The sequence below is a fragment of the Rhizobium sp. Leaf321 genome (assembly GCF_001423215.1).
In the GTDB taxonomy this organism is placed as follows: domain Bacteria; phylum Pseudomonadota; class Alphaproteobacteria; order Rhizobiales; family Rhizobiaceae; genus Neorhizobium; species Neorhizobium soli.
In genome coordinates this window covers 1-56,547 of record NZ_LMOF01000008.1, presented here as the reverse complement: position 1 = coordinate 56,547, position 56,547 = coordinate 1, and the positions used below count along the sequence as shown (strand labels likewise).

Below are 56,547 nucleotides of genomic sequence, written 5' to 3'. Positions count from 1 at the left end.
TATCGCGGCTGGATCGATACGGTGATCATGCGCCTGATGGACATCATCCTGGCGTTTCCGTCGTTGCTTCTGGCGCTGGTTCTGGTCGCAATCCTGGGGCCCAGCCTCACCAACGGCATGATCGCGATCGCGCTCACCCTGCAGCCGCATTTCGTGCGACTGACCCGTGCCGCCGTCATGGAAGAGAAGACGAAGGATTACGTCACCGCTGCCCGCATTGCCGGCGCCGGTCCGATCCGTCTGATGTTTCGCACCATCCTGCCGAACTGCACCGGACCGCTCATCGTCCAGGCGACGCTCTCCTTCTCGAACGCGATCCTCGATGCGGCGGCCCTTGGCTTTCTCGGCATGGGCGCACAGCCGCCGGCGCCTGAATGGGGCACGATGCTGGCCGAAGCACGCGAGTTCATCCTGCGCGCCTGGTGGGTTGTCACCTTCCCCGGCCTTGCAATTCTCATCACCGTTCTTGCCATCAACCTGATGGGCGACGGCCTGCGCGATGCGCTTGACCCGAAACTGAAGAGGTCCTGATCATGGCGCTTCTGCAAATCGACAATCTCACCGTTGAGTTCGAAACCGCGACCGGCTGGTTCCGGGCCGTCGACGGCGTCTCGATCACGGTCGAAAAGGGCGAAGTGCTCGCCATCGTCGGCGAAAGCGGCTCCGGCAAGTCCGTTTCGATGCTGGCCGTCATGGGGCTTCTGCCGTGGACGGCGAAGATCACCGCCGACCGCATGCTGTTTGAAGGCAAGGACTTCCAGAAACTGAGCCCTGCCGATCGTCGCAAGCTGATCGGCAAGGATATCGCGATGATCTTCCAGGAGCCGGTGGCAAGCCTCAACCCTTGCTTCACGGTCGGCTTCCAGATCGAGGAAGTGCTGCGCATCCACCTCGGCCTCGACAGACAAGCCCGCCGCGCCCGCGCCATCGAACTGTTCAAGCTGGTCGGCTTGCCGGACCCAGCGGAACGGCTGAACAGCTTTCCGCACCAGATGTCGGGCGGCCAGTGTCAGCGCGTGATGATCGCCATCGCGATTGCCTGCGACCCGAAGCTGTTGATCGCCGACGAACCGACGACGGCACTCGACGTCACCATCCAGAAGCAGATCCTCGACCTGATCATGGACCTGCAGACCCGCACCGGCATGGGCCTGATCATGATCACCCACGACATGGGCGTGGTTGCCGAAACGGCCGACCGGGTCGTGGTGCAGTACAAGGGCCGCAAGATGGAGGAAGCCGACGTGCTTTCGCTGTTTGAGAACCCGCAGAGCAACTATACCAAGGCGCTTCTCGCAGCCCTGCCGGAAAACGCGACGGGTGACCGACTGACCACCGTCTCCGCCTTTTTCGACGGCAATCCGGACCAGCCTTCGGGAGTGAATGCATGACCGATATGACCAACACCGACATCATGCTGGAAGTGCGCGACATCAAGCGCGACTACGAACTGCCGGCTGGCTTCATGAAGCCGAAAAAGACCGTGCATGCGGTCAAGGGCGTTTCCTTCAAGCTTGAACGCGGCAAGACGCTGGCAATCGTCGGCGAAAGCGGCTGCGGCAAGTCCACGCTTGCCCGCATGATCACCTTCATCGACGAACCGACGGCCGGCGAACTGATCATCGACGGCCAGAAGATGGATACGCGTCCCGGCCACCTGACATCAGAAATGCGCCAGAAGGTGCAGATCGTGTTCCAGAACCCCTATGGTTCGCTCAACCCGCGCCAGAAGATCGGCGACGTTCTCGGCGAACCGCTGGCGATCAACACCTCGATGCCGGCATCCGAGCGGCGCGATCGCGCAACCGAGATGCTGATCAAGGTCGGCTTGGGTCCGGAACACTACAACCGCTATCCGCACATGTTCTCCGGCGGCCAGCGCCAGCGCATCGCGATCGCCCGTGCGCTGATGATGAACCCGAAGCTTCTCGTGCTCGACGAACCCGTCTCGGCGCTCGATCTTTCGGTTCAGGCACAGGTTCTGAACCTGCTTGCCGACCTGCAGGACGAGTTCAACCTCACCTACGTCTTCATCAGCCACGACCTTTCCGTCGTGCGCTACATCGCCGACGAGGTGATGGTGATGTATTTCGGCGAGGCGGTCGAATACGGAACGCGCGAAGAGGTGTTCTCCGCGCCGAAGCACGAATACACCCAGACCCTGTTCAAGGCGACGCCGCGCGCCGATGTCGAATCGATCCGCGCTCGTATTGCTAAGAAGAAGGCTGCCTCGGCCGCTTGAACGCCTAAGATGCACTGATAATGCCGGCAGCTGTCGGCATTATCACGGAATTGAGCTTGAAGTTGACGCAGAGAGAAATCTCTCGCATCAGAAGTCATGCAAGAAGAAACCTCTGTCAGCTCGCCGGAAAGCGGCGAGCGCCATTGTGGCAGGGTGGGAGTAGCGGCATGGCATTGTTGAACTTGTTCAGAGGCAGGCAGCAGGACAAAGCGCCGGAGCCCGCCTCGCTCAAGTCCCTGGTCGAGGGATACTCGATCGAGGTGATGCCGCGCACCGCGGCCAAGATCGACGACTTCACGACGCTGCTGCCCGCAAACACTCGGGTCTATATCGCCCATATCGACGGCACACCAATCGACGATATGGTGAAGACGGCGAGACGACTGCGTGAAGATGGCTTCGAGGTCATGCCGCACATTCCGGCCCGCAGCATCGAGAGCCGCGCCATGCTCGACGACTGGGTAAGCCGATATCACACCGAGGCAGGTGTGGACCAGGCGCTCGTCCTCGGCGGCGGTCTGTCGCGTCCTGCTGGCGCTCTCAACAGTTCGCTGCAGCTGATCGAAACCGGCATCTTCGACCGTCACGGCTTCAAGCGCCTGCATGTCGCCGGCCATCCCGAAGGCAACAGGGATATCGACCTCGACGGCACGACCAAGCTTGTCGACGAATCCTTGAAGTTCAAGCAGATCTATTCCGAAAGCACCGATGCGAAGCTCGCGATCGTCACCCAGTTCGCCTTCGATTCGCGGCCGGTGATCCTGTGGGCGGAGCGGATCGCTGCAGCCGGCGTCCGCATGCCGATCCATCTCGGCGTCGCGGGACCGACCAAGCTTCAGACGCTGATCAAATTCGCCCTCACCTGCGGTGTCGGCCCGTCGATCAGCGTCATCCAGAAGCGGGCCATGGACATCTCCAAACTCCTGGTACCCTACGAGCCGACCGAATTCCTGACTGAAATCGCCGACTACAAGGCCCGCAACCCGCAAAGCTTGATCGAGCAGATCCACGTCTTCCCGCTGGGTGGTATCAGAGCCAGCGCGGAATGGATGAACGAGCGTCAACCTGCGCTGGCTGAAATCCGCGCGATATAGTCTTTTGCCGAGCGCGCGACGATCGCCTGGCCGTTGCCGCGGATATCCTGTTTGGCGAAGGCTCCGTAGATCCGCTCGAACGGCCAGGCCGCCAGCCGTTCCGCGACATCCGCCACCTCAGCTGCGCTGAGCGGCATCATGTTGGGATAGCTCCACATAAAGGAAACCCGGTCGGCCCCCGGCGTCACCTGCACAATGTCACCGGCCAAGAGCACGCCTGTTCCATCCGGCGCTGTCCAGTGCATCACAGTTCCGCCAGCGAAATGACCGCCGGCATGTACAAGCGTCGCGGAAGAAGACAGGACGAGCGCATCCTCGTCCCACAGGCGGACGTGATCGGACGGACGCTGGATCCACTGGCTGTCCAGAGCGTGGATATAGATCGGGCAATCGAAGGCCTCGGCCCAATCTTGCATGGTTGAGTAATAGTGCGGATGGGAGATCGCGATGGCGCTCAACCCGCCCAGCGATTTGACCAGCGTCTTCGTCGCGTCGTCGAGGAGCGCGATACAATCCCAGAGAATGTTTCCGGACGGTGTCTGCACCAGAAGCGCCCGCTGGCCGATAGCAAACGCGGGAACGGTACGGATGGAAAGGAGGCCAGGCTCGAGTTCGAGCCAGCTATTGGCATGCCCCTGCGCAAGCTTTTCAGCGGAAACCCACGCCTGGCCGGAAGCCGGGACATATTGCCGGTCGTCGAGGCAGATCGGGCAAGATGCGGGTGGTTCGGCACGATCGGGATAGGATGTGCTACAGGCATTGCAAAGAAAAACCGTCATGAGCCCCCCGCTCCGGATAACCGCGATCAATCGGTTATAGACGAGAACGGACTTCCCGATAGAGGCTGGGAGCCACATTCCGGTAAAGCGGCAAGAGCAGCCGGCCTCATTCACGCTTTCCCAACGCGGCCGCGATACGCTGTAGCGATGTTGCGGTTGCCGGGAGGCTGTGATGACGGAAGCAAAGCCTGTGCGGCTCTTGAACCTCGATCTGCTCCGGCTGGTCTCGGCCCTGCTCGTCCTGTTCTTCCACTACGGTTTTCGCATGCGGATCACCGGAGAAGGCGCCGGGATCGGCTTTCCGGAGCTCGCGCCGATAGCCAAGTGGTTCGATATCGGCCTGCTGATCTTCTTTGCCATCTCCGGCTACGTCATCATGATGTCGGCAGAAGGTCGATCGGCCTTTGATTTTGCCGCTGGACGGTTTGCAAGGCTCTGGCCGACATTCGTCGTCTGCGCCACCATCACCGCCGTCGTCCTGTCGATCTGGCCGGTCCCGGCGCTCAGTGCCCCGACGGTGCGGCAATGGCTGGCCCATCTCGTGATCCTGTCGCGCGTATTCGGCCAACCCTTCCTCGACGGAGCATACTGGACGATCGCCTACGAGATCATCTTCTACGGCTGGATCTTCGTCGCTCTCGCAACAGGCCTGTTGAAGTCGCACTGGCGTCTCATCGTCACGGTCTGGCTTGCCATTTCGGTGCTGAACGAGACAGCGCTGCAAAGCGTCGTGCTGCAGAAACTGCTGATCACCCAGTATTCAGGCTATTTTGCCTTCGGATTGGCGCTGTTTCGGACGCGACTGGAAAACTCCCGGGCAAGCTTTGCAGTGCTCAGCCTCGCAGCCGGCTGGGCCATTGCTGCACCGTTCCTGACGGAGCCGGAATTTGTATCCATGTATGGTCTTGAAAGAAATGCCGCGGGCCTCGCCGCGATGGGGCCGCTGGCGCTTGCGGCCGTGACGATCGCGATCTACGCGCCGACACTGCCGATCAAGAGAGGGCTCGCGATCTCGCTCGGCGGGCTGACCTATCCGCTTTACCTTCTGCATCAGAATATCGGCTATGCCGCCTTTGCCAATTTCGGCACGTCGGACAATCGCTTCGCCATTCTGGCTTTGTTGATTGGGGGATTGTTGGCTGTCGCGATGATCATCGCAAGAACAGTTGAGCCTGCCGCGAGACGGGCGATCATTGGGCTTTCAAAGCCCGTTCAGGCCAGCCTGACGCGACTGCGCGCCCGCTTTGCCTGAGGGACCCCGCGGCGGAAAAACCGCCGCAGGGTCTTGTGCACTCAGCCGTTGATGTAAGGCATGACTTCCAGAACGCCGCGGTAGATCATCTCCAGCGAAACGTAGAGGATGACGACCAGACCGACATAGGCAATCCAGCGATGCTTGTTGAGCAGGCGGGCGATGAAGCTTGCCGCGATACCCATCAAGGCGATCGAAAGAATGAGGCCGAAGATCAGCACTTCGGGATGTTCGTGTGCGGCACCGGCAACGGCCAGAACGTTGTCGAGCGACATGGAAACGTCGGCGATGACGATCTGCCAGGCAGCCTGGGCGAAGGTCTTGCGTGGCGCACCGCTGACGGACGCGTTCTCGCCTTCCTCGACGGCCTTCGAGACGACATTTTCGGCATCGTCCTCATGGCTGTGCGGGGTGCGCAGCTCGCGCCACATCTTCCAGCAGACCCACAGAAGCAGGACACCACCGGCAAGAAGCAGGCCGACGATCTGCAGAAGCTGGGTCGTGGCAAGCGCAAAACCGATACGCAGCACGGTGGCGGCAATGATACCGATCAGGATCGCCTTGGCGCGCTGATCCTTGGGCAGTCCGGCGGCGGCGAGGCCGATGACGATTGCGTTGTCACCCGCCAGAACAAGGTCGATCATGATTACTTGCGCGAGGGCGGACAGTGCCTCCGGCGTAAAGAATTCCATCATTTGGTACCCGATCTTTCAATACGGAGCACCCATGTCGTGGAGAGGGGCGACGAATTACGGGCGGAAATTCACCGCTATCCATTCGATTGCCGTCAAGGTCGAGTGACGACCCCCACAAACACCAGGCACCTGAAGTTGAACAATCCAGTCCGACATCACAGTTCCTGCGAACTGCCAGAGGGGCCCGGTCCTGGTGCGCTGAGATTTATCTTGGGAGCCGCAGAAATCAAGCCCCAACTCACGAACCAGCTCACGGGAGTGTGATTTCTTCGCGGGAAAACGGCTTCTACTTGGTCAGCCGCTTGTGGAGGCTCTCAAGAATGAGCTTTCCAAGCCCCTCGTAATCTTCATCGAAATGGTGTCCGCCTTCGGTGCCGACCGTCTCGATACCCTGCGGTTTGAGCGTCGGGCAAGGATCGTCGTCTTCGTCGGTACCATAAAGGCACTGCACGACATGCGGATCGATCTTGGCGATATCGGAAATGCTGTCGCCGTTCTTGCCCTCACCGGCAACACCAAGCCAACCGGTAACGGAAATCTCGAAATCGACCTCTTTCGACAGCGCCAGCAGCGAAATCTGTTTCACCCTCGCTTTGGTCGCAGCCGGCAGGACGTTGAAGGTCGCCGGCAGGATGTCGGCTCCGAATGAATAGCCGATCAGCACCACGTTTTTCACGTTCCACTGGCGCCGGTACGTGTCGATGATCTTGACGAGATCATCCGCCGTTTCCTGCGGCGTGCGTTCCTTCCAGAAATACCGCAGCGAATCCACCCCGACCACAGGCACACCCTGGGCCTGCAGATAACCGCCGAGCTCGCTGTCGATATCACGCCATCCGCCATCGCCGGAATAGACAACCGCCATCGTGTCGAGTGTCGGTTTCGTGTCCAGGACCGTTACTGGCAGATCGAGTTGATCGCTATTGCCGTCACCTTCAATCGCCGTGTCGAGGAGATCTGCGAGCGCTTCAGTTGCAGGCCCGGATACGTCCTTGAGCTCAAGATCCGGCCAACCGGCCTTGAGGCTGGTGGCGTGGTCCTTGCCGGCGGCATCGGCCGCATCGGTCAAGCCGATCGTCACGTCGGCCGGCAGCTTTCCATCGGTAAAGCCGTAGATCGTCCGGTCTCCGGCCTTTTCCTTGGTCGCGGGGGTGCAGAGAACCTTTTCGAGCGGAATGCCGGCCGTCGGATCGACTGCGATGGCTTTCGAGACTGTCGCAAACGGGCTCTGCGCGATCATGCCGAGCGCAAGTGCTGCGCCATCCCCGATTCCGGCAATGATCGGATGCCGGTAACTGGCATTGCCGATCCGGCGCTGCACCTGCTGCGACAGGTCTTCGATATCGGAGACCATGTAGATACAATCGCCGTCATCCTTGGCGAGCGACGCAATGTAGGAGGGATAATCGATACCGACCACCGCCGCCCCCTGATCGACAAGCGCCTTGGCTTGGCTTTCTTCCTCGGCACCCCAGCCTGCGCCCTTCGAGATCAGGAAGACCATCGCCTTCAGATCCTTGTCGGCGGGCAGAGTGATATGCGGCGAGACGATCATGCCGGTCTTGTAGTCATCCGTCTGCGAACCGGTTTGCTCGGAAGCAGGCTGCTGAGCGGAGGCGAAACCGGCACCGGCCAGCAGAATGCCGACGGCGAGAATTCGGGACAGCATCATCATTTTCCGACCACTCCTCTCAAGCCCCCACCAATCAGCAGCGTCGCATCGACCATCGCAATGGCAGGACTGACGCTTGCCACCGCCAGATAGCGGGGTTCCCAGTGCGGGTGAAACTTGGTTTTGAATGCCTTCAGGCCTTTGAAATTGTAGAAGCGCTCGCCGTGTTCGAAGATCACGCTGCCGATCCGGTCCCAGACAGGGGCGGCTTCCCTCTGTGCCATGCCGGAAAGCGGCGCCATGCCGAGGTTGAAGGTCCGGTAGCCGGCGGCCTGCAGATATTCCATGCAGCGGACGAACAGGAAATCCATCGAGCCTCTCGGCGCATCCGGCGCAAACCGCATAAGGTCGACGGTTGCCTCCTGCTTCGTCTCCGTCAGCGACAGCGTTGCAAAGGCGACGATCTTTCCCTGCGTGCGCAGCACCGCCACCGGCTGGGATGCCACATAGGCATCCTGGAAGGCCCCGAGCGAAAACGTCTTTTCGCGTGTCTCATGGGCTGCGAGCCAGGTATCGGACACGCGGCGCAGATCCTCGATCGAGCCCATCACATCCGCCTGCTCGATCACGTCGAATTCGAGCCCTTCGCGAAGACCCTTGTTGACGGCCTGGCGCAGACCGGCGAGACGACTTCCCTTGAGATCGAAGCGCTCCAGATCGACGATCGCCAGTTCTCCGAGCTTGACGGCTCGCATGCCGGCATCGGCGCAGTAAGGCAGAAGCGCCGGCGAAATCTGGTAGAAGACGGCCCGTCCGCCCTGGGCCCTCGCCTCTTCCACGAAGCTCCAGACCAGTTCGGGGATTTCCTCTGCCGGGCCGACCGGATCGAACAAGGCGATCCAGGAACGACCCTGAATGCCGTACATGATGAAAGCCTTGCCGTTTGTGGAAAACATCAGCCGCTTATCGGCCATGCGCACAACATTCGCGTCGGCGACGTCCTGCTGCCGAACGATCGAGACCGCCCGCTCCAGCTCCTCCGGCGTGGAGTGTGCCGTGCGGGTCGCAGCCGGGCGCAACAGGCTGGCAATCGCGATCGTGCCCGCAACGATCGCCACACCCAGGATCGCGCGAAGCCCACGCGGCGCTTCTGCCGAAAACTCGAACTGCCACCAGAGCTCGCGGCTGTAATCCACCTCGCGATAGACGAACAGAAGAACTGTTATCGCTGCCGCCACCAGCACCAGCATCGCCACGACCCAGGCAGGCGTCAGCACCTGCCGGAGGAGTGACGCCGGACGGGTGAACTGCCGGGCGCTGAGCAACAGGCCGGCGAGCAGAATGACGAGAAAGATCGCTTCAAACACCGCGACCGCACGCACGAAGGCGAGCAGCAAAGCCAGCGCGGAACAAGCCGTTGCCGTCCACCACGCACCGTCCAGCCTCTGGCTGACACCGCGGGCGGACGCGAAAAGCACGATGCCGAGAATGCTGGACAGAAAATGCGCGCCTTCAACGACCGGCAGCGGCAGATAGTTGTAGAGGAAATCCAGATCCGAATCCGGCGTCGGTGTAACGCCCGAAAACACCAGCATTGCACCAGCGATCATCGCGAATGCGGCAAGCAGCAGGGGCGCCAGACGGAATTCCAGTTTGCGCAGCGTCGAGGCGACCGGATGGTTGGAAAGCTGCTGCACCTCCATGCCGATCACGAAGAGCGTCGCGACCAGAAGCGGCAGCACGTGATAGATAACCCGGTAGAGAACAAGGCTGCCGAGAACCTGATCGATATCGACAGTGCTTCCGAGCGCCGCAACGATGATCGTCTCGAACACGCCCAGCCCCGCCGGAACGTGGCTGAGAACGCCGGCACCGACAGCCGTGGCATAGATCGCCAGGAACGACGGCCAGCCGATATCCGTCTGCGGCAGAAGCACGTAAAGAACCGACGCCGAGGCAGCGATATCGAGCGCCGTGATCAGGAACTGCTGCGACGAGGTTTTCGTATCGGGAAGCCGCAGCTTCAGCCTGCCCAATGCCACTTCGCGGCCATTCCAGCCGGCAACGACAAGCACTGAGAGCACCACGATGATCGCAACCGCAATGCCGCGCACCCAGCCCTCGCCGATGCCGAGCAGGCTGCCGATCCGAGGCGCCGTGACAAGCGATGCGATCGCAGTCACCCCAAGCAGGCCGATCCCGAAGGCGAGCGTGACGAAGGCGATCACGCGGCCGATGTCGTCGGGGCTGAGGCCCAGCCGCGAGTAACCGCGGAATCGGATCGCGCCGCCGCTCAAGGCACCGAAACCGGCTGTGTTGCCAACCGCATAGGCGCTGAACGCGGTCATCGCGACCGGCACCGGTGGCAGCTTCTTGCCGATATAGGAGAGTGCGTTGAGGTCGTATCCGGTCAGGGCAACGAAACTCAGCGCGGTGAAGAAGATCGCGAGAACGATGGACGATGCCTTCGTGGCCGCAAGCGCTGCAAGCACGTCGTCATAACTGACTTCGGTCGTCAGATCGTAGATCGCAAACGTCGTGAAGCCGAAGACCACGAGGATGATGAAGGGAACGAGATAGCCGCGATAGTTTTCAAACGTCTCGCGGAGGCCGGTCTTCTGCTGATCTGTGGACATCAATGGTCATGCCGGTTGTTGAAGCATTGCCGGGGATTTCTCCCCGAACGAGCCGGGCAGCTAAGGCGACCCGATCGCGGCAATAATATGTCTGTGTTGCCGCCCTCATTACGTAGGCGCTCGCCTACTTTCAATAAGGGTTTAGCGCATCGGCGTCGCAATAAAAAAGGCGGAAGCTGAAGCTCCCGCCTTTCGCTGTCTCTCTGTGATGAGGGCTCAACGGCGCTGGTTGTAGACGTCGACGCAGACGGCGCCGAGCAGAACCAGACCCTTGATGACCTGCTGATAGTCGATGCCGATGCCGAGGATCGACATGCCGTTGTTCATCACACCCATCAGGAAGGCGCCGATGACGGCACCCGTGACCTTGCCAACGCCGCCGTAAGCCGAGGCGCCGCCGATGAAGCAGGCCGCGATGACGTCGAGCTCGAAGCCCGTGCCGGCCTTCGGGGTCGCGCTGTTGAGGCGAGCGGCAACGACGAGGCCGCCAAGCGCTGCCAGCACACCCATGTTGACGAAGGTCCAGAACACCAGACGCACGGTCTTGATGCCGGACAGCTCGGCTGCGCGGGCATTGCCACCGACCGCATAGATCTGCCGTCCGATGATCGTGCGGTTGGTGAAGAAGCCGTAGGCGACGATCAGCACGGCCATGATGATCAGCACGTTGGGCAGGCCGCGGTGCGACGAGATCAGGTAGGCGACATAGCCGATGGCAGCCATGACAAGGATGTTCTTGCCGATGAAGAAAGCCATCGGTTCGGATTCGACGCCATGCTCGACACGCCGTGCGCGGCTTCTGAAGTTCTGCCAGACCATCAGGGCGGCCAGTACCAGGCCGATGATGAAGGACGTCAGATAAAGGCCGCCCGTCGAGGAGATCAGTTCCGGGATGAAGCCGGAAGACAACTTCTGGAAGGTCGGATCGAAGGGACCGATCGACCGGCCGCTAAGGACCGCGATCATGAACCCGCGGAAGACCAGCATGCCGGCAAGCGTCACGATGAAGGACGGAATCCTGAAATAGGCGACGAAATAGCCCTGCATTGCGCCGATCACGCCACCGAGCACGAGGCAGATGATGCTCGCCGTGACAAAGTCGAAGCTGTACTGCACCATCAGCATCGCCGCGACCGCGCCGACGAAACCGGCGACCGAACCGACCGAAAGGTCGATGTGGCCGGTTACGATCACCATCAGCATGCCGAGCGCCATGATGACGATATAGCTGTTCTGGAGAACGATGTTGGTGATGTTGAGCGGCTTCAGCAGCACGCCCCCCGTTGCGACCTGGAAGAAAATGACGATCACGACCAGCGAGATCAGCATCCCGTAGTCACGAAGATTTTCCTTCCAAAAACCTGTCGCCGCCTTGGGAGCGGTAATTGCTTCCTGCGGAGTGCTCATAATTATCTCCCCTTGCGGCGCATGATAGCGCGCATGATATTTTCCTGCGTTGCCTCTTCGCCGGCGACTTCGCCGACAAATTCGCCCTCGTGCATGACCATGATCCTGTCGCAGATGCCGATGAGCTCGGGCATTTCGGACGAGATCACGATGACTGCCTTACCGGCATCCGCAAGTTCGTTGATGATGGAATAGATTTCGTACTTGGCGCCGACATCGATGCCGCGTGTGGGTTCGTCCAGGATCAGGATGTCCGGGTTGGTGAACAGCCATTTCGACAGCACGACCTTCTGCTGGTTGCCGCCGGAAAGCTTGCCGGTTTCCTGGTAGACGTTATGGCTGCGGATCCGCATACGGTCGCGGAATTCCTGGGCAACCTTCATTTCGCGGATGTCGTCGATCACGCCGCGTGACGAAACGCCGCCCAGGTGCGCGAGCGAGACATTCTTGCGGATGTCCTCAGACAGGATCAGCCCGAGATGTTTGCGGTCTTCGGTGACATAGGCAAGGCCCGCCTTGATCGCCCGGTGCACGTCCGAGGTATCCGCTGGCTTGCCATGGATCTTCACGGTGCCGGAAATATCGCGGCCATAGGCGCGACCGAACACGCTCATCGCGAACTCGGTGCGGCCGGATCCCATCAGGCCGGAAATGCCGACGACTTCGCCGGCCCGGACCTTCATGGATACGTTCTTGACCACCTTGCGGTGCGAATGCTGCGGATGATGGACGGACCAGTCGTCGACCTCGAAGATCACCTCGCCGATCTTCGGCTCGCGCTTCGGGTAACGGCTTTCGAGATCGCGGTCCACCATGCGGCGGACGATCTCGTCCTCGTCGACCGGACCTTCGTGACAGTCAAGCGTGCCGACCGTACGACCGTCGCGCAGCACGGTGATGCGGTCCGCAACTTCCGAGATCTCGTTCAGCTTGTGGCTGATCATGATCGAGGTAATGCCGTTGCGGCGAAATTCCTTGAGGAGTTCGAGCAGGGCTGCGCTGTCGGTTTCGTTGAGCGAAGCGGTCGGCTCGTCGAGGATCAGCAGGCGCACGTCCTTGGACAGTGCCTTGGCGATCTCGACCAGCTGCTGCTTGCCGACACCGAGGTTGGTGATGAGGGTTTCGGGCACCTCGGCAACGAGACCGACCTTGGCGAGCAGGGCCTTGGTGCGGATGTAGCGAGCATCGCGGTCGATCACTCCGTACTTGGATGGCGCGTTCGCGAGAAAGATGTTCTCGGCAATCGACATCAGCGGGATGAGCGCGAGCTCCTGGTGAATGATGATGATACCGAGCTTTTCGGAATCGTTGATGTCGCGGAAGTGGCGTTCCTCGCCGTCGAACAGGATCGAGCCTTCGTAGGAACCATGCGGGTACACGCCCGAAAGCACCTTCATCAGCGTCGACTTGCCGGCTCCGTTTTCGCCGACAAGGGCGTGAATCTCGCCTTCCTTGACGGTAAAGCTCACGTCCGAAAGCGCCTTAACGGCGCCAAAACTTTTTGAAATGCCGCGCATTTCCAAAATAGGCGGTTTATCCGCCGACAATACAGGATCAAGCATGAGAACTCCTGGAATAGGAAGCCGCGCGACGCTTGCGCCGCGCGGCCAGAGACTTACTTGAGCTGCGATTCCTGGTAGTAGCCGGTATCGACGAGGACCTTCCAGTTCGTCTTGTCGACGACAACTGGCTTCAGCAGGTAGGAAGGAACGACCTTCTTGCCGTTGTCATAGGTCTTGGTGTCGGTGACAACCGGTTCCTTGCCGTTCATGGCAGCATCGACCATATCAACAGTGACCTTCGCGAGTTCGCGCGTGTCCTTGTAGATCGTCGAATACTGTTCGCCGGCGATGATCGACTTGACCGAAGGCACTTCCGCATCCTGACCGGAGACGATCGGCATCGGCATGTCGCCGGAACCGTAGCCGACGCCCTTCAGCGACGAGATGATGCCGAGCGAGATACCGTCATAGGGAGACAGAACGCCGTTCAGCTTCTTGTCGGAATAGGTCGAGGACAGGATGGCGTCCATGCGAGACTGGGCAGTTGCCGGATCCCAACGAAGGGTCGCGACCTTGTCCATGCCGGTCTGGCCGGAGCCGACCTTGAGCGTGCCCTTGTCGATCAGCGGCTGAAGGACGCTCATCGCACCGTTATAGAAGAAGAAGGCGTTGTTGTCGTCCGGCGAACCGCCGAACAGTTCGATGTTGAACGGGCCCTTTTCGGTATCGGCCTTGAGACCCTTTACCAGCGAGGTTGCCTGCTGAACGCCGACCTGGAAGTTGTCGAAGGTCGCGTAATAGTCGACATTCGGTGTTTCGCGAATCAGGCGGTCATAGGCAATGACCTTGATCTTCTGATCGGCAGCCTGCTGCAGAACGTCGGACAGCGTCGTGCCGTCGATCGATGCAATTACGAGAACCTTGGCACCCTTGGTGACCATGTTTTCAATCTGCGACAGCTGGTTCGGGATATCGTCTTCAGCGTACTGAAGGTCCACGTCATAGCCACGTTCTTTCAGAACCTTGACCATGTTGTCGCCATCGGCGATCCAGCGGGCAGAAGACTTGGTCGGCATCGCGACGCCGACGAGACCCTTGTCTGCAGCAAACACAGGCGACGCGAGCGCGACACCTGCGAAAATTGCAACCGTGGTCATGAGTTTCAAAATTTTCATAAGTAACTCCTCCGTTTCAAGCAGCTCACAATTAAGCTGCCGTATTATCCGGGAGAGGCTCCCCGCCTCCCCTCACGACCTTTTTCAGGTCAGTGATTGTCGCGCGGCAGACCTTCGGTCTGCGCAATGCGCTGGTATTTCACAGCCGGTTCGAGAACCGCGCCGGTTTCCATCTGCCCGACGATGCCGCGCTGGATTTCCTGCCACGGCGTCTGGTGCTTCGGATAGCGATAGCCGCCCTCGGCGTCCAGAGTGCTTCGACGTTGTGCAAGCTCATCATCCGAAATCAGGATGTTGGCTTCGCCGCGACCGAGATCGATGCGCACACGGTCGCCGGTCTTCAAAAGCGCTAGACCGCCACCTGCTGCCGCTTCCGGAGACGCGTTGAGGATCGACGGGCTGCCCGACGTGCCGGACTGGCGTCCATCACCGATACAGGCGAGCGAGCTGATACCCCGTTTCAGAAGGTAATCGGGAGCGCGCATGTTGACCACTTCGGCAGCGCCCGGATAACCGATCGGACCGGCACCGCGCATGAAGAGAACCGAATGCTCGTCGATCTCGAGCGATGGATCGTCGATGCGGTGGTGATAATCTTCCGGACCGTCGAACACGATCGCACGGCCTTCGAAGGCTTCCGGATCGTTCGGATTGGAGAGGTAACGCTCGCGGAACTCAGGCGAGATAACGCTGGTCTTCATGATTGCGGAAGAGAACAGGTTGCCGCGCAGAACGCGGAAGCCGGCGCGTGCCTTCAGCGGTTCGTCGTAACGCTTGATGACCTTGTCGTCCTCGATGATCGCACCGCGACAGTTGTCGCCGATCGTCTTACCGTTCACCGTCATCGCATCTTCGTTGATGAGGCCCTGCGTCATCAGCTGGTTGACAACAGCCGGAACGCCGCCGGCATGGTAATAGTCTTCACCGAGATATTCGCCGGCTGGCTGCAGATTGACCAGAAGCGGAACTTCCTCGCCATAGGTCTGCCAGTCGTCGACCGTCAGTTCCACGCCGGTATGGCGGGCGAGCGCGTTCAAGTGGATCGGCGCATTGGTCGAGCCGCCGATCGCCGAGTTGACGCGGATGGCGTTGATGAAAGCGTCCTTGGTCAGGATGTCGGAAGGCTTCAGGTCTTCCCTGACCATTTCGACAATGCGAAGGCCGGTGAGATAGGAAACTTCCTGGCGGTCACGGTAAGGAGCCGGGATGGCGGCCGAACCCGGCAGCTGCATGCCCAGCGCTTCGGCCAGCGAATTCATCGTCGTTGCCGTGCCCATTGTGTTGCAATAGCCGGTGGATGGTGCCGAAGACGCGACAAGCTTCACAAAGCCCGCGTAATCGATTTCGCCCTTGGCCAGAAGTTCGCGTGCCTTCCAGACGATTGTGCCGGAACCGGTGCGTTCACCGCGGAACCAGCCGTTCAGCATCGGGCCGACCGACAGGGCGATGGCTGGAATGTTGACGGTGGCAGCAGCCATAAGACAGGCTGGCGTGGTCTTGTCGCAGCCGATCGTCAGCACGACGCCATCGAGCGGGTAACCGTAGAGAACTTCGACAAGGCCGAGATAGGCTAGGTTGCGGTCAAGGCCCGCGGTCGGGCGCTTGCCGGTTTCCTGGATCGGATGCACCGGAAATTCGATGGCGATGCCGCCCGCTTCGCGAATACCTTCACGCAGACGGTTGGCAAGCTCCAGATGGTGGCGGTTGCACGGCGACAGGTCCGAACCGGTCTGGGCGATGCCGATGATCGGCCGGTCCGACTGAAGTTCGGCCTGGCTGAGACCGAAGTTCATGTAGCGCTCGAGATAGAGCGCGGTCATGTCGACATTGTCAGGATTGTCGAACCAGGCGCGCGACCGCAGCTTGCGCGCGTCCTGGCGGCGCTCTCCGGTTTCGGCGATTTCACTTGAGGGCGCGTTTTCCGAATTGCTCATCTTCAGTCCTCGAATGCTTCAGTTTCAATGCGCCGGCCAAGCATGAAGGCATCCGCCACATGCACCAGCGGTGAGAAATCCGTATCGCTGTCACCCTTGGTGACGAGCGCCACGAAATCCCGATACAGATTGCGATATTCGCGATCTTCCTCGACGATCTGCGCCTCGCCGTCGACGATCAGGCGGCTGCCGCCGTGGGTGAGGACGATCGTGCCCTCTTCGGTCTCGACCCGGATGTCCCAGGTCTGCGGCCCCGTCTGACGCCAGTCGAATTCGGCCGCCACAGGCAAGCCGCTTTTCGTTTCGAAGGCAAGGCTTGCAGCGATCGGCGCGGCACGATTGGCCGGGAAGGTCAGTTCCGAGCGCACGAGATGAAACGTTTCGGGCATGATCCGCGTGACGATCGACAGAGCATTGATGCCGGGATCGAAAACGCCGAGACCGCCCGGCTCCCAGATCCACGCCTGACCCGGATGCCAGTGGCGAACATCTTCCTTCCACTCGACCGAAACGCTTTTCAGCGTCCGCTCGGCCATCAGCGCCCGTGCAGGCTCGACAGCCGCGGCAGCGCGGGAATGCCATGTTGCAAACAGGCTGAGGCCTTTTTCCCTCGCCAGCGTTTCCAGCGCAAAGACTTCCGAAAGCGTTGCGCCCGGCGGCTTTTCGAGCATTACATGCTTGCCGGCTTCAAGCGCCGCCTTTGCCTGCTCGAACCGGCCCTGGGGCGGCGTACAGAGAGAGACGGCGTCGATTTCGACGCCGGAGGCCAGCAGCTCGTGAATATCGGCAAAACACGCGACATTTTCGAGCGAGGCGTTGCGGCTGGCGACTGCGACGAGATCGATCCCGTCGGTCGCTTCGATTGCGCCGAGATGCTGGTCCCTGGCAATCTTGCCAAGTCCGACGATAGCGAGACGAATGGGGGTCATGGCCACCTCAGAGCGCCTTGATCGCGACAGGCGTTTCCGCTGCCACAGCCAGACGGTTCACGAGCGGAAGCTTGAACGGCGCCGCATCGATCTCGAACACATCGCCGGCTTCGGTCTTGATGCCATGCGAGACCGACAATGTCGCCGTGCCGAAGAAATGGACATGCAGATCGCCCGGCTGGCGGAACAGGTCGTATTTGAAATTGTGGTATTCGAGGTTGGCGATCGAGTGCGACATGTTCGCTTCGCCCGACAGGAACGGCTTTTCGAAGATCACCTCGTCACCACGGCGGATGCGCGACGTGCCTTCGACATGATCAGGCAGTTCGCCGACCAGAAGTTCCGGCCCGAGCGCTGCCTGGCGCAGCTTGGAATGGGCAAGCCAGAGATAGTTGCCCTTCTCGGTCACGTGATCGGAAAATTCGTTGGAGAGACAGAAGCCAAGACGGAAAGGCGTACCATCGGGGCCGATCAGATAGATCGCCGCCAGTTCCGGCTCCTCGCCACCATCGAGCGCGAACGAGGGAGAAACGAGATCTTCGCCGGTTGCGCGCAGCTGCGTTCCATTGCCCTTGTAGAACCATTCCGGCTGAGCACCGACTTCGCCGTCCTTCGGCTTGCCGCCCTCGACGCCCATCAGGAACATGCGCATGGAATCGGTCGGCTTTTCTTCCGACTGCGCTGCCTTGTGCATCTTGTCGCGACCATCGGCGGAACCGAGATGCGTGAGGCCGGTGCCGGCGACGATGAAGTGGGCTGGATCGGGATGCGAGACCGGCAGACCAAGACGTCCGCTCTGCGCGGCAACGTCGAGGTCGACTTCATCACCAAGCCCGAGTGCTTCGATCTGCTGCGCCAGACTCAGGCCTGCTGCAATGGCCTTCTGGGCAAGCTCGTAGGTTGAGGAAACGCCATTGACGACGCGCGGAGTATCTCCGCTCCAGGCGACAACCTGAACATCGCCAGACAAGCTCGCAACCTGAAGAATTCGCAACATATGCCCTGCCATCCGATAAGTCTGATAATATTGAAGCGCAGTGTCTCCCGAAACCGCGCCAACCCCTCCCATCAGATCACGATCCGATGCGTCATTAATACGACTATTGGATAACGGGACGTACTGTCAAGAACGAGATGGCTTCAGAGTGCCATCATCGTAAACAAGGGAGAATTTTAAATAGCGAGTGGAATCATATAGATGAATGAGGATCTCGCAAAATCGCGTTTCGAAAGCGTGATTTTTCGCAATTTTGCGTCTTGCAAAAGTATGATTATATGCCAAACCTTCGACCGTCAGTTTTCTTATCATCTCTGGGAGGATTTAAGATGAAGAGAGCACTATGGGCGGCTACCGCCGTTGTTACCGCATGCCTAGCGTCGAGCGTTTCCGCAAAATCCCTGACAATCGGCTTCTCGCAGATCGGATCTGAATCCGGCTGGCGCGCTGCCGAAACGACAGTGACGAAGCAGCAGGCCGAAAAGCGCGGCATCACCCTCAAGTTTGCCGATGCGCAGCAGAAGCAGGAAAACCAGATCAAGGCAATCCGCGGCTTTATCGCCCAGGGCGTCGATGCGATCCTGATCGCACCTGTCGTTGCCACCGGCTGGGACGCAGTCCTGAAGGAAGCCAAGGAAGAAAAGATCCCTGTCATCCTTCTCGACCGCGAAATCGATGCACCGAAAGATCTCTACCTGACGGCCGTCACCTCTGACCAGACCTTTGAAGGCAAGGTTGCAGGCGACTGGCTGGTGAAGGATGTCGGCTCCAAGGACTGCAAGGTCGTGGAACTGCAGGGAACCACCGGTTCCTCACCTGCCATCAACCGCAAGAAGGGTTTCGAACAGGCTATTGCCTCGCATTCGAACATCAAGATCGCGCGTTCGCAGACCGGTGACTTTACCCGCACCAAGGGTAAGGAAGTCATGGAAAGCTTCATCAAGGCAGAAGGCGGCGGCAAGGGCATCTGCGCCGTTTACGCTCATAATGACGACATGGCCGTCGGCGCGATCCAGGCCATCAAGGAAGCCGGGCTGAAGCCGGGCACCGACATCAAGGTCGTCTCGATCGACGCCGTTCCGGATATTTTCCAGGCTATGTCGAAGGGTGAAGCAAACGCGACTGTGGAGCTCACGCCGAACATGGCAGGCCCCGCGCTCGACGCACTCGAAGCCTACCTGAAGGACAAGAAGGAACCACCAAAGTGGATCCAGACAGAATCGAAGCTGTACACGGCTTCTGATGACCCGATGAAGGTGTACGAAGCCAAGAAGGGCCTCGGATACTGATCTCCCGCCGCCCGATCTAGCTCTCGACCGAGCCGGGCAGTTTTCAACCGGGGCAGCTTTTTCAAGAGCTGTCCCGGCCTCCACTTATGCGGGCTGGAGCATGACAGACATACAGACTTCCTCAGAAAATTCGTTCTCCGCCACAGACCGAGAACGTCTCGATGACCCGCTCATGGAAGCAAGGGGCGTCGGCAAATCCTTTCTCGGCGTCACCGCGCTTGAGGGCGTGGACTTCACGCTGCAGCGGGGCGAGATCCATGCGCTGCTTGGTGAAAATGGCGCCGGCAAATCCACGTTGATCAAGATCCTGACAGGTGTCTACACGCGTGACCGCGGCGAGATGCGGCTGGATGGCCATGACGTGACTCCGGCCAACGTCGCGGAAGCGCAGGCGCTCGGCATCGGCACCGTCTACCAGGAAGTCAATCTTCTCGAAAATCTCACGGTGGCCGAAAACCTGTTCCTCGGTCGCCAACCAAGCCGCTTCGGGTTCATCGACCGACGCGAGATGCGTCGGCGCGCGAAAGCGCTTCTCGCGAGATACGGCCTCGATATCGACGTCGATGCGCTTCTCTCCTCCTATTCCGTCGCGATCCGCCAGATCGTCGCGATTGCCCGTGCCGTCGATCTTTCCGGCAAGGTGCTTGTTCTCGACGAGCCGACCGCAAGTCTCGACAGCCAGGAAGTCGAAATGCTGTTCGTCGTGCTGCGCAGGCTGCGCGAACAAGGTCTCGGCATCATCATCATCACCCACTTCCTGAACCAGGTTTATGCAGTGGCCGACAGGGTCACCGTGTTGCGCAATGGCAGGCTGGTGGGCAGCCGGGCGCTGGCCGAACTGCCGCGTCTCGAACTCATCTCGATGATGCTCGGCCGTGAGCTGCAGGACATTACCCGAGAGCATCAGGCCCACGAAGAAACCGTCGCCCCAACCGGCGAGGCGCCCATTCGTTTCGCCGGCTACGGAAAACGCGGCAGCGTCGCCCCGTTCGATCTCGACATCCGCCCCGGTGAAGTCGTCGGCGTCGCTGGACTTCTCGGGTCTGGCCGCAGCGAAACGGCCTTCCTCCTTTTCGGCATCGACCGCGCAGACAGCGGTACAGCCAGCATCGACGGCAAGGAGATCGCCCTCTCCTCGCCGGTGGCGGCCATTTCGAACGGGTTCGGCTTCTGTCCGGAAGAACGAAAGACGGACGGCATCATCGGCGACCTTTCCGTGGCCGACAACATCGCCCTGGCACTGCAGGCCCGTCAGGGCTGGGCAAAACCGATCTCGTCGCGCGAGCGCCGGGCCCTGGCTGAAGGGTTCATCAAATCCCTGGACATTCGCCCCGCCGACGCGGAGCGGCCTATCAAGTTCCTCTCCGGCGGCAACCAGCAGAAGGCTATCCTCGCCCGCTGGCTGGCGACCGAACCACGGCTTCTGATCCTCGACGAACCGACCCGCGGCATCGATATCGGCGCTCACGCGGAAATCCTGAAAATGATCGAGCGGCTGTGTGCCGAAGGCATGTCGCTTGTTGTGATTTCCTCCGAACTGGAGGAACTGACGGCGATCGCCCACCGGGTCATTGTTCTTTCCGACCGCCGCCACGTGGCGGAACTCACCGGCAGCGACGTCAACGCCGACAATATCATGCAGGCGATTGCCGCACCGAACCGGACGGAGGCCGCCTGATGAACCCGATAACCCGTCGCCTCAAGCGACTTGCGCCGCAGCTGATCGCGCTTGCGATCATCCTCGGCATGATCACGGCGATCGCGCCCGGCTTCCTGACGATCTCGGTCCAGAACGGCCGCGTCTATGGCAGCCTCATCGACATTCTGGTGCGCGCCGCACCGGTGGCCCTTCTGACTATCGGCATGACGCTCGTCATAGCGACCCGCGGGATCGACCTTTCGATCGGCGCCGTAATCGCCATCTGCGGTGCCGTTGCCGCAACGCTGATCGCCGATGGATATCCGATCCCCGTCGTCATCGTCGTATCGCTCGGCATCGGCCTCGTCTGCGGTCTCTGGAATGGCATTCTTGTTGCCCTCCTCGATATCCAGCCGATCATCGCAACGCTGATCCTGATGGTGGCGGGACGCGGGATTGCCCAGCTGATCACAGAGGGCGTCATCCTCACCTTCAATGACGACACGTTTTCAGCGCTCGGATCCGGTTCCTTCGCCGGCATTCCGATCCCGATCTTTCTCTGGCTCGGCACCGGCCTTCTCGTCGGCCTGCTGGTCCGCCGCTCGGCGCTCGGCTTCCTGATCGAGGCGACCGGCATCAACCGCCGTGCCGCAACGCTTGCCGGTGTGAAGGCCCGCTTCCTGCTGTTCTTCGTCTATGCGATCTCGGGCCTGTGTGCCGCAGTCGCCGGCCTGATCGTGACCGCCGATATCCGCGGCGCCGATGCCAACAATGCGGGCCTCTGGCTTGAACTCGATGCGATCCTCGCGGTCGTCATCGGCGGCACATCGCTGAACGGCGGCCGCTTCTCGATCACAGCGTCGCTGATCGGCGCGCTGATCATCCAGTCGATCAACACCGGCATTCTCGTTTCCGGCTTCCCGCCGGAATTCAACCTCATCATCAAGGCCGGCATCATCATCATCGTGCTGACACTGCAATCACCCGCCGTCATCACCATGCTCGGCTTCTTGAGGTCGCAGCCAAAACCCAGTCAGAAACCTGTTTCCAAGGTTGAAGGAGCGGCACGATGATCCACACCCGCAATCTTCCCTTCGTCACGACGCTGGCAATTTTCGTCATAGCCTACGGGCTCTGCATCCTGCAGTTTCCGAACATGCTGTCGACGAGGGTGATCGGCAATCTGCTGACCGACAATGCGTTTCTCGGCATCGCCGCTGTCGGCATGACCTTCGTCATTCTGTCAGGAGGCATCGATCTCTCGATCGGCTCGGTCATCGCCTTCACAAGCGTCTTTGTCGCCGTGGCCGTCGGCTCGCTCGGCCTGCACCCCCTCACCGCGTTCTTGGCCGTTCTCGTCATCTCCACCCTGTTTGGCAGCCTGATGGGGGCGATGATCCGTTATCTCGGCATTCCGCCTTTTGTCGTGACGCTGGCCGGCATGTTTCTGGCACGCGGCGCCGCCTATCTGATCTCCACGGCGTCGGTGCCGATCAGCCACGAGATGATCGACGCGATCCAGGGCTTCTATTTCCGCTTTCCCGGCGGCGGGCGGCTGACGGCGCTTGCGATCTTGATGCTGCTCGTCTTCATCATCGGCGGGTTCATTGCCGGAAGGACGCGGTTCGGCGCAAATGTCTACGCGATCGGCGGCAATATCCAGTCGGCGGAACTGATGGGCGTACCCGTCGGCTCCACGACGATCGGCATCTATGCCCTGTCAGGCTTCCTATCGGGCCTCGCCGGAATCGCATACACGCTTTATACCTCGTCGGGTTATTCGCTTGCGACCGTCGGCGTCGAACTCGATGCGATTGCGGCAGTTGTCATCGGCGGAACGCTTTTGACCGGCGGCGTCGGGCTTGTGGCCGGCACGTTCGTCGGCATTCTTATCCAAGGCCTGATCCAGACCTACATCGTCTTCGACGGAACACTGTCTTCCTGGTGGACGAAGATCGTCATCGGCATCCTCCTTTTCGTGTTCATTGTGTTGCAGCGCGGTATCATCTGGTATTCAAACCGGCGATTGGCCGAGAGTCGGCTTAAGGAGATCTAGTTTGAGTTTGCTGGAAACGACGATTAACGGGCGAAAGCGCCGTAGCAACCACGCAACGGTGGTCGCTGGGCTTGGCCGCGGGATCGTTTCCGGCACGTTCCCGGAAGGGTCTCTCCTGCCCGGCGACACCGAGCTTTCGGCACGGTTCGGCGTATCGCGCACGGTGTTACGCGAGGCGATGAAGACGCTGTCTGCCAAGCGGCTGGTCGAAGCCAAGGCGAAGGTCGGTACCCGCGTCCTCGACAGTTCGAGCTGGAATTTCTTCGACGCGGATGTCTTGAGTTGGCGTTTCGAGACGAGTCTCGACTACGAGTTCATCGAGCATCTGGCCGAAATGCGCACCGCGCTTGAGCCGGCAGCGGCGGCGGCGGCGGCTTTGAGGGCAACGAGCGACGACATCGTTTCGCTTTACGCGATCGCTGCCAAATTCGACAATCTCAACCACACGCCGGAATCAATCGCCAACGTGGATCTCGAATTCCATCTGGCCATCGCCCGCATGTCCGGCAATCCGTTCATGCGCTCCGCAAGCGCTTTGATCGAGGCGGCACTGGCGATTTCCTTCCAGCTGTCGTCACCGGCCGCGTCGCCGGAAATGATCGACGAAGTCGCCTCCAACCATCTGCGCATCGCCCATGCCATCGCGTCCCGCGATCCGCAAAAGGCGATGTCGGCGATGCGTCATGTGATCGACGTCGGCAAAATCCGCATCCGCACGTCGCTGGATGCTGCGGAGAACGTGCCAGGCAACAAAACCGCCGAGCTGCGCTTCCCGGATTCTACCCGAGTTCCAACGTCGTGACCCCGAAGACATCGGATGTCTGCGCTGACGGCGGCAAGCCGCGATACATTCGGGCTGTCGTAAAACCTTTTTGGAATCCGGCTTCTGCCAGATAGTCGGCAAATGCCTGCTGCGGCGCCGGCACATCGATATGCACGGTCTCGCCTCCGGTTTCCGCGACGAGGCTTTGCAGTAGCGTGACGGCTTCGGTCGCACCCTCGGCGAAAAGCGGACCGATCTTGAACCCGTCGCTACATTTGCGGCAGACGCCATATCCTCTGATCTCTCCATCATCGATCAGGACCTTCGTCGACCTCGGCGGCTTCAGCCACTCGGAAAGAAACGCCTTGCGGACTTGCGGGAAGACGCTGCGATCGTAGTGGATGATAGCCGGCAAATTACCGACGCTGACATCGGTCACGCCGGCGACGGCGGTACCCCTGAGGCGGCCACTCCAGCGTATAGTCTCGTAGAACGGCTCGAACCCCATGCTGCGATAATTCTGCTGTTGCTCCGCAACGCCATCGAGACCGATCGTCCGGCCCTCGATATGGGCCATCCCGGCATCCCATACACGCCGGCCCATACCCTGCCCGCGAAAATCGGGATGCGCGATATAGAGGCCGATAAAGCCGAAGTCGTTGCCGTATCGCACCGCGGAAATGCCTGATGCGAACACGCCATCGACGAAACAGCCGAAGAAACCATCGGGGTCCGCCGCATGGAAAGCCGCCGCATCGGCAAGCCCGGGGTTCCAGCTTTCCGCTCTCGCCCAGTCGAGAAGGCATTCCACCTCCCCAAGCGTCAAAGTCCGGATAACCGGCGAGCCCATCATCGGGCTGCAAGCCTGCCCGGCGCAAACCCTTCGAGAAGCCCGACATACGGCTTATCAACCGGCGTTGCATAACCGCCGTTTTTGGCGGTCGACAACCCCAATGCCACCAGCATTTCAGCCTGCTTCACGGCAGCCGCGACACCATCGACCACGGGAACCCCGCATTCGGCCCGCAGCTCGGCGGCAAGATCCGCCATGCCGGCGCAACCGAGCACAATCGCCTCCGCTTTGTCTTCCTTCAAGGCCAGCGCGATTTCGGAACGAAGGCGTTCGCGCGCGTTGGATGTCGGAACTTCCAGCGACAGGACCGGAATATCGGCGGCCCGCACCTTGCAGCGGCCGGCCATGCCGTAGCGATGGACGAGATGTTCGAGCGGCAGGCGTGAGCGCTCCATGGTCGTCACGATCGTGAAGCGTTGCGCGATAAAGGCGGTGGCAGAAAGCGCCGCTTCGCAGATGCCTATAACAGGGATATGGGCGAGAGCCCGGGCTGCATCGAGCCCCGTATCATCGAAACAGGCGATGATCGCCGCGTCGGCACCGGCCTTTTCACCCTTGGCAAGCTCGACCAAAAGGCCGGGGACCGCAAACACCTCATCATAATAGCCCTCGATCGACACCGGCCCCATGGACGATGTGACGGCCTCGATCTGCGTGCCGGAATTGGCAACGCGGGCGGCGCTGTCGGCAACGGTCGCAGTCATGCTGGCGGTGGTATTGGGATTGACGATCAGAATGCGCATCGTGTGGGATCAGCTCCGCAGTCGGCGACGGTTGATATAGACGATCAAGCCGAGCGTTCCGGCAATGACCAGGAACGAGAACACCGTCGTCACGGTCCCGAGCGCATAAAGCACCGGCGTCGTGACATTGGTGGTCATGCCGTAGATCTCGAGCGGGAGCGTATTGTACGTGCCAGCTGTCATCAGCGTGCGGGCAAACTCGTCATAGGAAAGCGTGAAGCCGAACAGTCCGACGCCGATCAGGCTGGGTGCGATCATCGGCAGCACGACATTGGAAAACGTCTGCCAGGACGAGGCGCCGAGATCGCGCGCAGCCTCCTCATAGGCCGGCGAAAAGCGGTTGAACACGGCAAACATGATCAGCACGCCGAACGGCAGGGTCCATGTCAGATGCGCGCCGAAGGCAGACGTGTACCAGGTAGGCTCCAGCCCGAACTGCTGGAAGACGACGCCGATGCCGAGCGATACGATGATCGACGGAACGACGAGACTGGCCACCGCCAGGTAAAAGAGCGCGGTAGCCCCGGCAAACTTGCGGCGAAAGGCAAGGCCCGCCAGGAGTGCCACGACGACCGTGACGATCATCACCATCACCCCGAGTGCTGTGGACCGCCGGAATGAACCGCCGAAATCGCCGACCGCCTGGGTCTCGAACAGGTTGACGAACCAGCGGGTTGAGACGCCGTTCAGCGGGAACGTCAGACCACCGTTCGGTCCCTGGAACGACAGGATCAGCACCGCAGACAGCGGCCCATAGAGAAACAGCACGAAGATGGCGAAGAATAGGGCAAGAAAATAGAATTCGCGGCCGCGCTTGTCGCTGTGCATCTCAAAGCTCCCCCATCTTCACAGTTCTTTGCGGATATCGACGATGCGCAGGATGCCCGCGACCATCAAGAGAACGAGGACCAGAAGAACCACCGCATTGGCAGCGGCAGCCGGATATTGCAGCAGCGACATCTGGTTCTTCATCATCAGCGCCACCGACGCGCTCTGGCCCCCGGACATGACCTGCACGGTGGAAAAATCGGCCATGACCAACGTCACCACGAAGATCGTGCCGATCGCCATGCCGGGTTTGGCCAGCGGAATGATGACGTTGGTCAGGATCTGAAAGGACGAGGCACCGGCATCACGCGCCGCTTCGACCAGCGATTTATCAATGCGCATCAGCGTGTTGAAGATCGGCGTCACCATGAACAGCGTGTAGAGATGCACCATGGCAAGCACCACGGCAAAGTCAGAATAAAGCAGCCACTGGATCGGCTCCGGCACGATGCCGGCACTGACAAGCGCGCTGTTGATCAACCCGTTTCTCCCGAGAACCGGGATCCACGAAATCATCCTGATGATGTTGGATGTCAGAAACGGCACGGTGCAGACCAGAAACAGCACCATCTGCATCGCCGAGGTGCGAATGTGGAAGGCGAGAAAATAGGCGACCCAGAATCCGACGAACAGCGTGATCGCCCAGACGATCGCCGCAAATTTCAGCGTGTTGAGATAGGTCTTCCAGGTGACCCAGGATCCGAGCGTCTCCACATAGTTCATGGTCAGAAAGTCGGGATACATCTGGGCGAAATCGTAATCCCAGAAACTGACGATCACGATCATCAGGATCGGAAGCGCCAGGAAAAACCCAAGGATCAGCGTCAGCGGCGTCGCCTGCAGATAGGAGACGAGGCCGAGCGGGATGCGGATCTGCCGCTTCGGCTTCGGTTCGCCAACACCTAGGAATCGCACTGCCACCATCACCAAAAGGCTCCTGTCGTTTCGAAAAAGAGCGGTCCGGAAAGGTGCCCCTCATCCGGCTGCCGCCACCTTCTCCCCGCGGGCGGGGAGAAGGGATCTGTGGCAAGGTTGGTGCCCCACCCTCATCCCTGTGCTCGTCACAGGGATCCAGCAACCGCGCGTCTGCGCGGTTAGAGACCCTTTTCAGCCCAAGGACTTGGGCTGGCTGGATTCCTGTGACGAGCACAGGAATGAGGGAAGGAAGATGTCGATCAAGCCGCGATGAACTCGTTCCAGCGGCGAACCATGTAGCGGTCCTCGTCCATTACCGAGTTCCAGCAGGCGACATGGCCCATGCGCTCCTCGAAGGAACCGCCATCGCGCACCGCACCGGCCTTTTCCATGACCTTGCCATCGGGCGCGACGATATCGCCCTGGGCTGCCTTGCCTTCGATCCAGTAGCCCCACTCGTCGGCCGACATGTGTTCCTTGGCCGTGTCCATGGCAGCCGAGTAGTAACCCTGGCGGTTGAGGTAGGCACCGACCCAACCGGATGTGTACCAGTTGATATATTCATAGACCGCATCGAGCTTGGCGCCGGAAAGATGCGCGGCAAGACCGAGACCGCCGCCCCACGAGCGATAGCCTTCCTTGAGCGGTTGATATTTGCAGGCGATGCCCTTGGAGCGGACGGCGGCAACGGCTGGCGACCACATCGACTGGATGATGACTTCGCCCGACGACATCAGGTTGACGCTTTCGTCGAACGACTTCCAGAAGGCGCGGAACTGGCCCGCCTGCTTGGCCTTGATCAGGAAATCGATGGTCGCATCGATCTCGGCCTTTGTCATGTTGCCCTTGTCGGCATACTTGATGTTGCCCATGGCTTCCATGATCATCGCGGCATCCATGATGCCGATCGACGGAATGTTCAGGATCGACGTCTTGCCCTTGAACTTCGGGTCCATGATATCGGCCCAGGTCGTGATCTCGCGTCCGACCAGATCCGGACGAATGCCGAGCGTATCGGCATTGTAGATCGTCGGCATCATGGTGAACCACTGGGTCTCTTCCTTGGCGAACTTCTTGTCGCCCGCCTTTTCGACGAAGCCGACCGTATGCGGCGCCGTGCCCTGGGCGATCACGCTGTCCGGCTTCAGCTTGCCGTTCTTGAACAGCGGCACGACCTTGTCGTAATATTTCAGCTTCTTCACATCCATCGGCTGGATGACGCCGGCCGGATAGACCTTCTTGAGGATCCAGTATTCGATGTCGGCAATGTCGTAGGAGTTCGGCTGCGTGACGGCGCGCTGGGCAGCGGCATCGGAGTCGGTAGCGGTCATTTCGAGCGTGATGCCGAGATCCGCCTTGCACTTTTCGGCAATCGCATTGAGGTTCGAAACGCCGGTACCGAACTGGCGGATCGTGATCGGGTTCTGCGCCCAGATGGTCGGGAAGCCGGTAATGGCGCCCGAACCGGCGGCAAGGCCGGCAGCGGCAGATGCGGTCTTCAGCAGCGAGCGGCGCGAAAGTCCCTTTGCGGTCTTTTGAATTTCAGTCATTCCCATGTTCTCCTCTAGTTGATTATTGTGAGTGGGATCAGTGCTTGAGGCGCCCGAGGACAATCGCGTCCTCCCGGCCCCAGCATAGGGGGATCGCCTCTCCGACCTTGACCGGATTGGCGAAGAAATCGGTGTCGGAGAGGATCGCGGTAAAATCCTCGATGCCGGCGCCGTTGACCGACAGCTTCACCGAGGAACCGCGATATTCGATATTGGTGATCGAGCCGGTAAAACCGAGGCCCGTTTCGGACGGCTGGCCGATCCGGACGTGATCGGTACGGATGGCGATATCGGCCTGATCGGTCAGGTCGCCATTGTCGCCGACGGCCAGAAAATCGGCACCGGCCGGCACCGACAGCATCAGTTCCTGGCCCGCGCTTTTGGTGACGCGACCGGAAATGACGTTGTGGTCGCCCATGAACTTAGCGACGAAGGCTGTCGCCGGCTTTTCGAACACGACGCGCGGATGAGCCGCCTGCTCGATGCGGCCGTCATTCATGATGACGATGATGTCGGCAAGCGCCATCGCCTCTTCCTGGCTGTGCGTCACATGCACGAAGGTGATGCCGAGCGAGGTCTGCAGCTTCTTCAGCTCCGCCCGCATGCGGATCTTCAAGAACGGATCGAGCGCCGAAAGTGGCTCATCAAGCAGCAGCGCTTCCGGATCGGTAATCAGCGCACGCGCCAGCGCCACGCGCTGTTGTTGACCGCCGGAAAGCTGGGCCGGACGGCGTGTCGCATAGCCTTCCATCTGCATCAGCCGCAGCAGGTCCATAGCCTTGGCGCGGCGGACATCCTTGTCGACGCCCTTCATCTTGAGGGAAAAGGCGACGTTATCGACCAGATCGAGATGCGGAAACAGCGCGTAGGACTGGAACATCATTGCCGTGCCGCGTTTGGCGGGCGGAAGATCCGTGACCACCGTGTTGCCAAGCCGCACGTCGCCCGACGTGATGCTCTCGTGGCCGGCGATCATTCTCAGCGTCGACGTCTTGCCGCAGCCGGACGGGCCGAGCAGGCAGCAATAGGTGCCGGCCGGGATCTTGAGACTGATCGCATGGACCGCCGTCGTCGTCCCATAGGTCTTGGTGACGGAGGCGATATCGATTTCGGCGGCCTTGCTCATGCGGTGCTCCCTGCTTGCCAAACGAGATGCATCCGCCGTGCCAGTTCCGATAACCCTTTGACCGCACTGGAACATCGGTTTGCGCTGATAAAACCGTTTGAGTGCAATGCGCAAAAATCATGCGATCGATACCGATCCAGTGCGCAAATCGTATGCAATCCTTGCCGTGGATCGAAGACATCCGTTCTGGCAATCTCCATTTGTCTGGAGTAATGGAGATTAACGGGATGTGGTGATGAGTATCAGCGAGCAGATCATTCTCAGCGAGACGACGCCGGAAGACCGGTCTATGGCGATACGCGAAGCGCTGCGCAACGCGATCATCGACCGTCGCCTGGCGCCGGGAACCAAGCTTTCGGAAGCCGAAGTCGGCTCGCTTTTCGACGTCAGCCGCACCGTTGCCCGCGCCGCACTGCAGATGCTGACCTTCGAAGGCCTGGTGAAAACAGAGCGCAACCGCGGCGCCTTCGTCTCCAATCCGTCTCCCGACGAAGCGCGGCAGATCTTCGCGTCGCGCCGGCTGATCGAGCCCGGCATCGTCGCGGCGGCACTCGAACGTATCACGCTTGAGGACATCGAGCAGTTCCGGCGCCAACTTCAGGAAGAAGAGCGCTACATGACCGAGCGCGGTCCGGCTGCACGACGCGCCGAGATCAAGGCTTCGGGAGATTTCCACCTGATGCTGGCTTCGGTCGCCGGAAATTCCATTCTGCAGCGCTTCATGGACGAATTGATAGCCCGCTCTTCACTGGTGATCGCGCTTTACGGACGTTCCGGCGTGTCGAGCTGCGGCCACAGCGAGCACTTCGCCATCCTCGACGCCCTCAAGGACGGCAATGGCGAACGGGCAGCAGCTCTGATGCTGCACCATATCGATCATATCGAAGCCGATCTCGACCTGCAGGAAAAGCAGGGCCTCGGCTTGAAAGACGCCCTCGCGATCGGCTGATCGATCAGTATCTGTACACTTACCCAGGTTCTATATTGCAGTGCGAAAGCGCGTTGACTCTGTTTCCGAAGCTCTGTCTATTTGCTTCCATGCTTGGCCGGTTCACGCCGCCGAGCCAATAAACGGGAACAGCAATCGGCACGCGTTGCCGATAACGTGGAGACATCACCAATGCTGAAGAGACACCTGCTGAAGGCCGCCGTCGGCGCCGCGCTTCTCGTAACCACGGCGTTTTCCGCCCATGCCGCAGATGACGCGCTTGCCCGCATCAAGGCGGCCGGCGTCATGAAGGTCGGCACGGAAACTGCCTTCGCTCCTTTCGACTTTATCGATGCCGGAACGCATACGGGCCTCAACGTCGATTTCTTCGCAGAACTCGGCAAGGATCTCGGCGTCAAGATCGAATGGGTCGAGCTTCCCTGGGATGGCGTCTTCCCGGCGCTGGAAGCCGGCAAGTTCGATTTCGTCGCGGGCCCTGCCACCATCACCAAGGCACGCCTGGAACGCTTCAAGATGACCGCGCCGATTGCAGAGGCAACCGTCGCCATCCTGAAGAAAGCCGGCGATACATCGATCACCAAGCCTGAAGACATTGCCGGCAAGGCCGTCGGCGCCGGCAAGGCGACCGCGCAGCTCGCTCAGCTGCAGCAATATTCCGAGACGCTGCCGACCAAGGTGACTGCCCGCGAATACGTTTCCTTCAACGACGCCTATGCGGATCTGGCGGCCGGCCGTATCGTCGCCGTCGCAAATTCGCTGCCGAACATTGCCTTCGTCGCAAAGCAGCGCGCCGGCGTCTTTGAAGTGGTGACACCCGCCTTCGGCAAGAAGGCCTATTTCGGCTTCATCGGCAAGAAGGACGCCGACAGCGCGAGCCTCGTCGAATACGTCAATTCCGAAGTCATCAAGATGAAGAAGGACGGACGCCTAGCCAAACTGCAGGAAAAGTGGTTCGGCACGACGTTCGACACGCCGGACGAAGTGAAAGAACCTGCGTTCTAAGACACCTTGCGAACGGGCAGGATAGGACAGCTCCTGTCCTGCCCGCTTCAATCCACTGCTCCATCCGCCCGCCGCATTCCCCGGGCGAGACGTGACGACAGATGACGTTCAAACTATTCACGCTTCTCCTGCAGGCGGCGGTGTCGACCATCGGCATCAGCCTGGTCTCGATTGCGATCGGATTCGTCATCGCGATCCTGCTTTCGGCCGCGACCCTGTCCGGCAAGACGATCTACTCGGCTCCTGCAAGACTGTTCGTCAGCTTCTTCCGCGGCGTGCCGCTGCTTGTCCAGCTGCTGTTGATCTACACGCTGCTGCCGGCGATCGGTCTCAATGTGCCAAGCATCGTCGCGGCGATTATCGGCTTGTCGCTCTGCACCGCGGCCTATCAGGCGGAAAACCTGCGCGGCGGCTTCTCCAGCGTGCCGAAAGGGTTGATCGAGGCAGCTGAGGTGACGGGCTTCAATCCGCTTCAGATCTTTGCGCGGATCCAGGTCCCAATCGCTCTTCGGTTGACCCTCCCGACGCTGGTCAACGAATCGATCATGATCCTCAAGGCATCGTCGCTTGTGTCTGTCGTGGGGATCATCGAGCTGACAAAGATGGCACAGGATCTGGCCTCCAGCACCTACCAGCCGATCCCAATCTTCCTCAGTGCCGGACTGGTCTATTTCGTGATCTGCTCGACGATCGCGCTTCTCGGTCGCTACGCGGAAAGATCCATGGCGAGGACTTCCGCATGATGTTCAATCCTCAGGTCATCATCGAAAAGCTGCCCGAACTCGGCAGCGGGCTGTTCGTCACGCTTCTGCTCTGGATCGCCGGCATTGCCGGTGGCGTCGTCATCGGCTTTCTCGTGGCAACCGCCCGCCGCTTCGGTGGGTTCGCGACCAACGCCGTCCTCGGCTCCGTTGTCGAAGTGCTGCGCGGCACGCCCTTCCTGATCCAGATCTTTCTTCTCTATTACGGCGGTCCGTTCGTCGGCCTGATGCTGGATCCGATCCCCTGCGGCCTGATCGGTTTGACGGTCTACAGCGCCGCCTATTACAGCGAGATTTTCCGAGCCGGTTTTGCCGCCGTGCCAACCGGCCATGTTGAGGCTGCCGGCTGCCTTGGCATGACGCGCCTGCAGACGATCCGCCGCATCCAGATCCCGGAAATGGCGCTGATCGTGCTGCCGCCGGCATTCAATCTCTCGGTCATCCTGCTGAAGGAATCCGCCGTCCTGTCGATCATCACCGTGCCGGAACTGACGGCCACCGTCAGCGCCATCGGCTCGCAGCAATATGCCTATCTCGAGGCAATCTTCATCCTTGCTGTCGTCTACTGGGCACTTGTCGAGCTGACCGACCGGCTTGGCCGCGCCGCCGAATACCGGCTTTCCCGTTTGAGGTTTTCGAAAGCATGACCCTACCCGCCATCACCATCCGCAACTTGGTCAAGCGGTTTGGAGAGACGACCGTTCTGCAGGATATCAATCTCGAAATACCCGAGGGCAAGGTTTCCTGCCTGATCGGCCCTTCCGGCTCCGGCAAGAGCACGCTTTTGCGATGCCTGGCGTTTCTGGAGGAATCAACCAGCGGCATGATCACCATCAACGGCGAGGCGCTGGGCTTTTTCGAAAAGCCCGATGGCAAGCGCGAACGCCTGTCCGCCGCGCAGATCCGCGCTGTGCGCGCGCAAACCGGCATGGTCTTCCAGCAGTTCAATCTCTGGCCGCACATGACGGCGCTCGGCAATGTCAGCGAAGCCCTGAGGATCGTCCGGAAGCTGTCGAAAGCCGATGCCGAGGAAAAGGCCATGGCACAGCTGCGCAAGGTCGGCCTGGAAAACCGCGCCGGTCATTACCCGTCGCAATTGTCCGGCGGTCAGCAGCAGCGCGTCGCCATCGCACGGGCCCTGGCACTCGAGCCGAAAATCATGCTGTTCGACGAGGCGACATCGGCGCTTGACCCGGAGCTGACGGGCGAAGTGCTGAAAGTGATGCGGGATCTGGCCGAGGAGGGAATGACCATGGTCGTCGTGACCCACGAAATCGGCTTTGCCGCGACCGTCGGCCAGCAAATCTCGTTTCTCGACCATGGCAAGCTGCTGTTTTCCGGCCCACCCTCGGAAGTCTTTGCCAAACCGCGCCATCCGCGTCTCGACCAGTTCCTCGATACCTATCTCGACCGCGGCGCCAGCATGCTGATCTGACGCGTCGTCAGAACCGCCGGGTCGGGCGGTCAAGCACGGTGCGGCCCATCAGGCTGGCGGTGAGGTCCACCAGAAGCGTGGCGGTACGGCCCCGTTCATCGAGGAACGGGTTGAGCTCGACCAGATCGAGGCTGGTGACGAGACCGCTGTCATGCAGCATTTCCATCACCAAATGCGCCTCGCGGAATGTCGCACCACCCGGCACCGTGGTGCCGACGGCGGGAGCGGCCGACGGATCGAGGAAATCCACGTCGAGGCTGACATGCAGCAGACCGCCGGCAGCCTCGACCTTTTCGATGAAGGAGCGCAGCACGGCGCCCACGCCGTGTTCGTCGATCGCGCGCATGTCATGCACGGTGATGTCACTCTTGTTGATCGCGGAGCGCTCCTGCGGATCGACGCTGCGGATGCCGATCATGCAGACATTGGCCGGATCGACCGGATGCGACAGCGGCGGGAAATACCCTTCAAAGCCCGGTTGGCCCGTGAAATAGGCAACGGGAACGCCGTGCAGATTGCCGCTGCCGGTCGTTTCCAGCGTGTGGAAATCCGTGTGGGCATCGACCCAGAGAACAAAAAGCGGGCGCTGCTTTTCCGACGCGGTGCGTGCCAGACCCGCAACAATTCCGGCCGACATCGCATGATCGCCGCCGAGAAAGATCGGCATGCCCTCGGCACTTTCGCGGTGGGCGATCTTCGTCAGCAGTTCGACCCAGGCGACGATCTGAGGAAGGCGGCGAACCGCCGTGTTGGGATGGGTGATATCAGAGACCGCCGGCAGTGCCAGATTGCCGAGATCGCTGACCTCATGGCCGAGATCGGCGAGCGCGCCGGCAAGCCCTGCCGTGCGCAACGCACTCGGTCCCATCTCGCAACCGAGCTGGGATGCTCCATCCTGAAGGGGAACGCCGATGAGTTTGCAATGCATGCTGTTTTTCCGTCGCTGACCGAATCTTGGGGCTCAAGACCTACCATGGAACACGGCCGATAGGCAGCAGCCACCCTCATCCGTAAGAAAATAGGGGGGAGGAAGGAGCGGGTAAGGGGTATCCCGCTCCCTCCGATGTCAGAGTGCTGCGCGCTTGTCGTGGCGGGCAAGGCGTGCAAGCAGATAGTCCACCTCTGACTTGGCGGCCGGCGTCAGCATCTGGGCGGGCTTGCGCTGCGCATCGGACGCAATCACGCCGCGGCGCTTGAGCACGTGCTTGCGCACGGCAAGACCGATTCCGAGCTGCTGCTCATAGCGGATCAGCGGAAGATGCGCGTCGAACAGGTCATGCGCCTCGTCGCGCTTGCCGGCAGCAAAGAGGTCAACCAGCTCGGTCAGCATATCCGGGAAGCCATAACCTGTCATTGCGCCGTCAGCACCACGCTCCGGCTCGAAATCGAGGAACATGCCGCCATTGCCGCAGAGAATCGAGAACGGCCGCAATTCGCCGGCCTTCTGCATGGCGCGCAGCTTCGAAATCTTTTCAAGACCCGGCCAGTCCTCATGCTTCAGCATCAGGCAGGAGGGGTGGTTGGTGATGATCTTGGCGACCACACTGGTCGCGATCACCGTGTTGAGCGTCAGCGGATAGTCCTGCAGCACCCACGGCACATCTTCGCCGACCGCTTCCACGGCACCTGCAAAATAATTGATGGTCTGGTCGTCGGTCTTGGCACCCTGCCCCGGCGCGATCATCACGCCTGCGGCACCCATGTCCATGGAGGAGCGGGCGAGCGACCGCATGGCTGCGAAACCCGGCGCCGACACGCCGACGATGATCGGCACCTTGGCACGGGAAACCACGCGCTTGATGATCGCGCGGCTTTCATCCGCCTCCAGCTTCGGCGCCTCTCCCATGATGCCGAGAATGGTAATGCCGGTGCAGCCGCTCTCCTCATAGAAATCGGTCAGCCGATCGACGGAATCGAAATCGATCGAACCATCCTCATGAAACGGTGTCGCGGCAATGGCGTAAACGCCCTTGGTTTCGGCATTGAATGTCATGAAATCTCCTCTCAATATCGAACGAGCTGCAGGGTAATTCGCTCCAGGACCTCCGGTAATAGCAAAGGCCTGTCCGACTCCGGCTGTTCGACCGGTATCATGATGTGGACGAAGAACACCATGCCCGCCGTCCCGATCGGCGGAGTTACGGTTTCAAGCCGCCCTCCGTCACCGATCTCGAAGCGGATCAGACCCGCTTCCCGCCTTGGGCAACGAGGCGTCCACCCTTGAAGACACGCCTGTTGCCGGGGAAAGCAACGACCGCTTCTGGAATATTGGCAGCCGAAAGCGTCACGAAATCGGCTTTCGCGCCAATCTCGATACCATAGGACTCGATCCGCAGCGCCTTGGCGCTTTCAGACGTGACGATATCGAACACTGCCTTCAGGTCCTCGTCGGTATAGAAGCCCGAGCGATAGCCGATGATTTCCGCCCGGTGCAGCATGTCGCCATCGCCATAGGGCCACCAGCTGTCGCGAATATTGTCGCTGCCGCTGAACACGGTGACGCCTTCTCGCCGCAACAGGGCAACCGGTGGGAAATTGTGGTTGCCCGGCGCATTGGTCATGATCGAAACGCCGCTTTTCGCAATCGTTGCGGCAATTTTGCGCGCCGCGTCAGCGCCGAGATCCCCAAGCCCATAGGCATGGCTGATCGCGACATGGCCCTGCATGCCCAGCGCCACCGTGCGGGCGCAAATCTCCTCGATGGTGAACGCACCCATGCTGCCCGCATCGTGGAGATGAATGTCGATATCGACACCATGCTTTTCGGCGACGCCGAAGACAACGTCGAGATGGCCGTTGACGTCCCGGTCGAAGCTGGCCGGATCGAGCCCGCCGACCAGATCGGCACCAAGCCCGATGGCTTCGTCCAGCAAGTCCGGCGTTCCGGGGCTCTTGAGGATGCCGCTCTGGGGAAAGGCCACCAGCTGGATATCGATCACATCCTTGTAGTCTTCGCGGACTGCCAAAATGGTTTCGAGCGACTTCAGCCCGACCGAACCATCGACCATCACGTGGCTGCGCATGGAAAGCGTCCCATTGGCAATGCAAAGATCGAGCTGGTCGCGGGCGCGCTTGTCCATCGGAGCAGCGGCCGCCATGTTTTCTGCCTGGAAGGCGACCCGCTCATGCACATCGAAACCGTTGGTGCAGGGCCGATGCGGCATCCATTTATCGCCGTAGAAGCTCGTATCCAAATGGATGTGCCCTTCGACAAAACCCGGAACCAGCAACTCGCCGCCGATGTCGATGACCTCGGCAGAAGGAGTAACCGAGCCTGCTGCTTCAATCGCAGATATCCGGCCCGACTCGACGTGAATATCGCGCAGAATGCCGTCCGCCAGCCTGGCATTGGTGAAAACCGTCGTGCTTTTGGTCATGGGCTTCCTCAAATTCTAGCATCGTTTACAGCGTCGGGTCGGGGGCAACCCCCTGGTTTATACGGCTTATTGCCCGCTATCCGACCAATATCCGATCAAGATAACGGAGTTAGGTGTCGCGGCAGGCTTGCTCGCCAGAGATATCAATGCTTAAGATACTTTGCGTAGTCGGTGGCAAGAAAATTTGGCGTTGATACGGGCCGGGCATCACGGTGTTCATGGTGCTGGGGTTGATAGTGAAGCGGTGGCGCTATAGTTTGCCCATCGCAATTTCGCGGATTACATAGGAAACAGGTTTCTCATGGCGACAGGTACGGTTAAATTCTTCAACGACGACAAGGGCTTCGGCTTCATCACGCCTGAGAATGGCGGCCAGGACGTGTTCGTTCACGTTTCTGCTCTGCAGCGCGGCGGCTCGCTTCGCGAAGGTGACAAGGTCAGCTTCGAAGTCGGACAGGATCGCAAGACCGGTAAATCGAAGGCTGAAAACGTCTCGGTTCTCTAAGCGACGATAAAAAGCGCCTAGCCTGCTTTAGGGTGGGCTAGGCACATTCTGCGGGCTAATCCATCGGTTGTGCCGCCAAATATGGCTGGAAACCGAACCAGGTCTCACCGGTTCATTCGGCTGAGATCCAGTGCACGGTTGCGAATGATCGCCTCCATCGCGAAAAAGCCCGTCACCGTCGCGAGATCGAAATTCGTGATGAGCTTCTGATAAAATGCGTCATACCCGGATATTCCGCGGGTCACGACCTTGATCAGATAATCCCAATCTCCCCCGATCCTGTAAAAGTCGATCACCTCCGGCAGGCGATCGACATGCCTGCGAAAATCGTCAGCCCATTCCTTGGAATGGTGGCGTGTGCGAATCATCACAATGACCGTCAGATCGAAGCCCAGCAGGTCGAGATCGATCTCGGATCGGGCATTGCCGATGATCCCGCTTGCCTGCAGACGCTGCAGCCTGCGCCAGCATGCATTTTGCGAAAGTCCGACATGCTCTGCCAAATCACGCTGCGACAAGGCCGAGTTGCGTTGCAGGCTCGTGAGGATCCGTAGATCGATTTCATCGAAATTCAGGTCTTTCTCGATCATGTGACACAGTTCCTGGCAAAATCAGCGCGAATACGGTGAAGAATTCAGACCCTGCTTCAGTTTATAATCGCAGTCAACTCGTCAAGGAGATCGACAATGCGCCAGCTGGCTGACTGCATGCCACGAACCGAACCCGAAACTGCTCTTCAGGGATTTCGTCGCAGTCTGGCTGTCGCCGATCCGATTGCAGCACTGACCTCGGGAATGATTGGCGCATCCGCCAAGGTGGACGGGCCATACGGCCTGAAGGATCTCATCTATGCCGATTATGTGGCGTCAGGACGGGCGCTCCGGCAGGTGGAAACCTTCGTTCTTGAAGAGGTCCTGCCTTACTATGCCAACAGCCATACGGAAGCGTCCTTTTGCGGAGCGATGATGACCCGCATGCGCCGTGAAGCGCGTGCCACTATCGCCGAATGCTGTGGCGCCGACAGCCGCCATGCGGTGATCTTTGCCGGATCCGGTGCAACGGCCGGCATCAACCGCCTGGTCAAGTTGCTCGGCGTCGAGGATGCGGTCACTACCGGCAAACCCGCCCGCGTCATCATCGGCCCCTACGAGCATCATTCGAACATCCTCCCCTGGCGGGAAAGCGGCGCTGAGATCATCGAAATTCAGGAAGGTTGCGATGGAGGCCCTGACCTCATTCTCCTGGAAAAGGCTCTTGAGGACAGCAGGGACGTTCTGACGATCTGCTCGTTTTCGGCCGCATCGAACATCACCGGTATCCTGACGGATATCGAAGCGGTCACCCGGCTCGCAAAATCGGCAGGCGCAAAGATCCTCTGGGATTTCGCCGGCGCAGGTCCCTATATCCCAATCACGATGACACCGGCTGAAGGCGCCGAGATCGACGCCATCGTCGTATCGCCCCATAAATTCCTCGGTGGCCCCGGTGCCTCCGGTATCCTCGTGGTCAGACGCGATGCAGTCGTCACTACAAAACCCTCTTGGCCAGGCGGCGGCACCGTCAAATTCGTCTCCCCGACGGGCCACGATTACAGCGACAATATCGAAGCGCGCGAAGAAGCCGGAACCCCCAACGTCATCGGCGATATCCGCGCTGCACTCGCCTTCTTGGTCAAGCACGCGATCGGCCTCGAGAGAATTGCGAGCCTGAACGAGGATTTCACCGCGCGCGCACTCGAGGGTTGGCAGGGCATTCCCCAGATCGAGCTGTTGGGCTCGATGAGCATGTCGAGACTGCCGATCTTTTCGTTTCGCATCAGGGATGGAAAGGGTGGCTATGTGCATCAGCAGCTGATCACCCGCATGCTTTCCGATCGCTTCGGTATACAGGCACGCGGCGGCTGCGCCTGCGCCGGCCCCTATGTCCACCGCCTCCTGTCGATCGATGACGAGCATTCGGAGCGGATCAGGCAATCGATCCGGAACGGCAACGAAATCGAGAAACCGGGTTTCACCCGGCTCAATCTGAGCGTTCTCCATTCCGAGGAAAAAGTCAGGTTCATCCTTGAAGCGGTGATCCAACTCGCCCGGGATGCCCCTTCGCATACGGCGTCATACATGGTCGATCGCAGCCGGGCGATATTCTCGCCCCTCGCTCAACCGTTGGAGGCGACGGCATAGGCTTTTGCCAAACGCCTCCCGTTTGGCGTGCCCACCCGGCGACCTTGCGGGTACGACCCCCGTGATATAGCGCGACCTACCGGCGGAGGATGACGCTTTCGTGCTCATGTTGATCAGGCGCTGGTCATGATGCCTGGCTCCGAGGGTGAGGCGAACTCTTTAAGAGTTTCGCGGAAAGCGCGCGCGAACCGTCAGATCAGCCTTTGCAACGTCAGCGCGATCAGGCCCTTCGCGCGCGCATTTATCTTTTTTGAAAACCATTTGACTAAATACGTGACCGCTGACACACTTTCGTCATTCGGAGACATTCGAAATGGCGCTGCGCGGTACCAACCAGGAATCCGGAAGGCCCTACAACAGACGGATCGTCTTGGAAGCGATCCGCCTGACTGGTCCGACGACGCGTGGCGAAATTGCCGAACGGGTTCACCTCACCGTACAGACTGTCTCTACCATTGTCCGGGAACTCGAAGAACAAGAGCTCATCGTCTCGGTGCGCGAAAAGCCTCGGGGCCGCGGTATTCCGCCCTCGAAGCTGACCGTCAATCCGGAGGGTGGGCATGCGGTCGGCGTTCACCTGACGCCGCTTGGCATCGACGTTGCCTTGGTCAATCTGCGCGGTGATGTCGTCGAGAGCCGCCACCGCAGCGCGTCCAACCCGACGCCGGACGAAGCCTTCGCTCTGATTGGCGAGATGGTGGACGAACTCAAGGCAAGCCCATGCCGCGGCCGCCTGCTGGGCGCCGGACTGGCTTTGCCCGGGCCGTTCGACGTGGAATCCATCAGCTTCGTTGGCCCGACAACGATGACCGGCTGGAAAGACGTCGACATCAATTCCCGCCTCACAGAGGCGACAGGTCTGCCGGCCTTTATGGAAAACGACATGGCGGCAGCGGCGCTCGGCGAGCAGCTCTACGGTCTCGGCCAACAGATTTCGGATTACTATTACCTGTTCTTCGGCGTCGGCCTTGGCGGCGCGATGATGCATGACGGGACAGTGATGCGCGGCGCCTGGGGCAATGCCGGCGAAATCGGCCATATCCCCGCCGTTCCGGATGGCGAGCCCTGCCCCTGCGGCAACAATGGCTGCCTTGAGCGCTATCTTTCGCTCGAGGCCTTCACTCGGCGCGGCCTGCCCGAGGCCGAATGGGTCCGCGAGATCGCGCCGATCTTTCGCAATGCCATCCGCACGATCGAAAACCTTTTCGATCCAGAGACTGTCGTGCTCGGTGGCCTGGCGCCGCAGTCTTTGATCGAGCGGCTTGCCGCACTGGCCGACGGCCTGAGCAATTCGGTTTCCGCCCGCACCAACCGCCCGCATCCACGTGTCGTCGTCGCCAGTGACTGCCAGCATTCGGCACTCCGAGGTGCAGCCGCGCTAGCCGTTTTCGGCGTCCTGTCGCCGCGCTTCGGCCAGATGTTCGAGACTTCAGAGAAGGGGACTGTCGAATGACCGAAAAACTGCTTGTCCTGAATGATATCCGCAAGAATTTCGGCGCGATCGAAGCGCTGAAGGGCATCAGTTTCTCGATCGGAAAGGGCGAAGTGGTCGCCCTTCTTGGCGACAACGGCGCAGGCAAGTCCACGCTTGTGAAGATCATCTCGGGTGGTCTGCAACCCACGTCAGGTCAGATGCTCTTCGAAGGCGAAGAGTTCGAGGCAAAGACGCCTGCCGAGGCCAAGGCAGCCGGCATCGAGACGGTCTACCAAGACCTGTCTCTCTGCACCAATGTGGACGTCGTCGCCAATTTCTTCATGGGCCGCGAGATCACCCGCAAGATCGCGGGCATCCCCTTCCTCGATGAGCGTGCGATGGAGGAAATCACGACAAAGGCACTGACCAGTGCCGGCACCCGCATTCCCTCCATGCGAACCAAGGTCGAGCATCTGTCCGGCGGCCAGCGGCAGGCGATCGAGCTCAACCGTTTTGCCCATTGGGGTGGCAAGCTCCTCTTGCTGGACGAGCCGTTCGCCGCACTTGGGGTCGAACAGACGCGGCGGGGATTGGACATGATCCGCCATGTCGCCAGCCAGGGCATCGGTGTCGTCATCATCACCCACATCATGCAGCAGGCCTTTCAGGTCGCAGACCGCATCGTCGTCATCCGCCACGGCGTCGTCGCCGGCGATGTCGACAGAACCAAGACAAGCCCGGATGCAGTGATCGAAATGATCACAGGGCAAACCCTCACCGGCGCCGGACCGGTGGGCAAACAATGACAAGGGGTCCGGCGTAAAACTGGAGAGAACGATCATGAGACGAATAATGCTAAGCTTGCTGAGCGTTTTGGTGCTCGGCCTTTCAATGCTCACAACGGCAGCCGCACAGTCCAAGGGTACGGTCTATTATCTTGTGCCGACACTGCTCGACGAATTCCAGACAGGCTCGGTCAGCGCCTTGGAAATGTTTCTGAAGCAGACCGGCTACGAGATGAAAACCCTTAACGCCGACAACAAGACAGACGCACAGCAGTCGCAGATGAACGATGTCATCGCCTTGAAGCCGGCGGCGATCATCCTCGCCGCTGTCGACTTCAACGCATTGAAACCATCCATCGAGGCAGCCCGTGCGGCCGGTATTCCGGTCGTCGAGTTCGACCGTCAGGTCACCTCGACCGTGTCAGACTTCACCTCGGTCGCCGGGACGATCGAGATCGGCCATGTTGCCGCGCAACAGGCTGAAGCGATGCTCAAGGCCAAGAATGGCGACGTGAAGGGCAAGATCCTTCAGGTTCTGGGCGACCCTGGCGATCCCTACACGCTCGATATCCAGAAGGGCTTCGAAGAGAAGATGAAGGCCTTCCCGAAGGTGACCATCATCTCTGTGCCCGCCATGCAGTGGGAAGCCAGCAATGCAGGGACGATCGTCTCCGATCAGATGCTGGCCAATCCCGATATCAACCTGATCTTCCTGCATGCAGCCCATCTTTCGGTTGCAGCCGTCGCCTCTTTGGAATCAGCCGGCAAGAAGCCAGGTGATGTCATGATGATGAGCTCGAACGGCGCTCCCGTCGGCCTCGATCTGATCCGCAAGGGCTGGCTCAATACCGAAGTCGAGCAACCGCTTTATGCCCAGGCGGCAGCCATTGCCATGTTCATGGACAAGATCGTCGGCAAGCAGGAAATCAAGGCCGGCGACTATGACGTGCTTGGCCTGAAAGGGGTCGTGACGAAGGAAGCCTGGGGGCCGAACATCAAGATCCCGGGTGCCGCGATCACCAAGGAGAATGTCGACAACCCGGCCTTCTGGGGCAACATGAAAGCGCCGACAGCCTCGATCAAATCCGTCGAATAACAACCCTTCATCCGGGGTTGAAAGACCCCGGACTCCTTCCCTCAAGTCCGGATTTGCCGCATGACGCCCCGTACGCGCAAAAGTCTAGAATCTGTACTCGATAACCTCGTCTGGTTCATGCTCATCGTCGTGCTTGCCCTGTTTTCGGCCCTGATCCCGAACTATTTCCAGATCGGCATCTTCACAAACATCATCGAAGCGTCGAGCGTGCTTGGCGTGATGTCGATCGGCCTGGCTCTGGTGATCATCGCCGGCCATATGGACCTTTCGGTGGAATCCGTTGCCGCTTTGGCGGCCATGGCGGTCGGCATCCTTTTCTGCTCGGCAGGGATCGGCATGGGGATCAAGCTCTCACCGCAATGGCTGATGATCCCAGCGTCACTGCTCGTTGCCTGCGGGATCGGCGCGTTGATCGGTCTCTTCAACGGTTTCCTTGTCGTGAAACTCAAGATGAGCGCCTTCATCATCACGCTTGCCTCCTTCATCTGGGTGCGCGGCATCGTGCTGGCGGTTTCCGGCGGACGCTCCGCCCAGGATCTGGATCCGGCCATCCGCTGGTTCGCTATTGAGCGTGTGGCTGGCATTCCGCTGTCAGCCTGGATTGCGATTGCCTGTTTCGTGGTCTTTTCGGTGCTGATGGCCAGGACGCCATTCGGCCGGCACCTGGTAATGATCGGCGGGAACGAGACCGCCGCTTACCGCGCCGGCATTCGCGTCACCCGCAACCTGATCATCGCCTTTGTACTGGCAGGCGCCATCGCCGGCCTGGCTGGATGGCTGCTTGCAATACGCACATCAGGCGCCACGGCAAACCTCGGCGTTGGGCTGCTGTTCAACGCCTTTGCGGCAGTCGTCATCGGTGGTGTCAGCCTCAAGGGCGGTGTCGGTGCGCTGCCCGGCGTCTACGCCGGAGTGCTGCTCCTCTCGTCCATCAACACCGCCATCAACCTGATGGGCCTGCCGGCAAACTATACCCAGGTCATCCACGGCTTCCTGGTGCTTGCAGCGGTTCTTCTCGATACGTTCAAACAAAGGCTCCGCCAGAGGCTCGCATGACAGACAGATTGAAAGACAAGGTGGCGCTGGTCATCGGCGCATCGCGCGGCATCGGCAAGGCAATCGCCGTCCGCTTCCAGGAGGAAGGCGCAAAGCTGGTGCTGGCTGATTCCGAGGCCGACGACGGCAAGGCGGCAGCTGATGATCTCGGCATCGACTTCGTCCACACCGACATCTCGAAGATGGAAGACGCCGTTGCCGCGGTCGAGTTCACACTCGAACGTCACGGGCGGCTCGACATCATCGTCCAGAACGCCGGCATCTATCCGTGGCAGCTCATCGAGAATACGTCTCCGGAAGACTGGGACAGCGTGATGGGGGTCAATCTGCGCGGATGCTTCAACGCCGCACGCGCCGCGCTGACGCCGATGAAAAAGCAGGGCTCGGGGCGTATCCTGTTTACGTCATCCATCACCGGCCCGCATGTTACAAGCCCGGGCCACGGCCACTACGCGGCGAGCAAGGCTGGCATCAACGGCTTCATTCGCTCAGCGGCGCTGGAGTTCTCGTCCTACGGCATCAATGTCAATGGCGTCGAGCCCGGCAACATATTGACGGAAGCGATCCAGCTGCATCGTAGCGCCGCCTTCATCAAGAACATGGAGGACGCAATTCCGCTCGCCCGCCTCGGCTCGCCGCGCGACGTTGCCAATGCCTTCCTGTTTCTCGCCTCCGACGATGCGAGCTATGTGACCGGCACCACCATCGTCGTCGATGGCGGGCAACTCCTGCCGGAAGGCGCGGACTTCAGGCTCCTGCCATCCTGATCATTTCCAGCATCCGGGACCAGCTCTGTGTCGATCGTCGACGACCTATCCGTCATCCGTTTGCCGACGGGATGCGGGAAACCTCGGCCAAGGCAGAGCGGGTCGCCTGATGATGTCGCCTTTGCCGATAGGCATGGAACTGCGTATCGGCAATGACGCCCACCAGGATGACCGCACCCATGACCGCGAAATTGAGCGACGAGGGAATGCCGAGCAGGTTGACGAGGTTCTGGAGGACCTGAAGCAACACAACCCCGAGCACCACCCCAACGATCGAGCCTTCCCCACCCCGCAGGGAAAATCCGCCGAGGACCGCAGCCGCGATGGCATAGAGCTCGTAGAAATTCCCATGCGACGAGGGCTGGACGGACTTGGTGTACATGGCAAAGAAAATGGCCGAGACGCCCGTCAGAAAGGAACAGAGAACATAAGCCGTGACGATCACGCGCTTTGTATTGATCCCGCAATAACGAGCCGCCTCCTCGTTCTTTCCGACGGCCAGAAGATGACGTCCGAAAACGGTTCGATGCAGGAGAAACCATGCAAGCACCGCAAACACGGCAAAAGCCATGACGGAATGGGGAACGCCCGCTGTTCGTCCGACGAAGAGATATTCGAGCATGGGAAGATCCGTCCCGAAGCTAAAGCCGGCCGTCCCGTCCCTCGTATAGAAGCGCGCTATGCCTCGGTAGATCAGCAGACCGCACAGTGTGACGACGAAGGGCTGCAGCTTGAGCCGTGTAATGAGCCAGCCATGCAGCAATCCGATCACAACCGACAGGACAAGCACGATCGCAAAGGCGACAGGCCAGGGAACGCCATGCGAGGCGATCAGGTCGATGAAGATGACGCCGAGAAGGGCGATGACGGAGCCGATCGAAAGCTCGATCCCTGCGGTGACGATGACGAAGGCCTCGGCAATCGAAAACAGCCCGAACAGTCCAATCAGATTGGCTGTGTTGGCAAGATTGACCGGTGAAATGAAACGCGGATTGACCAGTGTCACGATGGCGCCCACGGTCAGGACGAGGACGGCAAGGCCGATGTCTTTCTTGTGCATGCCAATCTCCTATCCGACCGCCAGACTGAGGATCGTTTCTTCGCACAGATCCGCCCGCGACAGGATGCCGGCAATGGACCCGCGCCGCATCACCGCCACGCGCGTCGAGACGCCGATGACTTCCTCCATATCGGACGAGATCATCAGCACCGCGGCTCCGCCTTCCGCGAGATCGCGCATGAGGCGGTAAACCTCAGCCTTCGCTCCGACATCGATGCCTCTCGTCGGCTCGTCGAGAATGATGAGCCTGGGATCGAGCCCGAGCCACTTTGCCAGAACGACCTTCTGCTGGTTGCCGCCCGACAATTCGCTGACCGCACGGTCGAGCCGCGGCGCACGGATCGATAGCCGGCTGCGGGATCGATCAGCGATCTTCATTTCGGCCCTGCGATCGACGAAGCCAGCGGTCGCGATCGCCGAAAGGTTCGGCATCACCACGTTTTCGGAAAGCGAGAAGTCGAGGAACAGTCCCTCACCCTTGCGGTCTTCCGGCACCAAACAGATGCCGGCGGCGATTGCTGCCGGCACCGACCCGGATGCGACCGGCTTGTCGTTCATCTCGACACGGCCGCCCTGGACGGGATCGATGCCAAAGATCGCACGCGCAAGTTCCGTCCGACCGGCGCCCACCAGACCGGCAAGCCCGAGGATTTCCCCGCCTCGAACCTCGAGATCGACCGGGGCCTGCGGATAGGCCTCGGTTCTGAGATTTCGTGTCCGGAGCACCACCGGCCCCTGCCTTACCTGCGGGGGCGTGTAGAATTGCGTCACATCGCGGCCGATCATCAATCGCACCATGGCATCTCGATTGATGCTGCCGCTTCGGAGCTCCCCGGCATTTCGACCGTCCCTGAGCCCGACCACCCGGTCTGCGACGGCTTCGACTTCAGCGAGGCGATGGGTAATAAACAGGATGGCCACTCCATCTGCCCGCAACCGGCGCACGACGTCGAGCAACCGTTGGGTTTCCGCAAGAGTGAGGCTCGATGTCGGTTCGTCGAGGATCAGAAGGCGGACATTGGTCGAGAGCGCCTTGGCGATTTCCATCAGTTGCTGGTCCGCCAGCGAAAGTTCCGAAGCCTGGGTGGATGGCTGAAAGCGAGCGCCCAGCATGTCGAGCAGTGGTTTCACCCGCTCGGCCATGGCCGCATGGTCGATAAAACCGAAGCGGCGGCTGCGCGGCTCACGGCCCAGGAGTACGTTGCCAGCGACATCGAGATTGAAAAATGGGTTCAGCTCCTGGTGCACGAACGCGATGCCACGGGCCAAGGCCTCGGCGGGTTTTAGATGGGGCGTCGTTTTCCCATCGATGACGATCTCACCTTTATCGGGTACGATCGTGCCCCCAAGCACCTTCATAAGCGTGGATTTTCCGGCACCGTTTTCGCCGATCAACCCGACGACTTCGCCTCCCCGGATGCCGAGCGACACCTGATTGAGCGCCACAGCGCTTGGATAGACCTTGGTGATGCCGATGAGATCAAGAGATATGCGGGCGGCAGCTGTCATCTGGCGTGAACCTCGAATGCGTTGAGGGCCAGCACGGAGCCCGAAAGATCCGCGCTGGCCGCGTCAAGGTGCGTATCACCCGCCCATCCGCGCCTTGAGTTGCTTCTCGAACGCATCGACATTCGCCTTGTCGATGACTTTGGTCGGCACGATGATCAATCCATCTGCCGGCACTTTCGACTTGTCGCCCTTCAGGTACGCCGCCATCAGCTTCATCCCCTGGTAGCCCCATTGATAGGGGTCCTGAACGACCGTGCCTGCAAACTGGCCTTGCCGCACGGCTCCGAGCGTGATCGGATCTTCATCGAAAGCGATGACCGTGATGTTTCCGAGCTTTCCGGCCGCTTTCAACGCTTCATAGATCTTTGGTGGATTGTAGGAATAAAAGCCCACCATGCAGGTGATGTCCGGATTTGCCGCGAGGACATCGTCGACATTGGACCGCGCGCGGGCGAAATCGACGTCATCGCCCCGCACATCGACGAGTTCGATCGACTTGCCCTTCACGGCCTGGCGAAAACCGTCGATCCGCTCCCTGGCGTTATCAGCGCCAAGGAAGCCGACAAAACCCATACATTTACCACCCTTGGGCAACGCCTTGACCGCGATTTCCCCCGCCTGGATGCCGGCCTGGGTGTTGGACGAACCCAGATAGGCGATGCGCTTCGACTGCGGCGCATCGCTGTCCGTCGTGAAGAGCGGAACCTGCGCTGCGATGCGGTTGAAGGCATCGACGGAATTCTTCGGGTCAGCCGACGAGATCATGATTGCGTCGGTCCCCGCAGCCACGAGGTCATCCATCAGGGCGTTCTGAAGTGCGGCCGTGCCCTGCGTGGGATAACGGAACTGCAACTCGAAATCCGGAAGCTCGGTCTGCGCCGCCTTGACCCCGGCCTCGGCCAGCTTCCAGAAATCGGAAGCGGCATTGACGACGAAGGCGAGTGCCTTTTTCTCTGCGGCGACCGCTGGCATAGCCACCATGGTCGCCATGGCCACTAGGGCCGTGATCGTAATCCTTTTCATCTTGTCCTCCCGCAACCCACTCCTCCAGGGCTGCTCCAGGTTGAAGGGCGACAACCGAGCCATGCAAAGCCTACGCCCGGTTATCGGGTCCGTTTCAGCGTCTGCGCCATGGGCGCCACGGCGCCGTCAGTTGGTCTTGCAGAAACCGGGATCTTCGGCGTTGCAGATGTCGAGGCCGGTAAACAGCGGATCATCCACCTTCTCGCCTTTGATCAGCTTGATCATCACGTCGGGTGCCTTGTAGCCCATCTCGAAGGGCCGCTGACCGACCTGCGCATGGCTGCGGCCCTCACGAAAGGCTTGGGTCTGCGGTGGCAGCGTATCCCCCGCCACGATCACCAGTTCCTTCGACTTCAGCTTGCTCATGACCTGGTCGGTGACCTGGGTATAGGCCTGTGGCGCGAACTGTGCCCACCCGCCGATCAGGATGAAGGCATCGAGCTTGGGATGGGCTGTAAAGACATCCGACATCTGCTGATTGGCTAGGTCCGCCTGGTCGTTGGTATAGACGGGGCATCCCTCGATTTCAGTCCAGCCGTTCTGTCCGCTCAGCCGCTTCACGTCCTTGGCTCCCGCAATCGTGTCACGGAAACCCTGGGCACGCGCATTGATGTTGGCGGCACCAACATTGCCGAGTTGCAGACACACCGTGCCACCCTTCGCCTTCAGCTTCTTCGTCTGCTCGGCCATCTTCACACCCATCAGATAATTGTCGGTGCCGAGATAGGTCTTGCGCAGATCATGGTCTTTCTCGAGGAAGTCCGCATCGACGGTCATGACGGGAATTTGCGGCGCGATCTGGCGCACGCGGTTCGCCATGGCCGGCGCGTTCGACGGCGAGATTGCAATCGCTGCAACACCGCGCGTCAGCAGATCGTCGACAATCTGGACCTCACCCGCTTCGTCGGCCGAAGAGGCCGGCCCGGTGTAGAGGCACTCGTATTCGCTCTTCGGATTTTCCGACAGCCACTTCTTGCAGCCCAGATTGATCTGTTCGAAGAACGGATTGTCGAGCCCTTTGACGACGATGGCGAGTGTCTTTTTGCTCTCCGCAGCGCTCTCGCCGGCCAGCAACATGAGAATAGGTATTGCAGTGAATGCCAAATATCTTGTTTTCATTGCCTTTCTCCTCCTCTAAATCGCCGGCGAAACCCTCCTGCTCAGCCGGGATACCAAATGATGCGCAGATCATTTCCTGCACGCCTGTAGCTCCAGGCACGCTCGACAAGTCCTTCAACATCGATTTCCGGTTGCCAGCCGAGAACCATCCGGGCCTTTGAATTGTCGAGCCAGTTGCTGTGAAACGGTGTCGGGATGTCGCGGCGCTGCCGATCGCCGGAAGCCTCCAGGATATCGGCCAGCGCGCCGTAGTCGACCGGCTGGTCCATGGCGACGTTGAACAGCTCTCCATACGCGGCCGGATTGTCCAGCGCGGCGATCATCGCGTTGACGAGATCATCGACATGAAGAAAGCTGCGCTTGAGATAGGCGCCGCGACCATCCCGCATGGCAGGTACGGCCCGGTTCTTCCTGAGCGCGTCGAGATCATCCGCTCCCATCATCGCCGACCACGGCGGCCCGCCGAACTGATCAGGACCGACCTCCATTGCGTAGCGGAAGTCGTCCTTTTCCATGATCCACGGAGCGCGAAGCGTGGTCCAGTTGAGACCCTCTTGGATCCCGAACTGTTCCACCATGGTCTCTTCCAGCACCTTGGTCAGGGCATAGACACCGCGATAGGCTCGCCTCGGCGACTGCTCCGTGATCGGTGAGCTGTAACCATGAAAAATGTGCCCAACGACACAATCACCGCTCAGCAGCATAAATTGCTGTTTCGCAGCCGAACGGCTGAAACCCTCCAGCAGGAGGTAGAGCCCCTTGAGAGCAACATCGATGGCCTGATCGGGCGTCTCTTTCACGGCAGCCAGGTGCAGCACATGCGTCACACCTTCGAGCGCCTTCCCGACAATCTGCGGATCTGCCATGGACCCCTTCACGACGGAGACACGGGGACCGGGTTCCAGAGCCCGGTTGTTGCAGAGCGCGACGACATTCCATTTCGCAAAGCGCGGATTGGAAAGGAAGGCGGGAAGGAAGGCTTGGCCCACCTTTCCGGTGGCGCCCGTCACGAGCAACCGCATCACCGCCCCCTTTTCGCTTTCAGGTTGAATAATTAATATTTGGTTATAATATTAAGTCAAGCATTATTGATACCTGTTTACGGGCGGGCAACGTGCAGGCTATGGTGCCGACAGAATGCCATCGTGGGATCAGCCGAGGGAGGGCGGAGCGTGTCACGGCTTTCATTGCATTCAATTTCAAAGAGTTACGGCGCAATACACGCGCTGTCGCGTGTCAGTGTCACCGTCGAACCAGGGGAGGTTCTGGGACTGATGGGGGACAACGGCGCCGGCAAGACGACGCTTGTCAAAATTATCGCCGGCAACTTCCCACCATCGACAGGAGAGATCCGCGTTGATGACCAACCGGTGACCTTTCACAACCCACGCGACGCACAGCGACACGGCATCGAGGTCGTCTATCAGGACCTTGCGCTGTGCGACAATCTCTCGGCTGCCTCCAATGTCTACCTGGGGCGAGAGACCATGCGCAGCCTCGGGCCGCTGCGCTACATCGACTATGCCAAGATGAACCGCGTCGCAGCGGAGCTGTTCCGGCAACTGAAATCGGAAACGAGACCACGCGATTTGGTGCGCCGCATGTCCGGTGGCCAGCGCCAGGCGGTTGCGATCGCCCGTACGCTGCTATCCGAGCCCAAGATCGTCATCATGGACGAGCCGACCGCTGCAATCTCCGTCCGCCAGGTGGCCGAGGTTCTCGATGTCATTCGCAGGCTGCGTGATCACGGCATCAGCGTCATTCTCATCAGCCACCGCATGCCCGACGTCTTCGGTGTTTCGGACAAGATTGCGGTGCTGCGGCGCGGCGAACTCGTCGCCAGCAAACGCGCCGATCAGTCGTCGCCCGAAGAAGTGACAGGATTGATCACCGGCGCCATCGAAGCCGCTTGAAAGGAGATCGCCATGACCACATTGGATGACGTGATTGCCCGTAGCGAGCATCGAAGCTGGATCTCACGCGTATCGAGCCGGCAGCTGTTCTGGGTCTTTATCGCTGCGGTCCTTGCCTGCCTCGCGCTCAGCATTCTAACGGACAGCTTTGCAACGGAGCGCAATCTCTTCAATGTTGCGCGCAACTTCGCCTTCGTCGGCATCATCGCGATCGGAATGACGACCGTTATCGCCTCGGGCGGCATCGATCTGTCGGTCGGCTCAACCGTCGTGTTGAGTGCCATGGTGATCAGCGTCACCATGGAAGGTGGCATGCCCTTCCTCCTCGCCTTTCCTCTTGCGCTGCTTGCAGCCCTCCTTGTGGGCGTACTGAACGGCGTGCTTGTCGCCTATGCCGGAATGCCACCCTTCGTCGTCACCTTGGGCACTCTTTCGGCCGCTCGGTCCCTGGCCATGGTCCTGTCGGACAACAAGATGATCTGGAATTTCGGCCCCGACCACGACCTGCTGATCTGGGTCGGCGGCGGCTCGACGCTGGGCATACCCCACCCCCTGTACGTCCTCGCTGCGCTAGCCCTTGTAATGTCGCTGGTCTTCAGGTGGACCCGATGGGGGCAGCATCTGCTTGCGATCGGCAGCAATGAGAACGCCGCCATCCTGACAGGCATCCCCGTGCGGCGCATAAAGGTGAGTATCTATGGCGTGTCGGCTCTCACCGCCGGGCTCGCCGGCGTTCTGATGGCTGGATGGCTCGGCAGCGTGACCACCAATCTCGGCCAAGGCATGGAGCTGACGGTGATTGCCGCGGCCGTCATCGGTGGTGCCAATCTGGCCGGTGGCGAAGGCAATGCGCTCGGTGCGGTCGTTGGAGCACTGTTGATAGAAGTTATTCGCAACTCTCTGATCCTGCTCGGCATCTCGACATTCTGGCAAGGAATGTTCATAGGTACCTTCATTGTGGTTGCCGTAGCCTTCGACCGTGTCCGGCACTTTCGATCCTGACACGGCAGCATACCCCGGAAACCACGGTGTCCGACATGGAGAATGCCTTGAAACCGACGATGATGGACGTGGCCGCGCTGGCAGGCGTATCTCAGGCGACCGTTTCCCTCATTCTCAATGGCAGTTCCGGCGCCCGGTTCACCGAAGCCACCCGCAAGCGGGTCTTCGACGCGGCGGATCAGTTGGGCTATCGTCTCGCGAACAAGTCATCAGCCAGTTCCGGACCCGGCAGTGCGCCCGCCAACAAGGTAATCGTTTTTGCCGTCGACGAACTGACCACCGATCCATGGATGGCCCTTGCCTACGAAGGTGCCCGCGAAAAGGCACTCGAACTCGGGATTATCGTCACACTTGGCGTCTTCCGCAAAGGCGAGGACCCGGATGGCGGCATCTTTTCGATCTGTGACGGACAGGCACTTATCGGCTACATTTTCGGCACTATTTTGACCCGCAAGATCGATCCGCCGGAACCGCTTCTGAAGGTCCCCTCTGTGCTGGTCAACTGCTACGATCAAGAGCGTCGGCTTCCGTCCATCCTGCCGGGAGACGTCGCCGGCGGCCGGGCGGCGACGGAACGGCTGATCAGCGCCGGGCGCAAGCGGATAGCCCTGATCAACGGCCAGGAAGGTCTCGACAATCCGCGCGACCGCTTGCGCGGATACAAGCAGGCTCTTGCCAGCAACGATCTCTCCTACGACCCCGACCTCGTGCACTATGGCAACTGGGAACCGCCGTCCGGATACGAAAAGACGCATGCGCTGATGAAGCTGAAGGATCCCCCGGACGGGATATTCTGCGCGAACGACCTCATGGCGCTTGGCTGTATCGAAGCGCTGAACGAACTCGGCAAGTCTGTCCCGGAGGATGTCTCCGTCGTCGGCTTCGACAACAGAGACATTGCCCAGTTCACGATGCCGCCGCTGACAACCTTCCATCTTCCGATGTTCGAGATGGGCGTGATGGCCGTCGAGCTGCTTTCCGATATGGCTGGCGGGCTGACCAGCAATCACGACCAGTTGAAGGTGGAGTGCCGACTGGTCGCGCGCAGTTCCGCCTGAGCTCAGACTGGCCTGCGGCAAGGTTCGTTTCCAATGGAATGACTTGCTGAGCAGAGAGGGACCGCCGGCACGTCAGCCGATCCCGAGCTCCAATGCAGCGTCTGTCGCCCTTCTGGCAAGTTCCTGAAAATGCGCCACCCGGCCGCTGGTTGACCTGAAATAGACGCCGACCTGACGGGTCTCACTCCAGCCCTCGATTTCCAGGAGATGAACGTCTTCTGCGTTGCGGAACTCCGCCTGCGCGTAGAGTTCGGGAAACAGCGAGCAGCCCATGCCGATCGACACCATTTGTCGGATCGCGTCCAGGCTGGTACCGGCATAGTCGTCAATGACAGTCGCGCCGGACGCCTTCGCCAGTCGCTGAACGCTCTCGAGCAACTGGTGTCCGCTTCCAAGCGCCAGCAGACGCTCGCCTTTCAGCTCTTGAACGGAGACAGCCCGACGTTTTGCAAGCCGATGATCAGCGGGAACGCCCAGCAGCAGCCGCTCCCTGCCGATCGGCACGAACATTAGGGACCGCTCGCCGAACAAGGGGCCGAGGCCACAGTCGAGCGTTCCTTCCGCAACAGCGGTTTCGATCGCCGCAGGACGATCTTCGACGATGTAGATCTTCAGATCGGGGTATTGTTTATGCAGGGACGGTAGGAACCTGGATAGGAAATACGGCCCGAAAGTCGGCGGCGTGCCCAGCCTGATGACGCCGCCAAGCGCTGCGCTGTGCTTTGCGACGGTCTCGAGCAGATCGCCCATAGCGGCAAGCGCCACGCGGGCACCATGCACAAAACGTTCACCGACCGGCGTGAGGAGAACCGTTGCCGACGTCCGCTCGAACAGCTGGACTCCCAGATTTTCTTCCACGATCCCCACTTGGACGGAGAGTGTTGGTTGCGAGACATGGCATTGCTTCGCGGCCCTTCCGAAATGACCGCATTCAGCAAGCGCGACGACATATTCGAGTTGGCGAAGACTGGGGCGAAACGGCATGCTCAATAGTCGATCACTATCGAGACGATTTCAACAATCAATTGGCGCAATGACGACGGGATCGCCAGTTCAGTCTTTGATCAAGGAGGAGGTCGAAGATGGAGCTGGCATTGACCTCAAAAGGCCATCGCGGCGCTCCGACTGAGACGCGCAAGCCCTCTTGATCACGATCCAGTTCCATCCGCTACCGCGGGTCCTGCGCCCGCGGTTTACTCCTTGTGCCCCTGTCCGGGCCCCTCTGGCGAGAGCTGCCGGTCCTCTCGCGATGTCGGACGCCGCATCCACCGTGAACGACCGGCTGGAGTGTTCACATGGACTTTGCATTCTTCTTCGCAGACTGGCTCGGCAAGCCCGTCTGGATGTGGCTCGGTTTCCTTTCGATCGTGACGGCCCTGCTTGCCCTGGACCTCGGCGTTCTTCACCGCGACAACCGCGAGATTGGTGTCCGCGAGAGCCTGATCCTGTCTTCGATGTATATCGCGCTCGGTCTTTCGTTCGGCGGCTGGATCTGGTGGCAGCTCGGCGGTGAGCAGGGGATGAACTACCTGACGGGTTTTGTGGTCGAGAAAACGCTGGCGCTGGACAACGTCTTCGTCATCGCGCTCATCTTCTCTTTCTTCGCAGTGCCGCGCAAATACCAGCACCGCGTCCTCTTTTGGGGCGTGCTGGGTGTGATCGTTCTGCGCGCCATCATGATCGGACTTGGCGCGACGCTGGTTTCGAACTTTTCCTGGGTCCTCTATCTCTTTGCCGCCTTCCTCGTCATCACCGGCATCAAGATGCTGTTGATCGGCGACAAGGAACCCGAGATCGGCAACAATCCCATTGTCGGCTTCATGCGGCGCAGGTTTAACGTCACGGAAGAGCACCACGGTCAGGATTTCTTCGTCAAGAAGCCCCATCCCACGACCGGCAAACTGGTCTGGTTCATGACGCCGCTGTTAATGGCGCTCGTCATGGTCGAAATTGCCGACGTGATCTTCGCGGTCGACTCCGTCCCTGCGATCTTTGCGATCACGACCGATCCGTTCATCGTCTACACGTCGAATGTGTTCGCGATCCTCGGTCTGCGCGCACTGTATTTCGCACTCGCCGCGATGATCCATCGCTTTCGATATCTGAAGCCGGCGCTCGCAATCGTGCTGATCTTCATCGGCTCGAAAATCTTCGTCGCTGACCTCCTGGGTCTCGAAAAGTTTCCCGCTTCACTCTCGCTCGGTATCACCTTCGCCATCATCGCCTCGGGCGTTATCTGGAGCTTGGTGAAGACACGCGATACACGTGCCGGCAATACGGTCTAAGGGGCGGGACTGGCGGCCACACCTTGCCCCTGTCTTGCAACGTATCAGTAGAGACTGCCGGATGCAGTGCAAAACCGATCGGATCCTGCGTCACCCATCTTTGGCAAACACCGCGTATCGGTCGTTAGTGAGGTTCGGTTAAGCCACAAACGCAAAACACCCGCAGCTTGTCGCTACGGGTGTTTTTGATAATGATGATTTGGTTGCGGGGGCAGGATTTGAACCTGCGGCCTTC

Annotated in this window: 52 protein-coding genes (1 of these 52 only partly in view); 26 read left to right on the top strand and 26 right to left on the bottom strand. The window is 60.2% G+C overall.

Translation table 11 applies throughout. The features are described from left to right. The 4 genes from ASF70_RS17365 to ASF70_RS17350 form a co-directional block, all read left to right on the top strand. On the top strand, positions 1-531 hold the 3' portion of the coding sequence (locus ASF70_RS17365; protein ID WP_062581537.1) for an ABC transporter permease subunit. 387 nt of this gene lie to the left of the window's left edge; only the last 531 of its 918 coding nucleotides appear in the window; its start codon lies off the left edge, out of view; it ends in the stop codon at positions 529-531. Positions 532-533: 2 nt separating this feature from the next. After that, positions 534-1,391 carry an ABC transporter ATP-binding protein gene (locus tag ASF70_RS17360; protein ID WP_082471963.1) on the top strand — a complete coding sequence of 286 codons (858 nt, stop codon included), beginning with the start codon at positions 534-536 and terminating at the stop codon, positions 1,389-1,391. A 5-nt stretch (positions 1,392-1,396) separates the two neighbouring features. After that, a complete protein-coding gene (locus ASF70_RS17355) occupies positions 1,397-2,242 on the top strand; it encodes a dipeptide ABC transporter ATP-binding protein (protein ID WP_062462611.1) in 846 nt (281 codons plus the stop codon). Between the two features lie 167 nt (positions 2,243-2,409). Continuing rightward, positions 2,410-3,336 (top strand): hypothetical protein, encoded by a 927-nt coding sequence (locus tag ASF70_RS17350; protein ID WP_062581535.1) that lies wholly within the window; start codon positions 2,410-2,412, stop codon positions 3,334-3,336. Here the strand turns inward: ASF70_RS17350 and ASF70_RS17345 are convergent. Next, a complete protein-coding gene (locus tag ASF70_RS17345; protein WP_062581532.1) occupies positions 3,303-4,115 on the bottom strand; it encodes a hypothetical protein in 813 nt (270 codons plus the stop codon). The two genes, ASF70_RS17350 and ASF70_RS17345, sit on opposite strands and share 34 nt — an antisense overlap. Before the next feature lie 172 nt (positions 4,116-4,287). Here ASF70_RS17345 and ASF70_RS17340 point away from each other — a divergent pair, with 172 nt between their 5' ends. After that, positions 4,288-5,367, top strand: coding sequence for an acyltransferase (locus ASF70_RS17340; RefSeq protein ID WP_062581530.1), 1,080 nt, complete (start codon positions 4,288-4,290; stop codon positions 5,365-5,367). Positions 5,368-5,408: 41 nt separating this feature from the next. Here ASF70_RS17340 and ASF70_RS17335 read toward each other — a convergent pair whose 3' ends face one another. From ASF70_RS17335 to araD1, 9 genes are all read right to left on the bottom strand, one after another. Next, positions 5,409-6,062 carry a TerC family protein gene (locus tag ASF70_RS17335; protein WP_062462125.1) on the bottom strand — a complete coding sequence of 218 codons (654 nt, stop codon included), beginning with the start codon at positions 6,060-6,062 and terminating at the stop codon, positions 5,409-5,411. A 286-nt stretch (positions 6,063-6,348) separates the two neighbouring features. Next, on the bottom strand, positions 6,349-7,737 hold the full coding sequence (locus tag ASF70_RS17330; RefSeq protein WP_280136598.1) for an AcvB/VirJ family lysyl-phosphatidylglycerol hydrolase: 1,389 nt from the start codon (positions 7,735-7,737) through the stop codon (positions 6,349-6,351). Further along, positions 7,734-10,310 carry a bifunctional lysylphosphatidylglycerol flippase/synthetase MprF gene (gene mprF, locus ASF70_RS17325; RefSeq protein ID WP_062583000.1) on the bottom strand — a complete coding sequence of 859 codons (2,577 nt, stop codon included), beginning with the start codon at positions 10,308-10,310 and terminating at the stop codon, positions 7,734-7,736. Before mprF ends, ASF70_RS17330 begins: the two co-directional genes overlap by 4 nt. A 216-nt stretch (positions 10,311-10,526) precedes the next feature. Beyond that, entirely contained in the window at positions 10,527-11,717 is a 1,191-nt protein-coding gene (gene mmsB / locus ASF70_RS17320; RefSeq protein ID WP_062462120.1) for a multiple monosaccharide ABC transporter permease, read from the bottom strand. Positions 11,718-11,719: 2 nt separating this feature from the next. Beyond that, positions 11,720-13,279, bottom strand: a complete 1,560-nt coding sequence (mmsA, locus tag ASF70_RS17315; RefSeq protein WP_062462117.1) for a multiple monosaccharide ABC transporter ATP-binding protein — start codon at positions 13,277-13,279, stop codon at positions 11,720-11,722. A gap of 53 nt (positions 13,280-13,332) precedes the next feature. Further along, positions 13,333-14,376 (bottom strand): multiple monosaccharide ABC transporter substrate-binding protein, encoded by a 1,044-nt coding sequence (gene chvE / locus ASF70_RS17310; protein ID WP_244474109.1) that lies wholly within the window; start codon positions 14,374-14,376, stop codon positions 13,333-13,335. 107 nt (positions 14,377-14,483) lie between these two features. Next, positions 14,484-16,328, bottom strand: coding sequence for an IlvD/Edd family dehydratase (locus ASF70_RS17305; protein WP_062581527.1), 1,845 nt, complete (start codon positions 16,326-16,328; stop codon positions 14,484-14,486). 2 nt (positions 16,329-16,330) lie between these two features. Next, complete coding sequence (locus tag ASF70_RS17300) at positions 16,331-17,263, bottom strand: Gfo/Idh/MocA family oxidoreductase (protein WP_156461874.1); 933 nt, start codon at positions 17,261-17,263, stop codon at positions 16,331-16,333. Position 17,264: 1 nt separating this feature from the next. Beyond that, positions 17,265-18,254 (bottom strand): AraD1 family protein, encoded by a 990-nt coding sequence (araD1, locus tag ASF70_RS17295; RefSeq protein WP_062582998.1) that lies wholly within the window; start codon positions 18,252-18,254, stop codon positions 17,265-17,267. 329 nt (positions 18,255-18,583) lie between these two features. Between araD1 and ytfQ the strand changes: the two genes are divergently transcribed. From ytfQ to ASF70_RS17270, 5 genes are all read left to right on the top strand, one after another. After that, complete coding sequence (gene ytfQ / locus ASF70_RS17290; protein ID WP_062581523.1) at positions 18,584-19,543, top strand: galactofuranose ABC transporter, galactofuranose-binding protein YtfQ; 960 nt, start codon at positions 18,584-18,586, stop codon at positions 19,541-19,543. A 172-nt stretch (positions 19,544-19,715) separates the two neighbouring features. Further along, positions 19,716-21,221, top strand: coding sequence for a sugar ABC transporter ATP-binding protein (locus ASF70_RS17285; RefSeq protein ID WP_062581521.1), 1,506 nt, complete (start codon positions 19,716-19,718; stop codon positions 21,219-21,221). After that, the gene (locus tag ASF70_RS17280) at positions 21,221-22,255 is read left to right on the top strand and encodes an ABC transporter permease (RefSeq protein ID WP_062581519.1); all 1,035 of its coding nucleotides are present in this window, start codon (positions 21,221-21,223) and stop codon (positions 22,253-22,255) included. Before ASF70_RS17285 ends, ASF70_RS17280 begins: the two co-directional genes overlap by 1 nt. After that, positions 22,252-23,238, top strand: a complete 987-nt coding sequence (gene yjfF / locus ASF70_RS17275) for a galactofuranose ABC transporter, permease protein YjfF (protein ID WP_082471961.1) — start codon at positions 22,252-22,254, stop codon at positions 23,236-23,238. Before ASF70_RS17280 ends, yjfF begins: the two co-directional genes overlap by 4 nt. A 1-nt stretch (position 23,239) precedes the next feature. After that, the gene (locus tag ASF70_RS17270) at positions 23,240-24,040 is read left to right on the top strand and encodes a FadR/GntR family transcriptional regulator (protein WP_082471960.1); all 801 of its coding nucleotides are present in this window, start codon (positions 23,240-23,242) and stop codon (positions 24,038-24,040) included. Here the strand turns inward: ASF70_RS17270 and ASF70_RS17265 are convergent. From ASF70_RS17265 to ASF70_RS17240, 6 genes are all read right to left on the bottom strand, one after another. Continuing rightward, positions 24,018-24,854 (bottom strand): GNAT family N-acetyltransferase, encoded by an 837-nt coding sequence (locus ASF70_RS17265; protein WP_244474076.1) that lies wholly within the window; start codon positions 24,852-24,854, stop codon positions 24,018-24,020. The genes ASF70_RS17270 and ASF70_RS17265 overlap by 23 nt on opposite strands. Then, entirely contained in the window at positions 24,851-25,597 is a 747-nt protein-coding gene (locus ASF70_RS17260; RefSeq protein ID WP_062581515.1) for an aspartate/glutamate racemase family protein, read from the bottom strand. The genes ASF70_RS17265 and ASF70_RS17260 overlap by 4 nt, the downstream gene beginning before the upstream one ends. Positions 25,598-25,606: 9 nt before the next feature. Further along, positions 25,607-26,425 (bottom strand): ABC transporter permease, encoded by an 819-nt coding sequence (locus ASF70_RS17255; RefSeq protein ID WP_062462092.1) that lies wholly within the window; start codon positions 26,423-26,425, stop codon positions 25,607-25,609. A gap of 18 nt (positions 26,426-26,443) precedes the next feature. Continuing rightward, on the bottom strand, positions 26,444-27,349 hold the full coding sequence (locus tag ASF70_RS17250; RefSeq protein ID WP_062581513.1) for an ABC transporter permease: 906 nt from the start codon (positions 27,347-27,349) through the stop codon (positions 26,444-26,446). A 251-nt stretch (positions 27,350-27,600) separates the two neighbouring features. After that, positions 27,601-28,890, bottom strand: a complete 1,290-nt coding sequence (locus tag ASF70_RS17245; RefSeq protein WP_062581511.1) for a PotD/PotF family extracellular solute-binding protein — start codon at positions 28,888-28,890, stop codon at positions 27,601-27,603. A gap of 37 nt (positions 28,891-28,927) precedes the next feature. Then, on the bottom strand, positions 28,928-30,016 hold the full coding sequence (locus ASF70_RS17240) for an ABC transporter ATP-binding protein (protein ID WP_062581509.1): 1,089 nt from the start codon (positions 30,014-30,016) through the stop codon (positions 28,928-28,930). Positions 30,017-30,251: 235 nt separating this feature from the next. Between ASF70_RS17240 and ASF70_RS17235 the strand changes: the two genes are divergently transcribed. The 5 genes from ASF70_RS17235 (at position 30,252) to ASF70_RS17215 (ending at position 34,163) form a co-directional block, all read left to right on the top strand. Continuing rightward, positions 30,252-30,965 (top strand): GntR family transcriptional regulator, encoded by a 714-nt coding sequence (locus tag ASF70_RS17235; RefSeq protein WP_062581507.1) that lies wholly within the window; start codon positions 30,252-30,254, stop codon positions 30,963-30,965. Between the two features lie 171 nt (positions 30,966-31,136). Continuing rightward, a complete protein-coding gene (locus ASF70_RS17230; protein WP_062581505.1) occupies positions 31,137-31,967 on the top strand; it encodes a transporter substrate-binding domain-containing protein in 831 nt (276 codons plus the stop codon). 101 nt (positions 31,968-32,068) lie between these two features. Then, on the top strand, positions 32,069-32,710 hold the full coding sequence (locus ASF70_RS17225; protein WP_062462075.1) for an amino acid ABC transporter permease: 642 nt from the start codon (positions 32,069-32,071) through the stop codon (positions 32,708-32,710). Further along, the gene (locus ASF70_RS17220) at positions 32,707-33,375 is read left to right on the top strand and encodes an amino acid ABC transporter permease (protein WP_062581503.1); all 669 of its coding nucleotides are present in this window, start codon (positions 32,707-32,709) and stop codon (positions 33,373-33,375) included. Before ASF70_RS17225 ends, ASF70_RS17220 begins: the two co-directional genes overlap by 4 nt. Continuing rightward, entirely contained in the window at positions 33,372-34,163 is a 792-nt protein-coding gene (locus ASF70_RS17215; RefSeq protein WP_062581501.1) for an amino acid ABC transporter ATP-binding protein, read from the top strand. Before ASF70_RS17220 ends, ASF70_RS17215 begins: the two co-directional genes overlap by 4 nt. Positions 34,164-34,170: 7 nt before the next feature. Here ASF70_RS17215 and rocF read toward each other — a convergent pair whose 3' ends face one another. The 3 genes from rocF to ASF70_RS17200 all read right to left on the bottom strand — a co-directional run bounded on the left by rocF (position 34,171) and on the right by ASF70_RS17200 (position 37,540). Then, positions 34,171-35,091, bottom strand: coding sequence for an arginase (rocF, locus tag ASF70_RS17210; RefSeq protein WP_062581499.1), 921 nt, complete (start codon positions 35,089-35,091; stop codon positions 34,171-34,173). A gap of 138 nt (positions 35,092-35,229) precedes the next feature. Further along, positions 35,230-36,156 carry a dihydrodipicolinate synthase family protein gene (locus tag ASF70_RS17205; RefSeq protein WP_062581497.1) on the bottom strand — a complete coding sequence of 309 codons (927 nt, stop codon included), beginning with the start codon at positions 36,154-36,156 and terminating at the stop codon, positions 35,230-35,232. A gap of 187 nt (positions 36,157-36,343) precedes the next feature. Beyond that, on the bottom strand, positions 36,344-37,540 hold the full coding sequence (locus ASF70_RS17200; RefSeq protein WP_062581495.1) for an amidohydrolase family protein: 1,197 nt from the start codon (positions 37,538-37,540) through the stop codon (positions 36,344-36,346). A gap of 301 nt (positions 37,541-37,841) precedes the next feature. On the opposite strand from ASF70_RS17200, the gene ASF70_RS17195 reads away from it, so the two are divergent. After that, positions 37,842-38,045 (top strand): cold-shock protein, encoded by a 204-nt coding sequence (locus ASF70_RS17195; RefSeq protein ID WP_012760580.1) that lies wholly within the window; start codon positions 37,842-37,844, stop codon positions 38,043-38,045. A gap of 104 nt (positions 38,046-38,149) precedes the next feature. Here the strand turns inward: ASF70_RS17195 and ASF70_RS17190 are convergent, their stop codons facing one another. Next, positions 38,150-38,635: an Lrp/AsnC family transcriptional regulator gene (locus ASF70_RS17190; RefSeq protein ID WP_062462056.1), complete on the bottom strand. Its 486-nt coding sequence runs from the start codon at positions 38,633-38,635 to the stop codon at positions 38,150-38,152. A 96-nt stretch (positions 38,636-38,731) separates the two neighbouring features. On the opposite strand from ASF70_RS17190, the gene ASF70_RS17185 reads away from it, so the two are divergent. The 6 genes from ASF70_RS17185 (at position 38,732) to ASF70_RS17160 (ending at position 45,343) form a co-directional block, all read left to right on the top strand. Further along, a complete protein-coding gene (locus ASF70_RS17185) occupies positions 38,732-40,225 on the top strand; it encodes an aminotransferase class V-fold PLP-dependent enzyme (RefSeq protein WP_156461873.1) in 1,494 nt (497 codons plus the stop codon). A gap of 313 nt (positions 40,226-40,538) precedes the next feature. Further along, the gene (locus ASF70_RS17180) at positions 40,539-41,678 is read left to right on the top strand and encodes an ROK family transcriptional regulator (RefSeq protein WP_062581493.1); all 1,140 of its coding nucleotides are present in this window, start codon (positions 40,539-40,541) and stop codon (positions 41,676-41,678) included. Further along, complete coding sequence (locus tag ASF70_RS17175; protein WP_062462050.1) at positions 41,675-42,445, top strand: ATP-binding cassette domain-containing protein; 771 nt, start codon at positions 41,675-41,677, stop codon at positions 42,443-42,445. Before ASF70_RS17180 ends, ASF70_RS17175 begins: the two co-directional genes overlap by 4 nt. Positions 42,446-42,479: 34 nt before the next feature. Beyond that, positions 42,480-43,520, top strand: a complete 1,041-nt coding sequence (locus tag ASF70_RS17170; protein WP_062581491.1) for a sugar ABC transporter substrate-binding protein — start codon at positions 42,480-42,482, stop codon at positions 43,518-43,520. A 60-nt stretch (positions 43,521-43,580) separates the two neighbouring features. Next, positions 43,581-44,576 carry an ABC transporter permease gene (locus ASF70_RS17165; protein WP_062581489.1) on the top strand — a complete coding sequence of 332 codons (996 nt, stop codon included), beginning with the start codon at positions 43,581-43,583 and terminating at the stop codon, positions 44,574-44,576. Further along, positions 44,573-45,343: an SDR family oxidoreductase gene (locus tag ASF70_RS17160; RefSeq protein ID WP_062462040.1), complete on the top strand. Its 771-nt coding sequence runs from the start codon at positions 44,573-44,575 to the stop codon at positions 45,341-45,343. Before ASF70_RS17165 ends, ASF70_RS17160 begins: the two co-directional genes overlap by 4 nt. A gap of 52 nt (positions 45,344-45,395) precedes the next feature. On the opposite strand, the gene ASF70_RS17155 is transcribed toward ASF70_RS17160, so the two are convergent. The 5 genes from ASF70_RS17155 to ASF70_RS17135 all read right to left on the bottom strand — a co-directional run bounded on the left by ASF70_RS17155 (position 45,396) and on the right by ASF70_RS17135 (position 51,076). Then, complete coding sequence (locus ASF70_RS17155) at positions 45,396-46,403, bottom strand: ABC transporter permease (protein WP_062581487.1); 1,008 nt, start codon at positions 46,401-46,403, stop codon at positions 45,396-45,398. A 9-nt stretch (positions 46,404-46,412) separates the two neighbouring features. Continuing rightward, on the bottom strand, positions 46,413-47,912 hold the full coding sequence (locus ASF70_RS17150; protein ID WP_062581485.1) for a sugar ABC transporter ATP-binding protein: 1,500 nt from the start codon (positions 47,910-47,912) through the stop codon (positions 46,413-46,415). Positions 47,913-47,987: 75 nt separating this feature from the next. Beyond that, complete coding sequence (locus ASF70_RS17145; protein WP_062581483.1) at positions 47,988-48,935, bottom strand: sugar-binding protein; 948 nt, start codon at positions 48,933-48,935, stop codon at positions 47,988-47,990. 126 nt (positions 48,936-49,061) lie between these two features. Further along, positions 49,062-50,054 (bottom strand): sugar-binding protein, encoded by a 993-nt coding sequence (locus tag ASF70_RS17140; protein ID WP_092659140.1) that lies wholly within the window; start codon positions 50,052-50,054, stop codon positions 49,062-49,064. 41 nt (positions 50,055-50,095) lie between these two features. Further along, a complete protein-coding gene (locus ASF70_RS17135; RefSeq protein WP_062581481.1) occupies positions 50,096-51,076 on the bottom strand; it encodes an NAD(P)-dependent oxidoreductase in 981 nt (326 codons plus the stop codon). 252 nt (positions 51,077-51,328) lie between these two features. Here ASF70_RS17135 and ASF70_RS17130 point away from each other — a divergent pair, with 252 nt between their 5' ends. Genes ASF70_RS17130 through ASF70_RS17120 form a run of 3 tightly spaced genes read left to right on the top strand, consistent with a single transcriptional unit; the run spans position 51,329 to position 54,027 of the window. After that, positions 51,329-51,967 (top strand): ATP-binding cassette domain-containing protein, encoded by a 639-nt coding sequence (locus ASF70_RS17130; protein ID WP_244474075.1) that lies wholly within the window; start codon positions 51,329-51,331, stop codon positions 51,965-51,967. A gap of 12 nt (positions 51,968-51,979) precedes the next feature. Beyond that, complete coding sequence (locus tag ASF70_RS17125; RefSeq protein WP_062581477.1) at positions 51,980-52,969, top strand: ABC transporter permease; 990 nt, start codon at positions 51,980-51,982, stop codon at positions 52,967-52,969. A 35-nt stretch (positions 52,970-53,004) separates the two neighbouring features. After that, positions 53,005-54,027, top strand: a complete 1,023-nt coding sequence (locus tag ASF70_RS17120; protein ID WP_244474108.1) for a LacI family DNA-binding transcriptional regulator — start codon at positions 53,005-53,007, stop codon at positions 54,025-54,027. Between the two features lie 72 nt (positions 54,028-54,099). Here the strand turns inward: ASF70_RS17120 and ASF70_RS17115 are convergent, their stop codons facing one another. Beyond that, a complete protein-coding gene (locus ASF70_RS17115) occupies positions 54,100-55,011 on the bottom strand; it encodes a LysR substrate-binding domain-containing protein (protein ID WP_062581475.1) in 912 nt (303 codons plus the stop codon). A 311-nt stretch (positions 55,012-55,322) separates the two neighbouring features. Between ASF70_RS17115 and ASF70_RS17110 the strand changes: the two genes are divergently transcribed. After that, complete coding sequence (locus ASF70_RS17110; protein WP_062581473.1) at positions 55,323-56,312, top strand: TerC family protein; 990 nt, start codon at positions 55,323-55,325, stop codon at positions 56,310-56,312. The last annotated feature ends 235 nt before the right edge of the window (positions 56,313-56,547 follow it).

What these genes read in the sequence shown, in the direction of transcription:
- ASF70_RS17225 (WP_062462075.1), top strand. Translation starts at nt 32,069, where the DNA reads ATGACGTTCAAACTATTCACGCTTCTCCTGCAGGCGGCGGTGTCGACC.
- ASF70_RS17125 (WP_062581477.1), top strand. Translation starts at nt 51,980, where the DNA reads ATGACCACATTGGATGACGTGATTGCCCGTAGCGAGCATCGAAGCTGG.
- ASF70_RS17355 (WP_062462611.1), top strand. Translation starts at nt 1,397, where the DNA reads ATGACCAACACCGACATCATGCTGGAAGTGCGCGACATCAAGCGCGAC.
- ASF70_RS17180 (WP_062581493.1), top strand. Translation starts at nt 40,539, where the DNA reads ATGGCGCTGCGCGGTACCAACCAGGAATCCGGAAGGCCCTACAACAGA.
- ASF70_RS17265 (WP_244474076.1), bottom strand. Translation starts at nt 24,854, where the DNA reads ATGATGGGCTCGCCGGTTATCCGGACTTTGACGCTTGGGGAGGTGGAA.
- ASF70_RS17340 (WP_062581530.1), top strand. Translation starts at nt 4,288, where the DNA reads ATGACGGAAGCAAAGCCTGTGCGGCTCTTGAACCTCGATCTGCTCCGG.
- mmsB (WP_062462120.1), bottom strand. Translation starts at nt 11,717, where the DNA reads ATGAGCACTCCGCAGGAAGCAATTACCGCTCCCAAGGCGGCGACAGGT.
- ASF70_RS17115 (WP_062581475.1), bottom strand. Translation starts at nt 55,011, where the DNA reads ATGCCGTTTCGCCCCAGTCTTCGCCAACTCGAATATGTCGTCGCGCTT.
- ASF70_RS17335 (WP_062462125.1), bottom strand. Translation starts at nt 6,062, where the DNA reads ATGATGGAATTCTTTACGCCGGAGGCACTGTCCGCCCTCGCGCAAGTA.
- ASF70_RS17230 (WP_062581505.1), top strand. Translation starts at nt 31,137, where the DNA reads ATGCTGAAGAGACACCTGCTGAAGGCCGCCGTCGGCGCCGCGCTTCTC.
- ASF70_RS17350 (WP_062581535.1), top strand. Translation starts at nt 2,410, where the DNA reads ATGGCATTGTTGAACTTGTTCAGAGGCAGGCAGCAGGACAAAGCGCCG.
- ASF70_RS17140 (WP_092659140.1), bottom strand. Translation starts at nt 50,054, where the DNA reads ATGAAAACAAGATATTTGGCATTCACTGCAATACCTATTCTCATGTTG.
- chvE (WP_244474109.1), bottom strand. Translation starts at nt 14,376, where the DNA reads ATGACCACGGTTGCAATTTTCGCAGGTGTCGCGCTCGCGTCGCCTGTG.
- mmsA (WP_062462117.1), bottom strand. Translation starts at nt 13,279, where the DNA reads ATGCTTGATCCTGTATTGTCGGCGGATAAACCGCCTATTTTGGAAATG.
- ASF70_RS17360 (WP_082471963.1), top strand. Translation starts at nt 534, where the DNA reads ATGGCGCTTCTGCAAATCGACAATCTCACCGTTGAGTTCGAAACCGCG.
- ASF70_RS17250 (WP_062581513.1), bottom strand. Translation starts at nt 27,349, where the DNA reads ATGGTGGCAGTGCGATTCCTAGGTGTTGGCGAACCGAAGCCGAAGCGG.
- ASF70_RS17190 (WP_062462056.1), bottom strand. Translation starts at nt 38,635, where the DNA reads ATGATCGAGAAAGACCTGAATTTCGATGAAATCGATCTACGGATCCTC.
- ASF70_RS17330 (WP_280136598.1), bottom strand. Translation starts at nt 7,737, where the DNA reads ATGATGATGCTGTCCCGAATTCTCGCCGTCGGCATTCTGCTGGCCGGT.
- mprF (WP_062583000.1), bottom strand. Translation starts at nt 10,310, where the DNA reads ATGTCCACAGATCAGCAGAAGACCGGCCTCCGCGAGACGTTTGAAAAC.
- ASF70_RS17240 (WP_062581509.1), bottom strand. Translation starts at nt 30,016, where the DNA reads ATGAGCAAGGCCGCCGAAATCGATATCGCCTCCGTCACCAAGACCTAT.
- ASF70_RS17150 (WP_062581485.1), bottom strand. Translation starts at nt 47,912, where the DNA reads ATGACAGCTGCCGCCCGCATATCTCTTGATCTCATCGGCATCACCAAG.
- ASF70_RS17280 (WP_062581519.1), top strand. Translation starts at nt 21,221, where the DNA reads ATGAACCCGATAACCCGTCGCCTCAAGCGACTTGCGCCGCAGCTGATC.
- rocF (WP_062581499.1), bottom strand. Translation starts at nt 35,091, where the DNA reads ATGCATTGCAAACTCATCGGCGTTCCCCTTCAGGATGGAGCATCCCAG.
- ASF70_RS17345 (WP_062581532.1), bottom strand. Translation starts at nt 4,115, where the DNA reads ATGACGGTTTTTCTTTGCAATGCCTGTAGCACATCCTATCCCGATCGT.
- yjfF (WP_082471961.1), top strand. Translation starts at nt 22,252, where the DNA reads ATGATCCACACCCGCAATCTTCCCTTCGTCACGACGCTGGCAATTTTC.
- ASF70_RS17245 (WP_062581511.1), bottom strand. Translation starts at nt 28,890, where the DNA reads ATGACTGAAATTCAAAAGACCGCAAAGGGACTTTCGCGCCGCTCGCTG.
- ASF70_RS17235 (WP_062581507.1), top strand. Translation starts at nt 30,252, where the DNA reads ATGAGTATCAGCGAGCAGATCATTCTCAGCGAGACGACGCCGGAAGAC.
- ASF70_RS17305 (WP_062581527.1), bottom strand. Translation starts at nt 16,328, where the DNA reads ATGAGCAATTCGGAAAACGCGCCCTCAAGTGAAATCGCCGAAACCGGA.
- ASF70_RS17165 (WP_062581489.1), top strand. Translation starts at nt 43,581, where the DNA reads ATGACGCCCCGTACGCGCAAAAGTCTAGAATCTGTACTCGATAACCTC.
- ASF70_RS17175 (WP_062462050.1), top strand. Translation starts at nt 41,675, where the DNA reads ATGACCGAAAAACTGCTTGTCCTGAATGATATCCGCAAGAATTTCGGC.
- ASF70_RS17220 (WP_062581503.1), top strand. Translation starts at nt 32,707, where the DNA reads ATGATGTTCAATCCTCAGGTCATCATCGAAAAGCTGCCCGAACTCGGC.
- ASF70_RS17155 (WP_062581487.1), bottom strand. Translation starts at nt 46,403, where the DNA reads ATGCACAAGAAAGACATCGGCCTTGCCGTCCTCGTCCTGACCGTGGGC.
- ASF70_RS17130 (WP_244474075.1), top strand. Translation starts at nt 51,329, where the DNA reads ATGGGGGACAACGGCGCCGGCAAGACGACGCTTGTCAAAATTATCGCC.
- ASF70_RS17110 (WP_062581473.1), top strand. Translation starts at nt 55,323, where the DNA reads ATGGACTTTGCATTCTTCTTCGCAGACTGGCTCGGCAAGCCCGTCTGG.
- ASF70_RS17195 (WP_012760580.1), top strand. Translation starts at nt 37,842, where the DNA reads ATGGCGACAGGTACGGTTAAATTCTTCAACGACGACAAGGGCTTCGGC.
- ASF70_RS17145 (WP_062581483.1), bottom strand. Translation starts at nt 48,935, where the DNA reads ATGAAAAGGATTACGATCACGGCCCTAGTGGCCATGGCGACCATGGTG.
- ASF70_RS17215 (WP_062581501.1), top strand. Translation starts at nt 33,372, where the DNA reads ATGACCCTACCCGCCATCACCATCCGCAACTTGGTCAAGCGGTTTGGA.
- ASF70_RS17260 (WP_062581515.1), bottom strand. Translation starts at nt 25,597, where the DNA reads ATGCGCATTCTGATCGTCAATCCCAATACCACCGCCAGCATGACTGCG.
- ASF70_RS17200 (WP_062581495.1), bottom strand. Translation starts at nt 37,540, where the DNA reads ATGACCAAAAGCACGACGGTTTTCACCAATGCCAGGCTGGCGGACGGC.
- ASF70_RS17120 (WP_244474108.1), top strand. Translation starts at nt 53,005, where the DNA reads ATGGAGAATGCCTTGAAACCGACGATGATGGACGTGGCCGCGCTGGCA.
- ASF70_RS17285 (WP_062581521.1), top strand. Translation starts at nt 19,716, where the DNA reads ATGGAAGCAAGGGGCGTCGGCAAATCCTTTCTCGGCGTCACCGCGCTT.
- ASF70_RS17205 (WP_062581497.1), bottom strand. Translation starts at nt 36,156, where the DNA reads ATGACATTCAATGCCGAAACCAAGGGCGTTTACGCCATTGCCGCGACA.
- ASF70_RS17185 (WP_156461873.1), top strand. Translation starts at nt 38,732, where the DNA reads ATGCGCCAGCTGGCTGACTGCATGCCACGAACCGAACCCGAAACTGCT.
- araD1 (WP_062582998.1), bottom strand. Translation starts at nt 18,254, where the DNA reads ATGTTGCGAATTCTTCAGGTTGCGAGCTTGTCTGGCGATGTTCAGGTT.
- ASF70_RS17255 (WP_062462092.1), bottom strand. Translation starts at nt 26,425, where the DNA reads ATGCACAGCGACAAGCGCGGCCGCGAATTCTATTTTCTTGCCCTATTC.
- ASF70_RS17135 (WP_062581481.1), bottom strand. Translation starts at nt 51,076, where the DNA reads ATGCGGTTGCTCGTGACGGGCGCCACCGGAAAGGTGGGCCAAGCCTTC.
- ytfQ (WP_062581523.1), top strand. Translation starts at nt 18,584, where the DNA reads ATGAAGAGAGCACTATGGGCGGCTACCGCCGTTGTTACCGCATGCCTA.
- ASF70_RS17170 (WP_062581491.1), top strand. Translation starts at nt 42,480, where the DNA reads ATGAGACGAATAATGCTAAGCTTGCTGAGCGTTTTGGTGCTCGGCCTT.
- ASF70_RS17160 (WP_062462040.1), top strand. Translation starts at nt 44,573, where the DNA reads ATGACAGACAGATTGAAAGACAAGGTGGCGCTGGTCATCGGCGCATCG.